General features: G+C 69.5%; 40 protein-coding genes. 9 read left to right on the top strand and 31 right to left on the bottom strand.

Going from position 1 to position 41,387, the window contains the following annotated elements; translation table 11 throughout:
• Window positions 1-220 precede the first annotated feature (220 nt).
• The gene (locus CU044_RS26735) at window positions 221-940 is read right to left on the bottom strand and encodes a 5-formyltetrahydrofolate cyclo-ligase (protein WP_205124107.1); all 720 of its coding nucleotides are present in this window, start codon (window positions 938-940) and stop codon (window positions 221-223) included.
• A 15-nt stretch (window positions 941-955) separates the two neighbouring features.
• Complete coding sequence (locus tag CU044_RS26730; protein WP_129771313.1) at window positions 956-2,122, bottom strand: helix-turn-helix transcriptional regulator; 1,167 nt, start codon at window positions 2,120-2,122, stop codon at window positions 956-958.
• Window positions 2,123-2,365: 243 nt separating this feature from the next.
• Between CU044_RS26730 and CU044_RS26725 the strand changes: the two genes are divergently transcribed.
• From CU044_RS26725 to CU044_RS26715, 3 genes are read left to right on the top strand one after another with little or no spacing between them, the layout of a single operon-like run.
• Entirely contained in the window at window positions 2,366-2,665 is a 300-nt protein-coding gene (locus CU044_RS26725) for a hypothetical protein (protein ID WP_240045863.1), read from the top strand.
• Window positions 2,662-3,525 (top strand): hypothetical protein, encoded by an 864-nt coding sequence (locus CU044_RS39750; RefSeq protein WP_240045862.1) that lies wholly within the window; start codon window positions 2,662-2,664, stop codon window positions 3,523-3,525. Before CU044_RS26725 ends, CU044_RS39750 begins: the two co-directional genes overlap by 4 nt.
• Window positions 3,522-3,872, top strand: a complete 351-nt coding sequence (locus CU044_RS26715; RefSeq protein WP_129771311.1) for a hypothetical protein — start codon at window positions 3,522-3,524, stop codon at window positions 3,870-3,872. The genes CU044_RS39750 and CU044_RS26715 overlap by 4 nt, the downstream gene beginning before the upstream one ends.
• Window positions 3,873-4,050: 178 nt before the next feature.
• On the opposite strand, the gene CU044_RS26710 is transcribed toward CU044_RS26715, so the two are convergent.
• From CU044_RS26710 to CU044_RS26695, 4 genes are all read right to left on the bottom strand, one after another.
• Entirely contained in the window at window positions 4,051-6,633 is a 2,583-nt protein-coding gene (locus CU044_RS26710) for an ATP-binding protein (RefSeq protein ID WP_129771310.1), read from the bottom strand.
• 205 nt (window positions 6,634-6,838) lie between these two features.
• Complete coding sequence (locus CU044_RS26705; RefSeq protein WP_030351976.1) at window positions 6,839-7,162, bottom strand: STAS domain-containing protein; 324 nt, start codon at window positions 7,160-7,162, stop codon at window positions 6,839-6,841.
• 151 nt (window positions 7,163-7,313) lie between these two features.
• Window positions 7,314-8,162, bottom strand: coding sequence for a 3-hydroxyacyl-CoA dehydrogenase family protein (locus CU044_RS26700; RefSeq protein ID WP_129771309.1), 849 nt, complete (start codon window positions 8,160-8,162; stop codon window positions 7,314-7,316).
• A gap of 155 nt (window positions 8,163-8,317) precedes the next feature.
• Window positions 8,318-8,956 (bottom strand): TetR/AcrR family transcriptional regulator, encoded by a 639-nt coding sequence (locus CU044_RS26695; RefSeq protein ID WP_129771308.1) that lies wholly within the window; start codon window positions 8,954-8,956, stop codon window positions 8,318-8,320.
• 80 nt (window positions 8,957-9,036) lie between these two features.
• On the opposite strand from CU044_RS26695, the gene CU044_RS26690 reads away from it, so the two are divergent.
• The 3 genes from CU044_RS26690 to CU044_RS26680 are packed head-to-tail and all read left to right on the top strand — an operon-like array spanning window position 9,037 to window position 11,210.
• Window positions 9,037-9,819 (top strand): ATP-binding cassette domain-containing protein, encoded by a 783-nt coding sequence (locus CU044_RS26690; protein ID WP_129771307.1) that lies wholly within the window; start codon window positions 9,037-9,039, stop codon window positions 9,817-9,819.
• A 49-nt stretch (window positions 9,820-9,868) separates the two neighbouring features.
• Window positions 9,869-10,624 carry an ABC transporter permease gene (locus CU044_RS26685; protein WP_129771306.1) on the top strand — a complete coding sequence of 252 codons (756 nt, stop codon included), beginning with the start codon at window positions 9,869-9,871 and terminating at the stop codon, window positions 10,622-10,624.
• Window positions 10,625-10,637: 13 nt separating this feature from the next.
• Window positions 10,638-11,210 carry a cob(I)yrinic acid a,c-diamide adenosyltransferase gene (locus CU044_RS26680; protein WP_129771305.1) on the top strand — a complete coding sequence of 191 codons (573 nt, stop codon included), beginning with the start codon at window positions 10,638-10,640 and terminating at the stop codon, window positions 11,208-11,210.
• A gap of 2 nt (window positions 11,211-11,212) precedes the next feature.
• On the opposite strand, the gene CU044_RS26675 is transcribed toward CU044_RS26680, so the two are convergent.
• Complete coding sequence (locus CU044_RS26675; protein WP_129771304.1) at window positions 11,213-11,803, bottom strand: hypothetical protein; 591 nt, start codon at window positions 11,801-11,803, stop codon at window positions 11,213-11,215.
• Between the two features lie 151 nt (window positions 11,804-11,954).
• Here CU044_RS26675 and CU044_RS26670 point away from each other — a divergent pair, with 151 nt between their 5' ends.
• The 3 genes from CU044_RS26670 (at window position 11,955) to CU044_RS26660 (ending at window position 15,847) form a co-directional block, all read left to right on the top strand.
• The gene (locus CU044_RS26670) at window positions 11,955-13,199 is read left to right on the top strand and encodes a histidine kinase (protein ID WP_240045861.1); all 1,245 of its coding nucleotides are present in this window, start codon (window positions 11,955-11,957) and stop codon (window positions 13,197-13,199) included.
• The gene (locus tag CU044_RS26665) at window positions 13,196-13,846 is read left to right on the top strand and encodes a response regulator transcription factor (RefSeq protein WP_129771302.1); all 651 of its coding nucleotides are present in this window, start codon (window positions 13,196-13,198) and stop codon (window positions 13,844-13,846) included. The genes CU044_RS26670 and CU044_RS26665 overlap by 4 nt, the downstream gene beginning before the upstream one ends.
• Before the next feature lie 144 nt (window positions 13,847-13,990).
• Window positions 13,991-15,847 carry a glycoside hydrolase family 18 chitinase gene (locus tag CU044_RS26660; RefSeq protein WP_129771301.1) on the top strand — a complete coding sequence of 619 codons (1,857 nt, stop codon included), beginning with the start codon at window positions 13,991-13,993 and terminating at the stop codon, window positions 15,845-15,847.
• 134 nt (window positions 15,848-15,981) lie between these two features.
• Here the strand turns inward: CU044_RS26660 and CU044_RS26655 are convergent, their stop codons facing one another.
• The 24 genes from CU044_RS26655 to CU044_RS26540 all read right to left on the bottom strand — a co-directional run.
• Window positions 15,982-16,428: a DUF2550 domain-containing protein gene (locus CU044_RS26655; RefSeq protein WP_129771300.1), complete on the bottom strand. Its 447-nt coding sequence runs from the start codon at window positions 16,426-16,428 to the stop codon at window positions 15,982-15,984.
• Window positions 16,429-16,555: 127 nt separating this feature from the next.
• On the bottom strand, window positions 16,556-16,930 hold the full coding sequence (locus tag CU044_RS26650; RefSeq protein WP_129771299.1) for a F0F1 ATP synthase subunit epsilon: 375 nt from the start codon (window positions 16,928-16,930) through the stop codon (window positions 16,556-16,558).
• A gap of 121 nt (window positions 16,931-17,051) precedes the next feature.
• Window positions 17,052-18,494 (bottom strand): F0F1 ATP synthase subunit beta, encoded by a 1,443-nt coding sequence (gene atpD, locus CU044_RS26645; RefSeq protein WP_129771298.1) that lies wholly within the window; start codon window positions 18,492-18,494, stop codon window positions 17,052-17,054.
• Window positions 18,494-19,423 (bottom strand): F0F1 ATP synthase subunit gamma, encoded by a 930-nt coding sequence (locus tag CU044_RS26640; protein ID WP_129771297.1) that lies wholly within the window; start codon window positions 19,421-19,423, stop codon window positions 18,494-18,496. The genes atpD and CU044_RS26640 overlap by 1 nt, the downstream gene beginning before the upstream one ends.
• 20 nt (window positions 19,424-19,443) lie before the next feature.
• Window positions 19,444-21,039, bottom strand: a complete 1,596-nt coding sequence (gene atpA, locus CU044_RS26635) for a F0F1 ATP synthase subunit alpha (RefSeq protein WP_129771296.1) — start codon at window positions 21,037-21,039, stop codon at window positions 19,444-19,446.
• A 187-nt stretch (window positions 21,040-21,226) separates the two neighbouring features.
• Window positions 21,227-22,042 (bottom strand): F0F1 ATP synthase subunit delta, encoded by an 816-nt coding sequence (locus CU044_RS26630; RefSeq protein WP_129771295.1) that lies wholly within the window; start codon window positions 22,040-22,042, stop codon window positions 21,227-21,229.
• Window positions 22,039-22,593, bottom strand: a complete 555-nt coding sequence (locus CU044_RS26625) for a F0F1 ATP synthase subunit B (RefSeq protein ID WP_129771294.1) — start codon at window positions 22,591-22,593, stop codon at window positions 22,039-22,041. Before CU044_RS26625 ends, CU044_RS26630 begins: the two co-directional genes overlap by 4 nt.
• A gap of 41 nt (window positions 22,594-22,634) precedes the next feature.
• Entirely contained in the window at window positions 22,635-22,880 is a 246-nt protein-coding gene (atpE, locus tag CU044_RS26620; RefSeq protein ID WP_129771293.1) for an ATP synthase F0 subunit C, read from the bottom strand.
• 73 nt (window positions 22,881-22,953) lie between these two features.
• On the bottom strand, window positions 22,954-23,724 hold the full coding sequence (gene atpB, locus CU044_RS26615) for a F0F1 ATP synthase subunit A (protein WP_129771316.1): 771 nt from the start codon (window positions 23,722-23,724) through the stop codon (window positions 22,954-22,956).
• Window positions 23,725-24,000: 276 nt separating this feature from the next.
• Entirely contained in the window at window positions 24,001-24,438 is a 438-nt protein-coding gene (locus tag CU044_RS26610; protein ID WP_129771292.1) for a hypothetical protein, read from the bottom strand.
• Between the two features lie 273 nt (window positions 24,439-24,711).
• Window positions 24,712-26,052, bottom strand: coding sequence for an MraY family glycosyltransferase (locus CU044_RS26605; RefSeq protein WP_129771291.1), 1,341 nt, complete (start codon window positions 26,050-26,052; stop codon window positions 24,712-24,714).
• 145 nt (window positions 26,053-26,197) lie between these two features.
• Window positions 26,198-27,454: a serine hydroxymethyltransferase gene (glyA, locus tag CU044_RS26600; RefSeq protein ID WP_129771290.1), complete on the bottom strand. Its 1,257-nt coding sequence runs from the start codon at window positions 27,452-27,454 to the stop codon at window positions 26,198-26,200.
• Between the two features lie 446 nt (window positions 27,455-27,900).
• Window positions 27,901-28,560, bottom strand: coding sequence for a protein-tyrosine-phosphatase (locus CU044_RS26595; protein ID WP_129771289.1), 660 nt, complete (start codon window positions 28,558-28,560; stop codon window positions 27,901-27,903).
• The gene (locus tag CU044_RS26590; RefSeq protein WP_129771288.1) at window positions 28,557-29,204 is read right to left on the bottom strand and encodes an L-threonylcarbamoyladenylate synthase; all 648 of its coding nucleotides are present in this window, start codon (window positions 29,202-29,204) and stop codon (window positions 28,557-28,559) included. The genes CU044_RS26595 and CU044_RS26590 overlap by 4 nt, the downstream gene beginning before the upstream one ends.
• Window positions 29,205-29,329: 125 nt before the next feature.
• Window positions 29,330-30,169 carry a peptide chain release factor N(5)-glutamine methyltransferase gene (gene prmC / locus CU044_RS26585; protein ID WP_193564082.1) on the bottom strand — a complete coding sequence of 280 codons (840 nt, stop codon included), beginning with the start codon at window positions 30,167-30,169 and terminating at the stop codon, window positions 29,330-29,332.
• A 96-nt stretch (window positions 30,170-30,265) separates the two neighbouring features.
• Window positions 30,266-31,345 carry a peptide chain release factor 1 gene (gene prfA, locus CU044_RS26580; protein WP_129771287.1) on the bottom strand — a complete coding sequence of 360 codons (1,080 nt, stop codon included), beginning with the start codon at window positions 31,343-31,345 and terminating at the stop codon, window positions 30,266-30,268.
• A 99-nt stretch (window positions 31,346-31,444) separates the two neighbouring features.
• A complete protein-coding gene (rpmE, locus tag CU044_RS26575) occupies window positions 31,445-31,669 on the bottom strand; it encodes a 50S ribosomal protein L31 (protein ID WP_129771286.1) in 225 nt (74 codons plus the stop codon).
• Between the two features lie 203 nt (window positions 31,670-31,872).
• Complete coding sequence (locus tag CU044_RS26570; RefSeq protein ID WP_129771285.1) at window positions 31,873-32,973, bottom strand: LCP family protein; 1,101 nt, start codon at window positions 32,971-32,973, stop codon at window positions 31,873-31,875.
• 399 nt (window positions 32,974-33,372) lie between these two features.
• The gene (rho, locus tag CU044_RS26565; RefSeq protein WP_129771284.1) at window positions 33,373-35,469 is read right to left on the bottom strand and encodes a transcription termination factor Rho; all 2,097 of its coding nucleotides are present in this window, start codon (window positions 35,467-35,469) and stop codon (window positions 33,373-33,375) included.
• Between the two features lie 394 nt (window positions 35,470-35,863).
• Window positions 35,864-36,781, bottom strand: a complete 918-nt coding sequence (gene thrB / locus CU044_RS26560) for a homoserine kinase (RefSeq protein WP_129771283.1) — start codon at window positions 36,779-36,781, stop codon at window positions 35,864-35,866.
• 310 nt (window positions 36,782-37,091) lie between these two features.
• Window positions 37,092-38,174, bottom strand: coding sequence for a threonine synthase (thrC, locus tag CU044_RS26555; RefSeq protein WP_129771282.1), 1,083 nt, complete (start codon window positions 38,172-38,174; stop codon window positions 37,092-37,094).
• A gap of 7 nt (window positions 38,175-38,181) precedes the next feature.
• A complete protein-coding gene (locus tag CU044_RS26550; RefSeq protein ID WP_193564080.1) occupies window positions 38,182-39,483 on the bottom strand; it encodes a homoserine dehydrogenase in 1,302 nt (433 codons plus the stop codon).
• 108 nt (window positions 39,484-39,591) lie between these two features.
• Window positions 39,592-40,986 carry a diaminopimelate decarboxylase gene (lysA, locus tag CU044_RS26545; protein WP_129771281.1) on the bottom strand — a complete coding sequence of 465 codons (1,395 nt, stop codon included), beginning with the start codon at window positions 40,984-40,986 and terminating at the stop codon, window positions 39,592-39,594.
• A 23-nt stretch (window positions 40,987-41,009) separates the two neighbouring features.
• A partial coding sequence (locus tag CU044_RS26540; protein WP_275670226.1) for a DALR anticodon-binding domain-containing protein occupies window positions 41,010-41,387 on the bottom strand: 378 nt, incomplete at its 5' end.

Below are 41,387 nucleotides of genomic sequence, written 5' to 3'. Positions count from 1 at the left end.
CCACCCCCCGGGCCATACCTTCAACAGGGGGGAGCAGTCATGCCGGTCCCGGAGGCCGGGAGCCCCATTGCGGAACCACGAAAAAGGTAATGGGGGGGTCGTGGTCCGGGGTGCGGTGCGCCATCCGGCGGGGTGCGCCTGCGGCGGGGGGTGCGGTTGTCGTGGCTGGGCCGGGGGCCGGGGCCGCCGGCCATCGGTCTGTCGGCGCTCGGGTGCCGTACTACTGGCTGCGCTGCCGCTCTGCCAGTACCGGAATCGCCGCGATCTTCTCGGTCGTCAGGTCGCCCCATACGAGACCACGCGGCCGACGAGGGCTGGTGCAGGAGATCACCTCGTCGGGCGTGACGATGTAGTCGACACTGAAGTCGTGCTCCGTCTCGGGGATGTCTTCCTCGATCACCTGGAGCCCGTGCACCGGAGCGACGATCACCGTTCGATCCGTCACCAGGCCCGCCTCGATCAGAAGTGCCACCTCAAGGTCGGAGTAACCGGCCCCCTTGCCGATGCGCGCGCCCGACCGGTTGACCGCGACGCTGCCGCACACCACCACATCGATCGGCCGCATGTCGTCGACGCCGACGCGACGAGCGACCTGCGACGCACCCTGTTTCCCGGCGGCCTCCTCGGCCGGGATTCCGAGGGAGCCGGGATCGAGCAGGTAGAACGGCTGGAGCGTCGCCATCCTCGGCACGGCCATATAGACCCGCTTGCCATCCTTCAGCGCGCGGACACGTACCGGCAGCTGCGCATAGTCAGGGTTGGCCTTGACGGTGGCGGCTCGCTGCCAGACGTCCAGCTCGGCGAGCCCTTCCGCCGTCGCTTCAGCGCCGAAGAACCCGGGAATCTTGCCGTACGAGTCCCCGGGGGCGCCGCCTCCGGCTATGAGACGACGCCACACCATCTCCCGTACGGCCTGCTTGGCTTGGTCGATGCTCCGCACGCGCTCCACCTGTCCTCACATCGCGGCCATCAGGGCGAGAAGACGATCGTTGATGTCCTGCGCCCAGGGCTCTCGCCTCCACTGTCGAAGCTCCCGACCGGCCGAGAACGCCAGATTAAGACCTCCACCGCCACGCGTCAGTTCCACGGCATCAATCGTCCGATGCATGGCGCCGGCCGCCTCGTCCAGCTTTCCTTGACGGAGGAGTGCGAGTGTCAGGTTCCCGAGCGCGATAGCCTGGCTCTTCTTCTTGGAGACCAGCGCATGGGTGGTCGTGCGGAGGATCGGCTCGGCCAGTTCCGGTCGGTCGAGGAACAGATAGCACGATCCAGCGAGCCGGTTGAACTCATTGATCGTGTAGTACTCGGCCGACACATCGTCGTCGTTCACGCGGTCGAACTGGGCCTCCGCCCTTCTCAGCGCGTCCTCGCACTCCTTGAGCGCGCCGGTCATGGCGTACCCCTCGGCAACGTGCAACAGGCTCAGCCCGGTCAGGGACGGGCTGGCCGGCTCGGCAACTTCGGCAGCCTGCCGCGCAAGCAGCACGCCCCGTGCTGGTTTCTTCTCGCCGTAGAGGGCCACGAAGCTCATGCGCAGCGTGGCGTACGACTCGATCGAGGGATCACGCACATGGCGCGCGGCGCTCACCGCTTCCTCGAAGTAGCCGAGCGATGCTCGGTGGTCGCGTCGTTGGCTGACGTCCCAGACCAGTTGCCCCATGAGCGTTGCCGAGTCTGCTTCCACCTCATACAGAGCCCTACGCACGCGCGGATTGGCGGCGTTCTCACGGAGGAACCTCACTTGCCCGTGAATGACACCGGCGGGCCCCAGCAAGCTGGTGGACGACGCTTGATCGTAGGATTCGTCCACCTGTCGCAGGCGCTCGTGCAGATAGGCGACAACCAGCAGATCGGCCGAAGCCGGGTTTTCAAGCGCATAGTTCACACGTTCGCTTGATTGCGCTTGAATGATCGTCACGTCATCCAGAGCAGCTTGTAGTTCGTCACGGCTGACTTGGAACGCACGAGCGATCTTCGGCCGTAACCAGGCCTGCGGCTCTGTTTCAGCACTCTCCCAGCGACCCACTGTCGAACGCTCGACACCCAGGTATTCAGCAAGGGACTCCTGTGTGAAGCCTGCCGATTTACGACGCTGAACGAGCCGTATCCGCTTCGCGGCCATCGCCCATCCCTCCGACTGACGCGGGGCGGGAAACAGCCTAGCCAATCGAGTGACGTCTCCGCAGGCCAGTCGGTCGGATGCGGCGTGGATGCGACATTCGCGCGGCAATCGTGCTGTGGATTTCCCCAGGTCAAACCGGTTTCCTCGCCATCGGGCCGACCGACGGCGCAGTAGATACCCATCGCCGGTCGAGTCCTCACGCCCCACCAGGAGGAATGGATGCGACTTGGAATGTATGGATATATGAGGTTGGCCGCGTCCGATGAATACGGCCCCGAAGACGACACCTTGCAAAGCGGGATGGCGGCGCACGCCGAACGTGAGGGCTTCGCGTTGGAGCGAGTCTTCATCGAGCAGCTTCGCTCCAACGAACCTGCCTTCGACAGCCTGACGGACGCACTCAGAACGAGCCGCATCCGCGACGTAATCGTGCCGTCTCTTTGGCACTTCGCCCGGCTTCCCGGTCTGCAAAGAGCGATGCGAGAACACATCGAGCAGGAAATCGGCGCGCGGATCTGGATCATCCAGGGGGCACAGCAGTGAACGACGACAAGAAGTTCGCCTACGGCTATATGCGCGTCTTCTCTGATGTAACCGGCCAGGAAGCATACGAGGTGGAGCGAAGCCTGCGGCGCTATGCCGAGGCCAACGATCTCCATCTCGGCGGCATCTACCACGAATTCGTCAGCGGCTCACTCGACGCCTTCAACGAGATGGTCGACGTACTCAGATGCACTGGTGCGGGCACCGTGATCCTGCCGTCCCTCGGGCACCTCAGCGAGAACGGTGCGCTCCGGAGGGCGTTGTTGGACCGGCTGGAATTCAGCTTCTCAACCGAGGTGCATACGCTTGATGAACACCGCGGCCTAGCCAGTGATCAGCTCCGGGCCTGGGACCGGCTGACACTCGTTGCGCTGCCCACAGCAGTGGGCTGCGCGCGGGCGTTCACCAAAGTGATGCTGGGATGGTGGAGAGCGCCCCACATCCTCGACGAAGCCCTACTCGTGACCTCCGAGTTGGTCACGAACGCTGTTCAGGCCACCGAGGCGAAGCACATCATCGGGGTGCAGCTTCAGATCATTGACGACAGCGTGCTTGTCGAGGTCTGGGACGACAGCCCGGCGCTCCCCATGCTGAAGGAGCCCAGTACGAACGCCGAGATCGGCCGCGGCCTGTGTCTCGTAGAGGGATTCGCCAAGCGCTGGGGCACCTGTGGGGCGCCAGCCGGAGGAAAGATCGTCTGGGCTGAGCTGACACTTTCACCTCAACCAGAGCCGTTCACCGGATCCGCGCCTCTACCGCATCGTGTGCCGGGCAGCCTGCGCGTGCCGGACGGGCCGGCCAAAGAGAGGGTCGAGACCGCACTGATGCAGCGCGTCTTGGAAGGATGGGGCAACCTGTGACACCCCGGCTTGAAGAACCTCGGCCGCCCAAGGTGATCCACTGTCTCGGGTCTCTGGTACTGCGATCGGACAGCAGCTCCGACAAGCCCGCGGCCCGCTTCATGGTGGAGTGCGAGGACTGCCACGACACCTCCGACCCGGTGGACGACGTCCGGCGGATTACCGAGGCGTGGGCGCTGAACCACGCCGCCGACAACCCCGGCCACGAGTACTACCAACTCACGGCACACCGATTCTGGCGGGTGACCCGCGGGCCGGCGCGGGACGGTGCCGCCGCCCCCGCGCACGGCCGGTTCGTCGGTGGCGGCGGTGAAGGGGGTCGCGCAGGGGGCGTGTCCGGGACGTAGAGCGTGATGTGTGGCGTGCGCGAACGCCCGAACCGTCGTCAGGGCAGCTGCGCGCCGTACGGGGGTCCAGGGGTGTCCCCCGGGGAAAGCACAGCATGCCGTCCCGGGCGCGAGGCCCGGAGCGCACCCCGGCGACAACCCGCACCCCGACCACCGGCCCCAGCCGAACCGCACCCGGCTACGCGACCGTCGGCTCCGGGGACGTCTCGGACAGCGACGGGTTGGGGCCGCTCACCGTCGTCTGTGGGGACGACGGTGGTGGCGGGGTGCCCGTGGGGTCCTCCGTCGGGTCGTCGCTCGGTGACGGGGACGACGGGGACGACGGCGGGGTCGACGGGCTCGTCGGTGGCTTGCTCGATGAGGTCGGGGGCTTCGACGGCGGCGTGGAGGGGCTGCCCGGCTTCGACGGGGTGTCGTCGGGGGACGACGCGCTGTCCGACGGTGTGCCCGACGGTGACGCCGAGTCGGACGGGCTCGCGCTGTCCGAGGGGACGGCGCTTCCCGAGGTGCTCGGCGCGGGGAGTTGGACGTCCGGGTTCGGGGGCGCCTCGTCGACGGGCTGATCGGCCGGCAGGTCGCCCTCGCCGTTGTCGGCGTCCGGGGACTGTCCCGTACGGACCTCGTCCGCAGGGGCGTTGTCGCTGCCCGAGGTCGCGCCGAGCGTCACCACCGTGCCCAGGACGGCCGCGAGCACCGCGCCCGCTCCCGCCGCGACCAGGTTGCGGCGGGCACCGAACGCCGGGCGGCGGCGGTGCGCCACGGGCACCGGAGCGGTGCTGCGTCCGGGACCCGGCGCCGGGGACTCGTGCCGGGTGACCAGCGTCACGTTCTCGTCCGGGAACGAGGCCGGGACCGGAGCCGATGCCGGGGCCGAAGACACCTCGGGGCCGAACCCCGGCCCCGCCCCCGGCGGCAACGCCAGCGGCATGGACGTGCCCGGCCGGCCGGTTTCGCGGTCCGTGACCAGTGCCAGCGCCCTGCGTCCCGCGACCGTGCCGACCTTGTCGGCGACGGCCCCGCGCATGCCGATCGACGCCTCCAGCTCCGCGCGGGCCCGGTCCAGGTTTCCGACGCAGAGCGCGAGGACGCCCAACTCGTGGTGGAAGTACGCCTCTTCCGCGACCTCTCCGGCGATCCTGGCGGCCTCGGAGCCGGACCGCAGGACGCGTTCCCAGGCGCCCCAGTGGAGCCCCGCCAGGAAGGCGGGCGCGGCGCTGCGGGCCAGCAGGACGGCCGCGCTCGGGTGTCCCGACTCCTGTCCCGGGACCAGCGGACCCATCGCCGCGAGGATGGCGTCCGCCTCGGCGGTGACGCGTTCGGGGGTGACCGACGGGTGCGCCGCCCACCAGGCGTAGTGCTGGGCGGCGGTGTGCGCGTGGGCCACGGCGTCGTCCGCGTACCCCTTCGCCTCCAACTGCGTGACGACGCCCGGGGCGAGCCGGTAGCGCGCGCCGACCGGGGTGAGGAGGCCGCAGCTCATCAGTTCGCCGAGCGCGGCGTCCGCGTGGGTGTCGCCCACCAGGGCCGGCAGATGCGCCTGGTGCGGGACCTCGCCGCCGAGCGCGACGGCGAAGCGCAGGGTGGCGCGGGCGGCCTCGCTCAGCCGGGAGGCGAGCAGGACCGCGGGCGCGGCGCCCTCGCCGAGGGTGGGCAGCGGAATGTCGTAGCCGTCGGGGGTACCGGCGGTGAGCGTCGGCGTGTCGTCGGAGACCCGCTCGAAGGGCCGGACAAAGGGCTCGAACTCGTCGGAGGCCTCGGAGCTGCCGCGCAGTTGGTCGCGCTGTCGCAGCAGAGCGCCCGCCTGGACGAAGCGCACGGGCAGGCCCTCGGACTCGAACCAGAGGTCGCCCGCCCAGTTCGCCTCCTCGTCGGTGAGGGGGCGTTCGACGACGCGCTCCAGCAGTTCCAGCGAGGAGCCGCGGCCGAGGCCGCCGAGCGCGACCTCCTCCAGGCCCGCGTCCGCGGACGGCGGGTCGGTGTCGGGGGCCGCGGCGAGCAGATAGGCGCATTCGGGCGTCGCGGCGAGGAGTTCGTCCAGCGCCTCACCGCCCAGTTCCAGATCGTCCAGGACGACGACCGCGCCGATGCCGTGGACCAGTTCGAGCAGTCCCGCGCGGTCGGGGCGGCAGCGCGCGGAGTGGTGAACGGCCGCGTACAGCTCGTACAACAGCTCGGTGGTGGTGCGCCGGTGGCCGGAGAGGCGTACGACCCCGTCGGGCGCGAGATCCGCGCAGTCCGCTGCGACGGCTTCGAGCAGTGCGGTACGTCCCGAGCCGGGGGCGCCGGTGAGACGTACGGACCTGCCGCGCCCCAGCAGCCCCGCCAGCCGCTCCCGTTCCGCGGAACGCTCCAGCAGCGGAAGGGGCGGTGCGGCGGGTCCCGGCGGTACGGAGGGCCGGCCCGCGCGCTGGAGATCGGCGCGTTCTGCGGCGGTGCGCCGCGTGGGGGCGTCGGGCCCTCTGCCGGGCGGGCAGAGCTCGATCTCGCTGCCGTCGACGGGGTTGACGGTCAGCAGGTATTCGCCGGAGATGAGCTGGACGGTGCGGACGGGCGGTGGGGTGGTCACAGGACCGGCGCCCTTGAGATGCGCGAGGGCCGGGGTGACCTGGGCAGGGGTGATGTGCGCCGGGCCGGCGTGGGAAGGGATCGCGGGCAGGGCCGCGGGCACGATCTCGGTGCCCGGCGGACGTGCCGAATCCGCGCTCTCACCCGCGCGTTCGTCGTGACCGTACTCTTCCGGTCCCCGGTCTATCGGGTCCATGGTGGAAAGCTCCCCAGATCGTGGCGTGCGATGCCCCCCGGCCTCACACGCCCATCTGTCGCTTCTGGTGCCGGTGTCTGCGTCCACGGGTCAGTCAATCGGCAGACGGCCGAACCCTAGACCTCCGCAGGGTATCCGCGTCCAGCCGGGGTACCACGCCGTCCAAGACATCACGATCTCATGAGAATTGCGCGATGTGGGACGGTCAGACCCGAGGGAGCGATTCTGCGGCGATTCCACCCTCGATGGCGAGAATGCGGTGCAATCGGGTCGCCACCAGCAGTCGCTGCATCTGCGGTGGGACACCGCGCAGCACAAGCCTACGGCCGCACCGCCCCGCGCGTCGGTGGGCTCCCATGATGACGCCGAGTCCCGTGGCGTCCCAGGAGTCCAGTGCGGTCAGGTCGAGCACCAGATCGCCGACGCCGTCGTCGACCGCCGAGTGCAGGACCGTACGGGCGTCCGCCGCGCTGCGTACGTCGAGGCGGCCCCCGACGACCAGCTCGGCGTGGTCGCCCCTGATGTGCATATGCGCTCCCCGAGAGTGCTTTCCGTGCTCCGTAGTCTGTTCCGGTCTTCCAACAACTGACTGCCACGCGGCCGAAGAAGTTGCCGTCTGTAAGCGAACCGATATCGAATTCACCCTGTGGGGTGCGGTGCGGGTACCGGTGTGGCGCGGCTCAGTGCTTGTAGAACCCCTGCCCGCTCTTGCGTCCGATGTCACCCGCGTCCACCATCCGGCGCATCAGCTCCGGCGGTGCGAACTTCTCGTCCTGCGACTCGGTGTAGATGTTGCCGGACGCGTGGAGCAGGATGTCGACGCCCGTCAGGTCGGCGGTGGCGAGCGGGCCCATGGCGTGGCCGAACCCCAGCTTGCAGGCGGTGTCGATGTCCTCGGCCGACGCGACGCCCGACTCGTAGAGCTTGGCGGCCTCGACGACGAGGGCGGAGATCAGCCGCGTGGTCACGAAGCCCGCCACATCGCGGTTGACGACGATGCACGTCTTGCCCACCGATTCGGCGAACTCCCGAGCGGCGGCGAGGGTTTCGTCGCTCGTCTTGTAGCCGCGCACCAGCTCGCACAGGCGCATCATCGGCACCGGCGAGAAGAAGTGCGTACCGACGACGCTCTCCGGACGCCCGGTCACGGCCGCGATCTTGGTGATCGGGATCGCCGAGGTGTTGGAGGCGAGGACGGCGTCGTCCCGTACGAGCTTGTCGAGCGTACGGAAGATCTCGTGCTTGACGTCGAGCTTCTCGAAGACGGCCTCGACGACGACGTCCGCGTCGGCGACGGCGTCCAGGTCGGTGGTCGTGGTGATCCGGGCGAGCGCCGCGTCGGCGTCGGCCTCTTCGAGCTTGCCCTTGGCGACGAACTTGCCGTACGAGGCCCTGATCCCGTCGATGCCCCGGGCCAGCGCCGCGTCGGTGACATCCCGCAGGACGACGTCCCAGCCCGCCTGCGCCGAGACCTGCGCGATACCGGACCCCATGAGTCCGGCCCCGATGACGGCGAGCTTCTTTGCCACGACGCACCCCACGATTCCTGTTCGGCTTCTGTTCAGCCTTAACACCTGTTTACATGCGAGCTCTCTGCCGGAGGTTAGCGGTCGCGGCCGGTCAAGTGACGGTGAAGAGATGCGCGTCACGTCTCACATGACGGACATCACACCGACGGGGACCATCAGGCGTCGCGTACCGCGTACTTGAGCACCTTCCCCCCCAGCACCGCTTCCATGTCGTCCAGCAGATCGAGCGCCTCGCGCGACACCGGGCCCGGCTTCCCGCCCTCCGTCATCCGCTGGGCGATCCGCCCCATGAGCGTCCCGTGCACCCAGGAGAGCTGGCCGGCCACGAGCGTGGGGAGCGTGTCGTCCTCGTCGGCGCCGGTCTCCTCCCGCAGCGTCCTGTCGAGATCGACGAGGACTTCGTGCTGGAGGAGTCCGAGCCGCGAGCCGAGGGCGGGCGAGCCGTGTACGACCTCCATGAAGCGCGCGTACCCCTCGGAGAGCCCGACGACGGGTGACACGGCCTCGACCAGTTCGCGCAGCTCGCGGAAGACGGCGTCCGATGCCGACTCGCCCTCGCGCCGGCCCCGTACATAGCGGGAGAGCCGGTCCACGATGGACTTGCTGCGATCGAGGAAGAGGTCTTCCTTCGCCTCGAAGTAGTTGTAGACGGTGTTGACGGAGACGTCCGCCGCCTCGGCCACCTCCGCGATCGTCACCGCGTCGAAGCCGCGCTCCAGGAAGAGACCCGTGGCCACATCCGAGATGTGCTGCCTGGTCTGCCGCTTCTTCCGTTCCCTGAGGCCCTCGGACATGCCCCCATCCTAGGCTTCGCCGCAACCGGTGAAAACTTGGAGTCATTGCAAACTTTAAGAGATTCTGTTTTTCTGGGGCCGTGTCCATCATCAGTACGGCCGGGCTCGCCCGGACCTTCCGGACCAGGAACGGCCCCGTCGAGGCCGTTCGCGGTATCGATCTGACCGTCAGGACCGGCGAGATCATCGGCTTCCTCGGTCCCAACGGCGCCGGCAAGACCACCACCCTGCGGATGCTCACCACCCTGCTGCCGCCCACCGGGGGCGCGGCGACCGTCGCGGGCTTCGACCTGGAGCGCGAAGCGGACGCCGTCCGGCGGAAGATCGGGTACGTCGCCCAGGCCGGCGGCGTCGACCCGCAGATCTCCGTACGCGAGGAGCTGGTCACCCAGGGACGCCTCTACCGCCTCGGCAAGCCGGCCGCCGTCGACCGGGCCGGGGAACTGGCCCGCGATCTGGGCCTCGTGGAACTGCTCGACCGCCCGTGCGGCGCGCTCTCCGGCGGCCAGCGGCGCCGGCTCGACATCGCGCTGGGGCTCATCCACCGTCCCGAGGTGCTCTTCCTCGACGAGCCGACCACCGGACTCGATCCGGGCAGCCGGGCCGATCTGTGGGATCTGATCCGCTCCGTCCGCGAGCGGTACGGCACGACCGTCTTCCTGACCACGCACTATCTGAACGAGGCGGACGAGCTGTCCGACCGGCTGATCGTGGTCGACCGGGGCGTGGTGGCCGCCGAGGGCACCCCGAGCGCGCTCAAGCACGCGTACGCGGGCTCCCCCGACGCCACCCTCCAGGACACCTTCCTCGCGATCACGGGGCGCGGGATCACCCCGGGGGACACCGCGCCCGTGGCCGTATGACCGCCGTCCCCCGCTCCGCCCACCACCGTCCGGCCTCAGGAGTTACGTGATGACCGCGCTGCTGTCCGACACCGCGCTGGTCTTCGGGCGCTACGCCCGCCAGACCCTGCGCTCCCGCTTCCAGATCCTCTTCGGCGTGCTGATGCCGCTGCTCCATCTGCTCTTCTTCGGTCCGCTGCTGACCGGGCTGCCGCTCGGCGGCGCGGGTGACTCCTGGCAGGTCCTCGTCCCCGGCCTGCTGCTCCAGCTCGCCCTGTTCGGCGCGCTCTTCGCCGGTTTCTCGGTCATCGTCGAGAAGCAGCTCGGGGTGGTGGAGCGGATGCGGGCGACGCCCGTGAGCCGGCTGGCGCTGCTGCTGGGGCGGGTGCTGCGGGACGCCGCGCTCCTCGTCCTCCAGGCGGTGCTGCTGGTGCTGGCCGCCCTGCCGATGGGGTTGCGCGCGCCGCTCGCCGGCGTCCTCGTCGGCTTCGTGTTCGTGGCCGTGCTGACGGTCTCGCTCGCCTCGCTCTCGTACGCCCTCGCCCTGAAGGTCGGCTCACCGCAGGAGTTCGGCCCCACCATCAACGCCGTGAGCATGCCCTCGATGCTGCTCTCCGGGCTGATGCTGCCGATGGCGCTCGCGCCGGACTGGCTGGACATGCTGTCGCGCTTCGTCCCGTTCCGCTATCTGGTGGACGCGGTCCGGGCCGGATACGTGGGCGACTACGCCGGTACGGCCATGCTGTACGGGGCCCTGATGGCGGTCGCGCTCACCGCCGTGTCCGTCACCGTCGGTACGCGGGTCTTCCGGAAGGCCGGGGCGTAACTACTCTGGCCGTATGGTCAATCTGACGCGCATCTACACCCGCACCGGCGACGACGGCACGACAGCGCTCGGCGACATGAGCCGTACCGCCAAGACCGACCTGAGGATCGCCGCGTACGCCGACGCCAACGAGGCCAACGCCGCCATCGGTACGGCGATCGCCCTGGGGCAGCTGTCCCCCGGGCTCGTGAAGATCCTCGTCCGGGTCCAGAACGACCTGTTCGACGTGGGAGCGGATCTCTCCGCCCCGGTGGTGGAGAAACCGGAGTTCCCGCCGCTGCGCGTCGAGCAGCAGTACATCGACAAGCTGGAGGCGGACTGCGACGCGTACCTGGCGGAGCTGGAGAAGCTGCGCAGCTTCATCCTCCCCGGCGGCACCCCGGGCGCGGCGCTGCTGCACCAGGCGTGCACGGTCGTACGGCGCGCCGAGCGCTCCACCTGGGCGGCGCTCGACGTGCACGGCGCGACCATGAACGCGCTCACGGCCACCTATCTGAACCGCCTCTCCGACCTCCTGTTCATCCTGGCCCGCGTGGCCAACAAGGAGGTCGGAGACGTGCTCTGGGTTCCCGGCGGGGAGCGCTGAGGTCAGCCCCGCGCGCCGGCGGACGGGTGGCGTTCCACGCGGGTGGGTTCCTCCGCGTCCGCCGGGGGCTTCTTCGGCCAGAGCGCGTACGTCAGGGCGATCACGCCGTGGATACCGGCGACGCGCGCCGCGTTGAGCTGCCACGCGACCAGCGAGCCCGTACTGCCCGCGTCGCCCACGTACCAGATGGCGATCTGGAGCAGGACGGCCGCGACGGCGGCGGCCACGACCGTACGGAGCCACAGCCGGCCCTCGTGCCGGGCGCGGGCCATGCCGTACTTCGGCGGTCCGACCGGCGGGGGGCCGTCGGCGAAGCGGTGGGCGACCCAGCCGTCGATCCGCTTGATCGTGTAGTGGCCGTAGCCGATGGTGAAGCCGATGTACATCGCGGCCAGACCGTGCTTCCAGTCCGGCTCCGCGCCGTTCCTGAGGTCGATGGTCGTGACCACCAGCAGCACGACCTCCAGCAGCGGTTCCAGCAGCAGGACCGCCGCGCCGAGCCTCGGCATCCTGGCCAGGTAGCGCAGGGTCAGCCCGGCGGCCAGCAGCACCCAGAAACCGACCTCGCAGGCGACGATCAGTGTGACGATCACGGCGCCTCTCCTTTCTGTCGGTTCCAGCCTCCCGTCGGCGGGGACACAACACGTCGTCGTCAGTGACGAACCGCGACTGCATCCTTCGATGTACCCGGCGCTCGCCCGGGATGGGGAGGACGGTGCCCGACGGGCCGTGTTGGATGGAGGGATGATCGCCTCTCCCCGGTCTGCCGCGTCCGTCCCCCCGCGCCGGCCCGGGTCCTCCCCCTCCCGCGGGCCGCACCGCGTCGATGTGCTGATCGCCCTCTCCGGTCTGGCCGGCGGCATCGCCCTGTGGGCCGTGGGGCTGCACACCCAGGGGGGCCGCTTGCTGCCCGGGGCCTGGGTGCTGCTGCCGCTGGCCGTCATGGCGGGAGTGGAGCTGCTGCGCAGGTCGGCGCCGCAGACCGCGCTGGTCGTCGGCACGCTCGCGCTGGTGGCCGATCAGTTCACGCGGGGCAGTCTGGCGACGGTGGTGATGTTCACGGATGTGATCTACGCGGCCGTGCTCTACGGGACACCGGCCTCCGCCCGCCGTATCCCCTGGACCGCCGGGCTGATCACGGTCGCGGTGACGATCGGGTCCGTGACCTGGCTGCGTACGCCCGAGGCGTTGCTGCTCGGGGTGGTCACCGCGCTGGTCGGCTTCTTCCCGGCCAGTACCGGTGTTCTCGTACGCAACCACCGGGACGCCGCCGAGTCGGCCAGGCTGCGGGCCGAACAGACGGCGCTGCTGGCCGAGATGGACCGGACCCAGGCGGTGGCGGCGGAGCGCGCGCGGATGGCCCGGGAGCTGCATGACATGGTCGCCAACCATCTCTCGGCGATCGCCATCCACTCGACGGCCGCGCTCTCGCTGGACGACGAGCGCACGACCCGGGACGCGCTCGGTGTCATCCGGGAGAACAGCGTCGAGGGGCTGGCCGAGATGCGCCGGCTGATCGGGCTGCTGCGGGAGCGCGGCGACACCGGCACGGTCTCCGCGGCGCCGACACTGCGGGCGGTGGACACACTGCTGGAGCAGGCCCGTACGAACGGTGCCTCCAGCGGGCTGCGGTTCACTCTGGACGACCGGCGCGGCGAGGACGTCGCGCTGCCCGCGCCCATCGATCTGGCCGCGTACCGCATCATCCAGGAGTCGCTGACCAACGCCCTCAAGCACGCGGTCCCCGGGACGACCACCGTCGAGCTGGACGGATCGGAGCGCGCGCTGACGGTACGCATCCGCAGCCCGTTCGGTGACCGGCCGGGGCCGCGCGCACCGGGGTCGGGCGCCGGTCTGATCGGGATGCGCGAACGGGTCGAGCTGCTGGACGGAGCGTTCGAGGCGGGTCCCGTCACGGGCGCCGACGGAGGGAAGATCTGGCTGGTGAGGGCCGAACTGCCGGTCGTGGAAGGGCGGGAGAGAGCATGACGATCCGAGTGCTGGTCGCGGAGGACCAGTCGGCGGTACGCGCGGGGCTGGTGCTCATTCTGCGCAGCGCGCCGGACATCGAGGTCGTCGGGGAGGCGTCGGACGGCGAGGAGGCGGTCGCGCTGGCCCGGGAGCTGCGGCCCGATCTGGTGCTGATGGATGTGCAGATGCCACGGCTCGACGGGGTGTCGGCGACCGCGAAGGTGGTCGCGGAGCGGCTGGCCGATGTGCTGGTGCTGACCACCTTCGATCTGGACGAGTATGTCTTCGGGGCGCTGCGGGCCGGGGCCTCGGGCTTTCTGCTGAAGAACGCGGAGGCCGGTGAGCTGCTGGCGGCGGTCCGTACGGTGGCGCGCGGCGAGGGCCTGATCGCCCCGGCGGTCACCCGCAGGCTCATCGCCGAATTCGCGGCGCCGACCCCCGTACGCACCGCCGACGCGCCCGATCCGGAGATCCTGAACCCTCTCACGCGTCGCGAGCGCGAGGTGCTTTCGTGCCTCGGTGAGGGGCTGTCGAACGCCGAGATCGCGGGGCGTCTCACGATGGCCGAGGCGACCGTGAAAACCCATGTGAGCAGGCTGTTGGCCAAGTTGGGACTGCGCAGCCGGGTGCAGGCCGCCGTCCTCGCGCAGGAGCTGGGAATCTGACCGGCGACTCCCACCTTTGGTCTGGACCTATTGACGAGTGGTCCAGACCTTCCTACTCTCACCGCACACACTGCGGTGAGCCGTCGCAGGGTGAGCAGTGCACGGACCACCCCGTTTTGTCCTGTACTCATCTGAGGAGCACGCTTGAACTCCCAATCCGCCCTCCCTAGAGCCCGGTTCAGATCCAGAGCCGTCGCGGGTCTCACCGCGCTGCTGCTGCCTCTCGCCGCGCTCGTCGGGCTGGCCACCCCCGCGCAGGCCGCCACCTCGGCCACCGCCACGTACACCAAAGCCTCCGACTGGGGCTCGGGCTTCGAGGGCAAGTGGACGGTGAAGAACACCGGAACCACCAGCCTCAGCTCCTGGACCGTCGAGTGGGACTTCCCCGCCGGTACGGCGGTCACCTCCGGCTGGGACGCCGACATCACCGGAGCGGCCAACCACTGGACCGCCAAGAACAAGACCTGGAACGGCACGCTCGCCCCCGGCGCGACCGTCACCTTCGGCTTCAACGGCACTGGTACAGGCGCCCCGACCGGCTGCAAGCTCAACGGCGGCTCGTGCGACGGCGGCCCGAGCGTCCCGGGCGACAACCCGCCCTCGGCGCCCGGCACCCCGGCCGCGAGCGAGATCACCAACACCTCGGTCAAGCTGAGCTGGACCGCGGCCACCGACGACAAGGGCGTCAAGAACTACGACGTCCTGCGGGACGGCGCGAAGGTCGCCACCGTCACCGGTACGACGTACACCAACACCGGTCTGACCGCGGGCACCGACTACTCGTACACCGTCCAGGCCCGTGACACGGCCGACCAGACGGGCCCGGTCAGCGGCGCCCGCGCGGTCCGCACCACCGGTGGCGACACGGGCCCCGGCCCGGGGCCCGGCAGCAAGGTCAAGCTCGGGTACTTCACCGAGTGGGGCGTCTACGGCCGGAACTACCACGTCAAGAACCTGGACACGTCCGGTTCCGCCGCCAAGATCACCCACATCAACTACGCCTTCGGCAATGTGACCGGCGGCAAGTGCACGGTCGGCGACTCCTACGCCGACTACGAGAAGGCGTACACCGCCGACCAGTCCGTCGACGGCGTCGCCGACACCTGGGACCAGCCGCTGCGCGGCAGCTTCAACCAGCTGCGCAAGCTCAAGGCCAAGTACCCGCACATCAAGGTCCTCTGGTCGTTCGGCGGCTGGACCTGGTCCGGCGGCTTCGGCCAGGCCGTGCAGAACCCGGCCGCCTTCGCGCAGTCCTGCTACGACCTGGTGGAGGACCCGCGCTGGGCCGATGTCTTCGACGGCATCGACCTGGACTGGGAGTACCCCAACGCCTGCGGTCTGACCTGTGACACCAGCGGCCCGGCGTCGTTCAAGAACATGATGCAGGCCATGCGCGCCAAGTTCGGCGCCAACAACCTGGTCACGGCGGCCACCACGGCGGACGCCTCGGCCGGCGGCAAGATCGACAAGGTCGACTACGCGGGCGCGGCCCAGTACATGGACTGGTTCAACGTCATGACGTACGACTTCTTCGGCGCCTTCGCCGCGCAGGGCCCGACGGCTCCGCACTCCCCGCTCACCTCGTACCCGGGCATCCCGCAGGCGGGCTTCAACTCCGCCGAGGCGATAGCCAAGTTCAAGGCGCAGGGCGTACCGGCCAACAAGCTGCTGCTCGGTATCGGTTTCTACGGGCGCGGCTGGACCGGCGTGACCCAGGCGACCCCGGGCGGCACCGCGACCGGCGCCGCTCCCGGTACGTACGAGCCCGGTATCGAGGACTACAAGGTCCTCAAGAACACCTGCCCGCCCACCGGCACCATCGCGGGCACCTCGTACGCCAAGTGCGGCAGCAACTGGTGGAGCTACGACACCCCGGCCACCATCACGTCCAAGATGGCCTGGGCGAACCAGCAGAGCCTGGGAGGCGCCTTCTTCTGGGACTTCACGGGTGACACCGCCAACGGCGAGCTGGTGACCGCGATCAACAGCGGTCTCGGATAGCCAGAACGGCACAGTGACCCGAACGGCACAGTGAAGGGGGCGGCGCCCGAGCGCCGCCCCCTTCTCCACGTCCACCGAGGTCTTCACGTGCGGAGGTCTTCACGTCCGCTGAGGTCCCGCCAGGCCGCCGGGGCTCAGGCCACGTTCACCCGCTGCCCCGGGGGAGCCGCCTCCAGCCAGGCGAGGAAGCCGGTGAGGGCGTCATCACTCATCGCCAGCTCCAGCCGTACATCGCGGTGCGCGCAGCCCAGGATGACCGCGTCGGAGAGCAGCGCCAGCTCCTCCTCGCCCTCGGGCGCGCGGCGCGACAGCACCTCGATCGCGGAGCGTTCCAGCGTACGGCGCGGGCGCGGGGCGTACGAGAAGACCCGGAACCAGTTGATGCGGTCGCCGTTGTAGCGGGCGACGCCGTACACCCAGCCCTTGCCGGAGAGATCGGGCTCCGCCGGCACGTTCCAGCGCAGACTACAGTCGAACGTCCCGCCGGAGCGCTGGATCAGCCGCCGGCGCAGACCGAAGACGAAGAGCCCCACCGCAACCAGTACGACGACCAGTCCGCAAATGAGCAGAGCGAGGACCATCAAACACCGACCTCCTCGCCTCATTCAGTACCGGAACAGGAACCGCAGCCGCATCGCCTCAGCCGCGACCCGGTCCGGAGGGATCCGGAACGAGCCGCGGCTGAGGATAAATCAGTGGTGGCAGCGCTCAGCGCACCGCCACCGCGCGCAGTCGGACGTCGGCGCGCCGTTCGGCGGCGTCGTCGTCACCCGACTTCGCGCGTTCCAGCGCACGCTCGGCGCGCTGGGTGTCGATCTCATCCGCCAGCTCGGCGATCTCCGCCAGCAGCGAAAGCTTGTTGTCGGCGAACGAGAGGAAACCGCCGTGCACAGCGGCCACGACCGTTTCGCCCTCACTCGTACGAATGGTCACCGGGCCCGACTCCAGCACACCGAGCAGCGGCTGGTGACCGGGCATGACGCCGATGTCGCCGGACGCGGTGCGCGCGACGACCAGGGTGGCCTCGCCGGACCAGATACTGCGGTCAGCGGCGACCAGCTCGACATGCAGCTCAGCAGCCAAGGGTGGCTCCTCGGGTCACCACCCGGCCGTATCGCCGGGTGTTGGCTTCAATTCTATGGGGTGTCGATAAGAGCGACGGAGGGGGGCGGGAGGTACCCGCCCCCCTCCGTGCGCCGACGGGTCAGGAGACGCCGAGTTCCTTGGCCTTGGCCTTCAGGTCCTCGATGCCACCGCACATGAAGAACGCCTGCTCGGGGAAGTGGTCGTACTCCCCGTCACAGATCGCGTTGAACGCGGCGATCGACTCGTCGAGCGGCACGTCGGAACCGTCCAGGCCGGTGAACTGCTTGGCGGCGTGGGTGTTCTGCGACAGGAAGCGCTCGACGCGACGGGCACGGTGGACAACGAGCTTGTCCTCCTCGCCCAGCTCGTCGATACCGAGGATCGCGATGATGTCCTGGAGGTCCTTGTACTTCTGCAGGATTCCCTTGACGCGGCTGGCCGCGTCGTAGTGGGCCTGCGAGATGTAGCGCGGGTCCAGGATGCGGGACGTCGAGTCCAGCGGGTCCACCGCCGGGTAGATGCCCTTCTCCGAGATCGGACGCGACAGCACGGTCGTCGCGTCGAGGTGCGCGAAGGTCGTGGCGGGCGCCGGGTCGGTCAGGTCGTCCGCGGGGACGTAGATCGCCTGCATCGAGGTGATCGAGTGACCGCGGGTCGAGGTGATGCGCTCCTGGAGCACACCCATCTCGTCCGCCAGGGTCGGCTGGTAACCCACCGCGGACGGCATACGGCCGAGCAGTGTGGAGACCTCGGAACCGGCCTGGGTGAAGCGGAAGATGTTGTCGATGAAGAGCAGCACGTCCTGCTTCTGCACATCGCGGAAGTACTCCGCCATGGTCAGCGCGGAGAGCGCCACCCGCAGACGCGTGCCCGGCGGCTCGTCCATCTGGCCGAAGACCAGCGCGGTCTTGTCCAGCACGCCGGAGTCGGTCATCTCGTCGATGAGGTCGTTGCCCTCACGGGTGCGCTCACCGACACCGGCGAACACGGAAACACCGTCGTGCAGCTTGGCCACACGCATGATCATTTCCTGGATGAGGACGGTCTTGCCGACGCCCGCACCACCGAACAGACCGATCTTGCCGCCCTTGACGTACGGGGTCAGCAGGTCGACGACCTTCAGGCCGGTCTCGAACATCTCGGTCTTGGACTCGAGCTGGTCGAAGGCCGGGGCCTTGCGGTGGATCGGCCAGCGCTCCGTGATCTGGGACTCGGCCTCGGGCTCGTTCAGGATCTGACCGAGGGTGTTGAACACCTTGCCCTTGGTCACATCGCCGACCGGGACGGTGATGCCGTTGCCCGTGTCGGTCACCGGTGCCTGGCGCACCAGACCGTCGGTGGGCTGCATCGAGACCGCGCGGACCACACCGTCGCCCAGGTGCTGGGCGACTTCGAGGGTCAGCGTCTTGAGCTTGCCCTCCTCGGCCGGGTCGGCGACCTCGACGTGCAGCGCGTTGTAGATGTCCGGCATCGCGTCGACGGGGAACTCCACGTCGACGACCGGGCCGATGACCCGGGCAACGCGGCCCGTGGCTGCGGCCGTCTCAACAGTGGTCGTCATTAATTTTCACTCCCCGCGGTCGCGTCGGCCAGTGCGCTCGCGCCACCGACGATCTCGCTGATTTCCTGGGTGATTTCGGCCTGGCGGGCCGCGTTGGCAAGCCGGGAGAGGCTCTTGATGAGGTCCCCGGCGTTGTCGGTCGCCGACTTCATCGCGCGGCGGGTGGCAGCGTGCTTGGAAGCGGCGGCCTGGAGCAGCGCGTTGTAGATACGGCTCTCGACGTAGCGCGGCAGCAGGGCGTCGAGGACGTCCTCCGCCGACGGCTCGAAGTCGAAGAGCGGACGGATCTCGCCCTTCGTGCCCGACTCCTCGGCCGCCCCCGCTGATGTCTGCGTCAGGCTGAGCGGCAGCAGCCGGTGCTGCACCGGCGTCTGCGTCAGCATCGACACGAACTCGGTGAAGACGATGTGGAGCTCGTCCACGCCGCCCTCGGCCGTGTCCTGCTGGACGGCCGCGATCAGCGGCGCCGCGACCTGCTTGGCGTCCGCGTACGTCGGGCTGTCGGTGAAGCCGCTCCACGAGTCCGTGACCTTGCGCTCACGGAAGCCGTAGTAGGCGACACCCTTGCGGCCGACGATGTACGTGTCGACCTCCTTGCCCTCACCGCGGAGCCGCTCGGTGAGCCGCTCCGCCGCCTTGATGGCGTTCGAGGAGTAGCCGCCGGCCAGACCGCGGTCGCTCGTGACGAGCAGGACCGCGGCGCGGGTCGGTGTCTCCGCCTCGGTGGTCAGGGGGTGCTTGGTCGTCGACCCCGTCGCCACCGCGGTGACCGCGCGGGTCAGCTCGGTCGCGTACGGGGTGGAGGCCGCCACCTGGCGCTGCGCCTTGACGATGCGCGAGGCGGCGATCATCTCCATCGCCTTGGTGATCTTCTTGGTCGCGGTGACGGATTTGATGCGACGCTTGTAGACCCGGAGCTGGGCTCCCATGAGTCAGGTCCCTTCCGTCGTCACTTGGAGACGTTGACGGCCGGCGCGTCGTCGCCGAGGAGCTTGCCGTCCGAGGTCTCGAACTGCCGCTTGAAGGCGGTGATGGCGTCCGCGATCGACTGGATCGTGTCGTCGGACATCTTGCCGCCCTCGGCGATGCTGGTCAGCAGGTCCTTGCGCTCACGGCGCAGGTACTCCAGCAGCTCGCTCTCGAAGCGGCGGATGTCGGCGACCGGTACGTCGTCCATCTTGCCGTTGGTGCCGGCCCAGACGGAGACGACCTGCTCCTCCACCGGGAACGGCGCGTACTGCGGCTGCTTCAGCAGCTCGACCATGCGCTTACCGCGCTCCAGGGACGCCTTGGAGGCCGCGTCCAGGTCGGAACCGAAGGACGCGAACGCCTCCAGCTCACGGTACTGGGCGAGGTCCACACGCAGTCGGCCGGAGACCTGCCGCATGGCCTTGTGCTGGGCGGAGCCACCGACTCGGGAGACCGAGATACCGACGTTCAGCGCGGGCCGCTGGCCGGCGTTGAACAGGTCGGACTCCAGGAAGCACTGACCGTCGGTGATGGAGATGACGTTGGTCGGGATGAACGCCGACACGTCGTTGGCCTTCGTCTCGACGATCGGGAGACCCGTCATCGAACCGGCGCCCATGTCGTCGGAGAGCTTGGCGCAGCGCTCCAGCAGACGCGAGTGCAGGTAGAAGACGTCGCCCGGGTAGGCCTCACGGCCCGGCGGACGGCGCAGCAGCAGGGACACGGCGCGGTAGGCGTCGGCCTGCTTCGAGAGGTCGTCGAAGATGATCAGGACGTGCTTGCCCTGGTACATCCAGTGCTGGCCGATGGCCGAGCCGGTGTACGGCGCCAGGTACTTGAAGCCGGCCGGGTCGGACGCGGGGGCGGCGACGATCGTCGTGTACTCGAGGGCGCCCGCCTCCTCCAGCGCACCGCGGACGCCCGCGATGGTGGAGCCCTTCTGGCCGATGGCGACGTAGATGCAGCGGACCTGCTTGTTGGTGTCGCCCGAGCGCCAGTTGTCGCGCTGGTTGATGATCGTGTCGACGGCCAGAGCGGTCTTGCCGGTCTGCCGGTCGCCGATGATCAGCTGACGCTGGCCACGGCCGATCGGCACCATGGCGTCGACAGCCTTGTAGCCGGTCTGCATCGGCTCGTGGACCGACTTGCGGACCATGACGCCCGGGGCCTGCAGCTCCAGGGCGCGGCGGCCTTCGGTCTCGATCTCGCCGAGGCCGTCGATCGGGTTGCCGAGCGGGTCGACGACGCGACCCAGGTAGCCCTCGCCGACGGCGACGGAGAGGACTTCGCCGGTACGGGTGACCGACTGACCCTCCTCGATACCGCTGAACTCGCCGAGGATGATCGAACCGATCTCGCGTTCCTCGAGGTTGAGGGCGAGGCCGAGGGTGCCGTCCTCGAACTTCAGCAGTTCGTTCGCCATGGCCGAGGGCAGACCCTCGACCTTCGCGATACCGTCACCGGCCACGCTGACCGTACCGACCTCCTCGCGCGAGGCCGCGTCCGGCTTGTACGACTGGACAAAGTTCTCCAGCGCGTCCCGGATCTCCTCCGGCCGGATCGTGAGCTCCGCCATCTGGGTTCCCTGCTCTCCTTGTTGGGCCCGAAGTTTCTTTGGGGGTCTGCGGGTCTGGGGGCGACCCCCAGGAATCTTCTGCAATTTCTGCACGGCCCAACCGGGCCGCTGGTGTTGCTCTGTTCTGTTGCCTGCGTCTGCCCGCGTCCGCTGTGCCCGCGTCCACGGGCGGCTCCGCCGCTCGTGGTCAGCCCGCGAGCCGCCGTTCCGCCTCTTCGAGACGGTCCGCGACGGTGCCGTTGATGACCTCGTCGCCGACGCGCACCGAGATCCCGCCGAGGACCTCGGGGTCCACGTCCAGGTTCAGATGCATCGAGTGGCCGTACAGCCTGGCCAGAGCGGCGCCGAGACGCTGCTTCTGTCCGTCGCTGAGCGGAACGGCCGAGGTGACGACGGCGACCATCCGGTCCCGGCGCGCCGCGGCGAGCCGGGACAGGGTCTGGAGACCCGCTTCCAGGCTACGTCCCCGGGGCCGGGTCACGAGACGCACAACCAGACGCTCGGTGGCCGGATTGGCCCGGCCGCCCAGCAGACCGGCGAGGAGCCCGGTCTTGGCGGTGGCCGTCGCCGACCTGTCGGTCAGCGCGGACCGCAGTGCGGGACTGGACTCGACGATCCGGCCGAACCGGAACAGCTCGTCCTCCACGTCGTCCAGCGAACCGGTCTGCTGCGCGGCGGTCAGCTCGGCGGTCGCCGAGAGCTCCTCCACCGAGTCGACCAGGTCACGCGGCTGCGACCAGCGGGAACGGACCATGCCGGAGACCAGATCGGCGGCAGGACCGCCCACCTGGCCGCTCAGCAGCCGTCCGGCCAGCTCGGCCTTGGCCTCGCCGGCCTGCGCCGGGTCGGTCAGGACCCGACGCAGCGAGACCTCACGGTCGAGCAGCGCGGTCACGGCGGCCAGCTCCTCGGCGAGCTTCGCCGCGTCGACCGACGTGCTGTCGGTCAGCGCGTCGAGACGCTCACGCGCGGCGGCCAGCGCCTCGCGGCTCGCTCCGTTCATCGCGTGGCCTCTGCCTTCGAAGCGCCGTCCTCGAGCTCGTCGAGGAAGCGGTCGATGGTGCGGCTCTGCCGGGCGTGGTCCTCAAGGGACTCCCCGACCAGCTTGCCGGCCAGTTCGGTGGCGAGCTTGCCCACGTCCTGACGCAGCGCGCTGGCCGCGGCCTTGCGGTCGGCCTCGATCTGGGCGTGACCGGCGGCGACGATCTCCTCACGCTGCCGCTGCCCTTCCGCCCTCATCTCCTGGATGATGACGGTGCCCTGCTCGGTCGCCTCCTGGCGGAGACGGGCGGCCTCGTGGCGGGCCTCGGCGAGCTGAGCCTTGTACTGCTCCAGGACGCTTTGCGCCTCGGTCTTGGCCTCCTCCGCCTTCTCGATGCCACCCTCGATGGCCTCGCGACGCTCTTCCAGAACCTTGTTGATGTTCGGGAGGAGCTTCTTGGCGAGGAAGAAGAAGACGATGGCGAAGGCGATCAGCCCGACGAGGAGCTCCGGTCCGGGCGGGATGAGCGGGTTCTGCTGCTCCTCCGCCGCCAGGGATACCAGCGCGTTCACATCAGTGCCTTTCGTCGTAATGGGCTATTCGTCCCAGAACGTCAGCTGCCGTAGACGAACGGCATGACGATGCCGATCAGGGCGAGCGCCTCACAGAAGGCGAAACCGAGGATCTGGTTGGTACGGATCAGGCCGGCGGCCTCGGGCTGACGGGCCAGCGCCTGGGTGCCGTTACCGAAGATGATGCCGACGCCGACGCCGGGGCCGATGGCCGAGAGACCGTAACCGATGGAGCCGAGGGCCTTGAGGTCACCGGTGACGGCGGCGAGGTTCGAGAGAGCGGACATGCCGGTTCTTCCTTCTCTTTCACGGACCGGTGGGGGTTGGCCACCGGACGACAGGGGTGAGTGTGGGGAGGGCTCAGTGGCTCTTGGCCACTGCGCCCTGCAGGTAGGTGCAGGCCAGGAGTACGAACACGTAGGCCTGGATGGCCTGGACGAACAGCTCGAAGACGATCATGCCCATGGTCATCACGAACGAGACGCCGGCGGCCGGGATCAGGAAGCCGTTCAGCAGGTACCAGCTGGCGACGGTGAACATCACGAGCAGCAGGTGACCGGCGAACATGTTGGCGAAGAGCCGGACCATGTGCGTGAACGGCCGGACGAGGACGTTCGAGAAGAACTCGATGAGCACGACGAGCGGCAGGACCGGGCCGAGCGACTTGTCGTAGCCGGTGACGTTCTTCAGTCCGCCGACGAAGCCGTGGCGCTTGAACGTCACGGACATCCACATCAGGTACACGATGATCGCGAGACCGGCCGGGTAGGCGATGACGGAGGCGACCGGGAACTGGGCGAGCGGAACGACCGACCAGATGTTCATGATCCAGACGAAGAAGAACAGCGAGACCATGAACGGTACGTACTTCTCGCCCTCGCGCTTGCCCAGCGTCTCGTAGACGATGCCGCGGCGGACGAAGTCGTAACCGGCCTCACCGATCATCTGGACCTTGCCGGGGATCAACTTCGGCTTGTTGAAAGCCATCCAGAAGAAGCCGACCACGATCACCGAGGCGAGCAGCGCCAGAAGCATCGTCTTGTTGAAGTAGAAGCCGCCGACCTCGACGATCGGCTTGAAGAGGAAGGAGTGCAGGCCCGGAGCCGGAAAGCCGCAGCCGTTGTCGGCCAAAATGCGGCAACTCCAGTCGAAGGCGAGCGTCGTCTGGTCAGCACTCACCGCGGGCTCCTTCAGAGTGGCGCATAGGTACGGCAACCTCGTTGTGTCGGTGCGGCGCAGGGCCGCGGTTCGGCACCGGACAGGTCTTACAGGTGTGGGAGCGGCAGCTCTCGGGCTTCAAGCCTCGCGTGAGAACAGGCGTCAGCTCGGATGCCCGCGCCCGCAATGCCGCAGTTGGAACCGGACGATAGCAGGGTTCCGAACGGGTACTTATCCCGGCCCTACTCCTCACGCCGACGACCCCGTCTTCTCAGCCTTACCGGCAGACGAAGACTCGGGTTCGACGTAGAGGATCTTGGCCTTCATGTGTGCACGCGCCTGAGCGGAAACCCAAGCGACGGTCGCCACGATCAATGTGATGGCGAACGCCTTCGGGTGGAACACGGTGGTGTCCTTGAACAGGGCCACGAAGATGAACAGCAACAGCAGCTGGGCCGTATAGAGCATCAGCCCCATCGCCTGGAACAGCTGCGGCAGGGACTTCGCCGTCCGCTGGAGCACCACCAGCCCGATCCCCATGAAGAGGATGACCACCAGCGTGCCGACGGCGGCTCCCAGAGCCCCCTTGCCGCCCACGACCACACCACTGACCACAGCGGCGACAACGCCGACGGCAGCAGTGGGCACGGCGGTGTGAAGGAGGTTCCGGACGTCGTTGGACGGCATGGCGGCAGCTCCGCTGAATGGGTGGGGCAGATGGTGTCGTCATGGACGAGCGTAGGCCCGGTCCGAGAGAGGGTTTCTCGGGCCAACGGACCGTCGCACTACGGTCCTTCGGCTCTGTCGCCGGGTCTCGTGAACAGTATCACAAACTATTTGATGAGGTCTTTACCATGACGGTGTGCTGACTGTCACACATGAGAGTTACCCCGCGCGTGTGCGCGGGACAGCAGGCGTTGTGTCTGGTATTAGGCCCCGGCGAGTGTAATGGCACCAGGCTCAGCGACTGGAATCGGCCTTACTTCTGTCGGAAAAACGCGAACGAGCGCCGAGGGCGGTCGCCCCGTTGACGCCGGCGGGAACAGGCGTACGCTCCGCCGCCATCCCCTGCGCTCCCACCGGCTCGGGAACGATCTCCTCGTGCGATCCGTCCGGCCCGGCCGCCGCCCGCTTGCGGCGGCGATAGCGCGGCGGTACGAAGGCCTGCGCCCAGAGCGGGGCCCGCGGCGTGAACCGCGGCAGCAGCAGAAGCACCAGGCCCACGGCGCTCAGGACGACGACGACCGGCAGGATCCACATCGACGCCGAGTGCACCGAGTACAGGACCACTCCGAAGGCGATCAGCGCCGACCAGAAGTACATGATCAGGACGGACCTGCTGTGCGAGTGGCCGATCTCCAGCAGCCGGTGGTGGAGATGGCCCCGGTCGGCGGCGAACGGCGACTGGCCGTTCCAGGCACGGCGTACGACGGCCAGCACCAGGTCCGCGAACGGGATCGCGATGATCGTCAGCGGCAGCAGCAGCGGGATGAAGACCGGCAGGGCCGCGTGCGTGGCCGCGCGCCCCGACCCCTCGAAGACCTTCAGGACGTCCAGATCGACCTGGCCCGTCACGGAGATCGCGCCCGCCGAGAGCACCAGACCGATCAGCATCGATCCGGAATCGCCCATGAAGATGCGCGCCGGATGCATGTTGTGCGGCAGGAAGCCCACGCACATGCCCATCAGGATGACGGCGAAGAGGGTGGCGGGGGCGGCGGCCTCGATCCCGTACCCGTACCAGAGCCGGTAGGTGTACAGGAAGAAGGCGGTGGCGGCGATGCAGACCATGCCGGCCGCGAGCCCGTCGAGACCGTCCACGAAGTTGACCGCGTTGATGGTGATCACCACCAGCGCGACGGTGAGCAGCGTGCCCTGCCAGGAGGTCAGCGAGACCATGCCGATTCCGGGCACCGGGATCCACAGGATCGTCAGACCCTGCATGACCATCACACCCGCGGCGATCATCTGGGCGCCCAGCTTGATCAGGGCGTCGATCTCGAACTTGTCGTCGAGGACACCGATCAGCCAGATCAGCGCGGCGCCGGAGAGCAGCGCGCGCGGTTCGTTGGAGAGTTCGAAGACGCCGTTGAGGTTCTGCAGGTTGTCGGCGACGAGCAGTCCGGCGCACAGGCCGAAGAACATGGCGATGCCGCCGAGCCTCGGCGTCGGTTCGCGGTGCACGTCGCGGGCGCGGATCTCCGGCATCGCTCCGGTCGCGATGGCGAACTTCCGCACCGGGCCGGTCAGCAGATAGGTCACCGCAGCCGTCACACAGAGCGTCAGCAGGTAATCACGCACGGGCTGCCCCACAGGAATCGCTGGCCATCTCAGCCCCACACACTAGCCCGCTCCGGATCCACCGATGGAAACCGAGTCGCCTTATGAGCGAGGACAACGCAGTGGACGAGATGGTTGCACGGCTTCCCGCCCCCGGATGTTTCATTCAGGAAAGGGTTCCATACGGCGGAAAACGCCCGGTCAGACTCCGCACTTCACCGCGGATCCCCCGCGTCTTCGCAACATCCTCACCCAGCGCCGCGGCGAAGAGGGCCGCGATCCGGCGCATTTCCGCCTCTCCCATGCCCTGAGTGGTCACCGCGGCGGTGCCCAGCCGGAGGCCGCGTCCGTCCGCGTGGGGCAGCGCGCAGGTGTCCAGCACCACACCGGCGGCGGCCAGCCGGCCGCGGGCCGCTCTGCCGTCCACTCCCAGGGGCGACGGATCGGCGGTGATCAGATGTGTGTCGGTACCACCCGTAGTGATGAGGAGACCCTCCGTGGCCAACGCCTCGGCCAGCGCACGGGCGTTGGCGACGACCCGGTGCGCGTACGCCGTGAACGCGGGCGCCGACGCCTCCCCGAAGGCGACCCCCTTGGCGGCGATGGTGTGCATCTGCGCGCCGCCCTGCGTGAACGGGAACACCGCCCGGTCGACGCGGTCCGCGTACTCCTCACCGCACAGGATCATCCCGCCGCGCGGCCCGCGCAGCACCTTGTGCGTCGTCGCGCACACGACATCGGCGTACGGCACGGGATTGGGCGCCGCTCCCCCGGCGACCAGCCCGATCGGATGGGCGGCGTCCGCGATCAGATACGCGCCGACGTCGTCGGCGATCTCACGGAACGTGGCGTAGTCGATATGGCGGGGATAGGAGATCGACCCGCAGACGATGGCCTTGGGCCGGTGCGTCCGCGCCAGCTGGTGCACCTGCGCGTAGTCGATGATCCCGCTCTCCGCGTCGACCCCGTACCCGACGAAGTCGAACCACCGTCCGGAGAAGTTCACGGGCGCGCCATGGGTGAGATGGCCGCCGTACGCCAGTCCCATGGCCAGCACGGTGTCTCCCGGCCGCAGCAGGGCGGCGTACGTGGCGAGGACGGCGGAGGAGCCGGAGTGCGGCTGTACGTTGGCGTGCTCGGCCCCGAAGAGCGCCTTCGCCCGCGCGACGGCGATCCGCTCGGCGGCGTCGACCAGCTCACAGCCGCCGTGGTGGCGGGCGCCGGGATAGCCCTCGGCGTACTTGTTGGCGAGCGGGGAGCCGAGTGCGGCGAGGACGGCGGGTGAGGTGAAGTTCTCCGCGGCGATGAGCTGAAGACTGTCCGCCTGCCGTCGTGCCTCCCCGAGGATCACCTCGGCCATCTCGGGGTCCTGCCGCCGCAGGACGTCCGGCGCGGTCGTGTGGGGTGCGGTGACGACGGACATGGCGGACTCCGGACCTCGGAGGGGGTGCGTGCCTTCCAATGTAGGCGGGTGGGCCCCCTGATGCGCGACAGGCGACGCGGGTGCCCCGGGTGCCCATACATTCCTGGTACCCAAGGACGCGGATGCGGGTTTCCCTGGGCGCCGATCCGTTCCGGGTACCCACGGACGGGGGACGCGGGGTGCCCCGGGTGTCCCGGGTGCCCATACGTTCCGGGTACGCACGACCGCCGGCGAGTGAGCCGAAGGGCGCGCCGCTGTCGAAAGGGAGAGCGCGCGGAGGTTCCCGAGGCACGAGGGAATCGAGCACGGTCGACCGTCGACAGTGGCATAAAGCGCCCGGAGGCGAACCGAGCCCTCAAAAAAGGCGCCCGCGCAACGGTGCGTGAACGTAGGCGCTCACGGCTGTCTTGTGCACCCCGGCCCAGGCCCGGAGGCGAACCGGGCCCTCAAAGAGAGCTGGGCCTCGCCGGGACTCCCGTCAGTGCCGTCACGACCGGGTCCAGTGCCTGGTGGATCTCCTCGCCGATCGAGCGGAAGAACGTGATGGGCGCGCCGTACGGGTCGTAGACCTCGTCCGCCTCCGCCGTGGGCGCCAGCAGCCAGCCGCGCAGCGCCGCCGCCGCGCGGACCAGCGCGCGGGCGCGCTCGACGACCCCCTCGTCGAGGGGGTCGGGCAGCGTCGCCGGGTCTATGGCGCGCACCAGCCGGGTGAACTCCTTGAGCGTGAAGGTGCGCAGCCCCGCGGAGTGCCCCATGGAGATCACCTGGGCGCGGTGGTCGCGGGTGGCGGTGAGGACCAGGTCGGCGCGGATGACGTGTTCGTCGAGCAGTTCGCGGCCGACGAAACCGGAGGCGTCCGCGCCGAAGTCGGCCAGTACGGCTTCGGCGTTGGCCTCCATGGCGGCGCCCTCGTGCCCCCAGGTGCCCGCGCTCTCCACGATCAGGCCGCCGGTGAGCCGCTCGCCGAGGCGGACGGTCAGGGCATGCCTGTTCAGCCGCTCGGTGATGGGCGAGCGGCAGACGTTGCCGGTGCTGACGTGGAGGATGCGGAAGGTGTTGCCGGTGAATGCGGTCTCCGCTATGCCACGCCCCTCAGGGGCGGTCAATTGGCCACCTCAAGGTCGGGTACCACCTTGCGGAGCTCCTCCGCGTCGAGGGCGCCGGCCCGCAGCAGCACCGGGACCTTGCCGGTGACGTCGACGATCGAGGAGGGGACGTTGCCGGGCGTCGGGCCGCCGTCGAGATAGACGGAGACGGCGTCGCCGAGCATCTCCTGTGCGGCGTCGCAGTCCTCGGGAGCCGGGTGTCCCGTGAGATTGGCGCTGGAGACGGCCATCGGGCCGACCTCGGTGAGCAGTTCGATGGCGACGGGGTGGAGCGGCATCCGGATGGCGACGGTGCCGCGGGTGTCCCCGAGGTCCCACTGGAGGGACGGCTGGTGCTTGGCGACGAGGGTGAGGGCGCCGGGCCAGAACGCGTCGACCAGTTCCCAGGCCTGCTCGGAGAAGTCGGTGACGAGGCCGTGCAGGGTGTTGGGGGAGCCGATCAGGACAGGGGTGGGCATATTGCGGCCGCGTCCCTTGGCCTCCAGCAGATCGATGACGGCCTCGGAGCTGAAGGCGTCCGCGCCGATCCCGTAGACGGTGTCGGTGGGCAGCACGACCAGTTCACCACGGCGGACGGCCGACGCGGCCTCGCGCAGACCCGTCGTACGGTCGGTCGCGTCGTTGCAGTCGTATCGCCGTGCCATTTAGCCGGCCCTCCTCTGGTGTGATGCCCGGTGGTGTGATGCCCGCTGGTGTGATGCCCGGCGGTGTGATGCCCGGTTCGCTGCCGGGACGGCCGCCCGTGCGGCGCCCGGTGTGGCCGGCGCTGTCACGGCATGGCCTTACGGGCTGTCGCGAAGCGCGGTCGCTTGTTCAGATCGGGGTGGTCGGCGGCGTCCGCCCAGCCGGATTCCTCGCTGAAGATCCACGGCACCTGACCGCCCTGGGTGTCCGCGTGTTCGACGACGACCAGACCGCCGGGCCGCAGCAGCCGGTGCGCGGTGCGTTCGATGCCGCGGATCGTGTCGAGGCCGTCCTCGCCGGAGAAGAGGGCCATCTCCGGATCGTGGTCACGGGCCTCGGGGGCGACGTACTCCCACTCGGTCAGCGGGATGTACGGCGGGTTGGAGATGACCAGGTCGACCTGGCCGTCGAACTCGGGAAGGGCGCTCAGAGCGTCTCCCCGGTGGACGGTGACCCTGGACCCCTCCGCGTTCTTGCGCGTCCAGGTGAGGGCCTGTTCGGACAGTTCCACGGCGTGTACGCGCGAGCGCGGCACCTCCTGCGCCATGGCGAGCGCGATCGCGCCGGAGCCCGAGCAGAGGTCGACGATCAGCGGCTCGACGACATCCATGGCGCGTACGGCGTCTATCGCCCAGCCGACGACCGACTCGGTCTCCGGGCGCGGCACGAACACGCCGGGGCCCACCTGGAGTTCCAGATAGCGGAAGAAGGCGCGTCCGGTGATGTGCTGGAGGGGCTCGCGGGCCTCACGGCGGGCCACGGCCTCCCAGTAGCGCGCGTCGAAGTCCGGGTCCTTGACGTGGTGCAGCTCTCCCCGCTTGACGCCGTGCACATACGCGGCGAGTTCCTCCGCGTCGAAGCGCGGCGAGGGGACGCCCGCGTCCGCCAGCCGCTGGGTGGCCTGCGCCACCTCGGCGAGCAGCAGGCTGCCGCGGCCGGCGGGCCCGCGACGGAGCCGCTGAGGGTCGCTGTGCCCACCGGGAAGTGGCTGCACGCTGGTTCCTCCGGACTGCGAGAGTGGTTACTGGGCGGCGGCGAGCTTCGCTGCGGAGTCGGCGTCGACACAGGCCTGGATGACCGCGTCCAGGTCTCCGTCGAGCACCTGGTCCAAGTTGTACGCCTTGAACCCGACGCGGTGGTCGGAGATCCGGTTTTCCGGGAAGTTGTACGTCCGGATCTTCTCGGACCTGTCGACCGTCCGCACCTGGCTGCGCCGGGCGTCCGCCGCGTTCTTCTCCGCCTCCTCCTGCGCGGCCGCGAGAAGCCGCGAGCGAAGGATACGCAGTGCCTGCTCCTTGTTCTGGAGCTGGCTCTTCTCGTTCTGGCAGGAGGCGACGACTCCGGTCGGCAGATGGGTGATGCGTACGGCGGAGTCGGTGGTGTTGACGGACTGGCCGCCGGGTCCCGAGGAGCGGTAGACGTCGATCCGCAGATCGTTCGCGTGGATCTCGACGTCGACCTCCTCGGCCTCGGGCGTGACGAGCACACCGGCGGCGGAGGTGTGGATACGGCCCTGCGACTCGGTGGACGGCACGCGCTGGACGCGGTGCACCCCGCCCTCGTACTTCAGCCGCGCCCAGACGCCCTGTCCCGGCTCGGTGGCGCCGTTGCCGCCCTTGGTCTTCACCGCGACCTGGACGTCCTTGTAGCCGCCCAGCTCGGATTCGGTGGCGTCGATGATCTCGGTCTTCCAGCCGACGCGCTCCGCGTACCGCAGGTACATGCGCAGCAGGTCGCCGGCGAAGAGCGCGGATTCGTCGCCGCCCGCGCCGGCCTTGACCTCAAGGATGACGTCCTTGTCGTCGCTGGGGTCGCGCGGTACGAGCAGCAGGCGGAGCTTCTCGGTCAGCTCTTCGCGCTGCTTCTCCAGTTCCTTGACCTCGGCGGCGAAATCGGGATCGTCGGCCGCGAACTCGCGGGCGGTCACGATGTCCTCGCCGGTCTGCTTCCAGGAGCGGTAGGTGCCGATGATCGGGGTGAGCTCGGCATAACGCTTGTTGAGCTTGCGCGCGTGTCCCTGGTCCGCGTGGACCGACGGGTCGGCGAGCTTCTTCTCCAGATCGGCGTGCTCGCCGATCAGTTCCTCGACCGCCTCGAACATCGGGGGCTCCTGGTTTCGTACGTAAGGTGCTTCGGGACGCCAAAGCGCCGGTCTCGGCGCCCCGGATGCGGGGCGCCGAGGACCGGCGCGGGGTGCTCGCTACTTCTTGGCGGAGGCGGCGCCCTTGCCGAAGCGGGCCTCGAAGCGGGCCACGCGGCCACCGGTGTCGAGGATCTTCTGCTTGCCCGTGTAGAACGGGTGGCACTCGGAGCAGAGGTCGGCACGGATGGTGCCGGACTCGATGGTGCTCCGGGTGGTGAACGACGCACCGCAGGTGCAGCTGACCTGGGTCTCGACGTACGCGGGGTGGATGTCGCGCTTCAAGGGGTTCTCCTAGGGAACATCCCCGCGCGGAGGCGGGGAGGGCGCCGGGTCGCACGTGCGGAGTGCGCGTGCGTGAACCGGGACCGACGTACCAGTCTGCCAGGACCGGCCGTATCTCCCAAAACCGGGGTGCGGCGGAAAGTATTCCGGATTCCGCCGCACACCTGTGGAAAGCCGGTGCCGACCGGGTGGCGCGGGGCCGGTCAGCCGCTCTTGACCACACCGTTCGCGTCGCCCTGGTCGCCCGCGGAGTCCTTGGTCGCGGATGCGGGGATGGGCTTGTCCTGCCTGAGCGCCGTCCAGACCTGCCGGGAGGGGGCCTGGAGGGGCAGTACGCGGTTCGGGTCGGCGGGGTCGTACTGGACCGGGAGCGTGATCATCTTGACGTCCTTGGCCCCGAGGTCCTTGAGCCCGTCGGCGAATCCGATCAGTTCGTCGACCGAGTCGAGCTGGGTGTCGGGGGTGATCGCGCGGGTGGCGGTGTCGGCGAGGTCGTAGAGCTTCTTCGGGTTGCTGAACACGCCGATGCTCTTGACCTGCTCGATCAGCGCCTTGATGAACGCCTGCTGGAGCTCTATGCGCCCCAGGTCGCTGCCGTCGCCGACGCTGTGGCGGGTCCGTACGAGACCGAGGGACTGCTCACCGTCGAGGGTGTGGGTGCCGGGCGCCAGCTTCAGATGGCTCTTGGGGTCGTCGATGGCCTGCGTGGTGGTGATCTTCACGCCGCCGAGCTGGTCGACGAGCTTCTTGAAGCCGGTGAAGTCGACCTCGATGTAGTGGTCCATGCGGATGCCGGACATCTTCTCGACGGTCTTCACGGCGCAGGCGGGGCCGCCGACCTCGTACGCCGTGTTGAACATGGCCATCGGCGCGCCGGGCACGGCGGCGCCCTTGGAGTCGGTGCACTCGGGGCGGTCGATCAGGGTGTCCCGCGGTATGGAGACGACGCTGGCCGTCTTGTGGCCCTTGTAGACGTGGACGATCATCGCGGTGTCGGAGCGGGCGCCGCCGCCGTCCGTGCCGTACTCGGCGTTCGCGCCGGACCGGGAGTCCGAGCCGAGGACGAGGATGTCCTCGGAGCCGTTGTCGGCGTTGGCCGGGCGATCACGGCCGAGCTGGGCGTTGATGTCGACGCCCAGGAGGTTGCCGTTGAGCTTGTAGTAGACGTAACCGAGCCCGGATCCGCCGAGGAGGACCAGCCCCGCCGCCGACCACGCCACGATGGCGGTCGTGCGCCGGCGCTTGCCCGAGGTCTTGCGGCGCTTGCCGCCGCCACGTATTCGGCTGTCGCTCCGGTCGGTCATGGTCTCCCTCTGTCCGTCGTGCCGGTTCCGTTACCTCCCGCCGTGCGATGTGGGACGTTTCGTCGCCACTTGTACAGACAGTGAAGCACCAAGAAGGGTTGCACAGCATGCTGTGCACGTCCCGGTGGAACGGGCTGCGGCGCCTGCCGGGGTGCTGCGCCGGCCGGGTGACGTCAGCCGTGGTCACCCGCGTCTTCGGCGTACGGAGCCGCCCACGGGCGGGCCAGGGCCGCTCCAGGGGGTGTGGCGAAGGTCTCCGGGCGGCGGTCTCAGGGCGGCCGTCACGGGCGAAAGCCGGGGGCCCGGACACGGAAACCGCCCCCTCGCCGGAGCGAGGGGGCGGTTTCCGTGTCCATCTGACCTGGTCAGATCTGTTCAGATCCGGTCAGTCGGTTTCCGTCAGTCGTTGCCGTTTCCGTTTCCGGGGCCCGGCGTCGTCTTTTGGATCTGGAGCAGGAACTCCGCGTTCGACTTCGTCTGCTTCATCTTGTCCAGCAGCAGCTCGATCGCCTGCTGCTGGTCGAGGGCGTGCAGCACCCGGCGCAGCTTCCAGACGACGGCGAGCTCGTCGCTGCCGAGCAGGATCTCTTCCTTACGGGTGCTGGACGCGTCCACGTCCACCGCCGGGAAGATGCGCTTGTCGGAGAGCTTCCGGTCGAGCTTGAGCTCCATGTTGCCGGTGCCCTTGAACTCCTCGAAGATCACCTCGTCCATGCGCGAGCCGGTCTCGACCAGCGCGGTGGCCAGGATGGTCAGCGAACCGCCGTCCTCGATGTTGCGCGCCGCGCCGAAGAAGCGCTTCGGCGGGTAGAGCGCGGTCGAGTCGACACCACCGGACAGGATGCGTCCGGAGGCGGGAGCCGCGAGGTTGTACGCACGGCCCAGACGGGTGATGGAGTCCAGCAGGACGACCACGTCGTGACCCAGCTCGACGAGACGCTTGGCGCGCTCGATGGCCAGCTCGGCGACGGTGGTGTGGTCCTCGGCCGGGCGGTCGAAGGTCGAGGAGATGACCTCGCCCTTGACCGACCGCTGCATGTCGGTGACCTCTTCGGGCCGCTCGTCGACGAGGACGACCATCAGATGGCACTCGGGGCTGTTGACCGTGATCGCGTTGGCGATGGCCTGGAGGATCATGGTCTTACCGGTCTTCGGCGGGGCCACGATCAGACCGCGCTGGCCCTTGCCGATGGGGGCGACCAGGTCGATGATCCGCGTCGTCAGCACACCCGGGTCGGTCTCCAGCCGGAGCCGGTCCTGCGGGTAGAGCGGCGTCAGCTTCTGGAACTCCGGTCGGCCGCGGCCGGTTTCGGGTGCCATGCCGTTGACGGAGTCGAGGCGGACCAGCGCGTTGAACTTCTCGCGGCGCTCGCCTTCCTTGGGCTGGCGCACCGCGCCGGTGACATGGTCACCCTTGCGCAGGCCGTTCTTGCGGACTTGGGCGAGCGAGACGTACACGTCGTTCGGACCGGGCAGGTAGCCGGAGGTCCTGATGAACGCGTAGTTGTCGAGGATGTCGAGGATGCCCGCGACGGGGATCAGCACATCGTCGTCGGCGACCTGCGGCTCGCCGGGCCCGAACTCGTCGCGGCCACGGCGGCCACGGCGGTCGCGGTAGCGCCCGCGACGGCCGCGACGGCCGCCCGCCTCGTCGTCGAAGTCGTCCTGCGGGCCGGTGTTCTGGCCGCCGCCCTGGCTCTGGCCCTGGCCGCCGCCGCGGTTGTCGCGCTGCTGGCGGCCACCGCCCTGCTGCTGACCGCCCTGGCCGCCCTGCTGGTCGTCGCCCTTGCCCCGGCGGTCGCGCTGGCGGTCACGGCGGTCGCCGCGCTCGCCGCGGTCACGGTCGCCGCGCTCGCCGCGGTCACGGTCGCCGCGCTGGCCGCGGTCCTGGCGCTCGCCGCGCCGGCCGTCGGTCTCGGCCTGCGCCGAGCCGCCGGCGGACGCGGAGACGGCCGCCTCGGCCTTGGCGTCGGGCTGGGCCTCGACCTTCACGTCGGCCGGGGCCTCGGCCCTGGCGTCCGTGGCGGTCTCGGGGCTTCCCGCCTGCGCGGTGGCCCTGCGACGGCGGCGCTCGCCCGTGGGCTGGTCGTCACTGGCGGGCTGACCGGGGATGTCGATCTGCTGCTGGGCCACGGTCTTCTCTGCCTTGCCGGACTTCTCCTCGGCGGCCTCGCCCGTACGGGCCTTGGAGGTCGCGCGCCGCTTCGGCTTGGTCTCGGCGTCTGCGCTGCCCGAGTCGGCGCTCTTGGCGGCGGACGAGCCCCCGGCCTGCGCCTCCTTGATGACCTCGATCAGCTGGCTCTTGCGCATCCGCGCGGTGCCCCTGATGCCGAGGCCTGACGCGACCTGCTGCAGCTCGGCCAGGACCATGCCCTCGAGGCCGGTGCCGGAGCGGCGGCGCCGTGCGGTGGTGCCAGTGGCAGCACCTTCGGCGGGCGCGGTCGTGTCGACAGTGCTGTCGGCAGTCACGCCCATCAGATCGGTGGTGTCGCTCACGAAGGGTCCTTCCCTGGAGCGGACGTCGGCCTTCTGGCTCGGCGACCGGTTGTGCTGTCCGACTGCGGTCCTGTCTTGTGGACCGTGCCGGGGCGGTGGTCCCGCCGGGTATGGCGGAGAGATCTGCAAACGTGCGTACGTGCAATGGGTCCGGCCCGAGGTCCCCCTGCTCGGCCCACCGCTGGGAAAAACGGGGGGTGTCGTGCCGGTTCCGGTGCGTGCTCAAAACTGCTCAGGCAGGCTGCTCAGGCAGTTGGGGAGGCTCCCGGAAGAAGGGTGGTCCCGAAGCGGGACACGAAGCACCGCGCCGCGAAGACGTCGGTAGCAGACTTGAGGTTAACACTACCGGCTCCAACAAACATTCCCCCTCTCACTCACCGGCAATCTCCTGTGGCTACGAGCCGAGCGGCAGAACGCTCGTCCCCGCGGCGTCGAGGGAGAGCCGATTGGCCGCCCACCCCTCGCCCGCCAGCCGTGCGACCTTGTCGGCCGCACCGTCCTCGACCAGCGCGAGGACCGTGGGGCCCGCGCCGGAGATAACCGCTGGGACGCCGTCCGCGCGCAGTCGGTTGACAAGCGCGACGCTCTGCGGCATCGCCGGGGTCCGGTAATCCTGGTGGAGCCGGTCCTCGGTGGCCGGCAGCAGAAGCTCGGGGCGCCTGGTCAGCGCCTCGACGAGCAGGGCCGCGCGACCGGCGTTGACCGCCGCGTCCACATGGGGGACGGTGCGCGGCAGCAGGCCGCGCGCGGTCTCGGTGAGAACCGGGCTGCTGGGCACGAAAACCACCGGAACGATGGAATCGGCGGGCTTCATCCTGATGGCGCGCGCCGCTCCGCCGTCCATCCAGGCCACCGTGAACCCGCCGAGCAGACAGGCGGCGACGTTGTCGGGATGGCCCTCGATCTCGGTGGCCAGTTCGAGCAGTGCCGCGTCGTCGAGCCGGGCGTCGCCGCCTATCGTCACCGCGCGGGCGGCCACGATCCCGGCGCAGATCGCGGCGGAGGAGGAGCCCAGGCCGCGGCCGTGCGGGATGCGGTTGGCGCAGACGACCTCCAGGCCGCGCGGCTGCCCGCCGAGCAGTTCGAAGGCCGTACGCAGGGACCGTACGAGCAGATGAGTTTCGTCACGGGGAAGCGTCTCGGCGCCCTCACCCGCGATGTCGACGTGCAGGCCGGAGTCGGCGACGCGGACGACCACGTCGTCGTAGAGCCCCAGCGACAGGCCGAAGGCGTCGAAGCCCGGACCGAGATTGGCGCTGGTGGCGGGGGTGCGCACCCGTACGGCGGCGGCGCGGAACGCGGGACCGGCCATCGCTCTGACGACTCTCCTTGTGACTGCGGGACGACAGGACTACAGAGGTGGTGACTTGCGGGACTGCGGGATTCGGCTGCGAGACAGAGGCGGCTGCGAGACGTTCGAGGACATACGGAACACCCGAGGGCCACAGGGGCAACACCGCGGCATATGCGGCGGGGCGGGTTGGGTACAGCCTATCGAAGGAAGGTTCCATGGCGACATAGGGCGCACAGGAGGCGCACGATGCGTGTCGCATGGCTCCTGTGCGCCGACGCCGGGGCCGGCTCCCCGGACCGTTACCGTGCCGGGCGCCTATGCCAGTCCGTTATGCCAGGCCCAGGCGCTGCGCGGCCGCGACGGCGTCCACCGGCACGGTCACCGGCTGGGGTGCTCCCGCGACCGCCCAGTCCGGGTCCTTGAGACCGTTTCCGGTGACGGTGCAGACGATGCGCTGGCCGGGATCGACCTTGCCCTCCTCCGCGGCCTTGAGCAGACCGGCGACCGAGGCGGCCGAGGCGGGCTCGACGAAGACGCCCTCCTGGGAGGCCAACAGCCGGTAGGCGGCCAGGATCTGCCGGTCCGTCACCTCGTCGATGAAGCCGCCGGACTCGTCACGGGCCGCCAGCGCGTACTGCCAGGACGCGGGGTTGCCGATCCGGATCGCGGTGGCGACGGTGTGCGGGTCCTTGACGATCTCGCCGCGCACGATCGGCGCGGAGCCGGACGCCTGGTAACCCCACATTCGCGGGGTGTTCGCGGCGGGGCCGTCGGCGGCGTACTGGGTGTATCCCTTCCAGTACGCCGTGATGTTGCCGGCGTTCCCGACGGGCAGCACATGGATGTCGGGGGCGTCGCCCAGCGCGTCCACGATTTCGAAGGCGGCGGTCTTCTGGCCCTCGATACGGACCGGATTGACCGAATTGACCAGCGCCACCGGGAAGTTGTCCGACAGCGAGCGCGCCAGCGTCAGACAGTCGTCGAAGTTGCCCTCGACCTGGAGGATGCGCGCGCCGTGGACCAGCGCCTGGCCCATCTTGCCCAGGGCGATCTTCCCCTGGGGCACGAGCACGGCGCAGACCATTCCGGCGCGTACCGCGTAGGCGGCGGCCGAGGCCGAGGTGTTGCCGGTGGAGGCGCAGATGACCGCCTGGGCGCCCTCCTCCTTGGCCCGGGTGATGGCCATGGTCATGCCACGGTCCTTGAAGGATCCGGTGGGGTTGGCGCCCTCGACCTTGAGATGAACCTCACACCCCGTGCGCTCGGACAGCACCTGCGCGGGGACGAGCGGCGTACCGCCCTCACGAAGGGTGACGACCTGCGTCTTCTCCGTCACCGGGAGGCGGTCCCGGTACTCCTCGATGATGCCGCGCCACTGGTGGGTGCCCTGGCGGGTGCCGATGCTGGTCATGGGTCCCTTACTCCCCTTCAACACGCATGATGCTGGCGACACCGCGCACGGTGTCGAGCTTGCGCAGCGCTTCGACGGTCCCGGAGAGGGCGGCGTCTGGCGCGCGGTGGGTGACGACGACGAGGGCGGCCTCGCCGCCGCCGTCCTGTCGGCCTTTCTGACGTACGGTGTCGATCGATACGCCATGCTCGGCGAAGACCGTTGCGACCTGGGCGAGTACGCCCGGTTTGTCGGCCACGTCGAGACTGATGTGGTAGCGCGTCACGACCTCGCCCATAGGGCTCACGGGCAGTTGCGTGTACGCCGACTCGCCGGGGCCCGTGGCCTCGTTGAGCTTGTTGCGGCAGACGGCGACGAGGTCGCCGAGCACGGCGGAGGCCGTCGGGGAGCCGCCCGCGCCGGGGCCGTAGAACATCAGCTGTCCGGCCGCCTCGGCCTCGACGAAGACCGCGTTGTACGCCTCGCGCACGGAGGCGAGCGGATGGCTGAGCGGGATCATCGCCGGGTGGACCCGCGCGGTGACGGACCGGCCGTCGGCGGCGCGCTCGCAGATGGCGAGGAGTTTGACGGTGCAGCCCATCCGTTTCGCCGAGGCGAGATCGGCGGAGGTGACCTCCGTGATGCCCTCGCGGTGCACGTCGTCGAGGCGTACCCGGGTGTGGAAGGCGATCCCGGCGAGGATCGCGGCCTTGGCGGCGGCGTCGAAGCCCTCGACGTCCGCGGTCGGATCGGCTTCCGCGTAGCCGAGGGCGGTGGCCTCGTCGAGCGCCTCGGAGTAGCCGGAGCCGGCGGTGTCCATCCGGTCGAGGATGAAGTTGGTGGTGCCGTTGACGATGCCGAGGACCCGGTTCACCTTGTCCCCGGCGAGGGACTCTCGCAGCGGCCTGATCAGCGGGATGGCCCCGGCGACCGCCGCCTCGAAGTACAGGTCCCGGCCGTGGCGCTCGGCCGCCGCGTAGAGCGTCGCGCCGTCCTCGGCCAGCAGCGCCTTGTTGGCGGAGACGACGGAGGCGCCGTGCTCGAACGCGGTGGTGATGAGCGTACGGGCGGGCTCGATCCCGCCGATGACCTCGACCACCACATCTATGTCGCCGCGCTTGACCAGCGCGGTCGCGTCGGTGGTGATCAGTGCGGGGTCGATGCCCTCACGCACCTTGGAGGGGCGCCGGACGGCCACCCCGGTCAGCTCGACCGGGGCCCCGATCCGCGCTTCGAGGTCGTCGGCGTGCGTCGTCATGATGCGCGCCACCTCTGAGCCGACCACACCACAGCCCAGCAGCGCCACCTTCAGCGGACGCGTACGCATCATCCGACCTACGCCTTTCATCCATCACAGCTGTTTAAAGCAGGAATCCGAACCAGTCTCACTCACCGGACGGGAGTTTCTGTGCCTCGTCCAGATTGCGAGACATGTATTTCAGTGACCGACATCGAGACGCAGAAGATCTTCCTCCCTCTCACGCCGGACGATCACCCGGGCCTCACCGTCCCTGACGGCGACGACGGGCGGCCGGAGCGCGTGGTTGTAATTGCTCGCCATCGAGCGGCAGTACGCGCCGGTGGCGGGGACGGCGATCAGGTCACCCGGCGCCAGGTCGGCGGGCAGGAACGCGTCCCGTACGACGATGTCGCCGCTCTCGCAGTGCTTGCCGACGACGCGCGTCAGCATCGCCTCGGCGTCGGAGCGGCGGGAGACGAGCGCCACGCTGTACTCGGCGTCGTACAGGGCCGTACGGATGTTGTCGGACATGCCACCGTCCACACTGACATACGTACGAAGCCCTTCGAGCGGCTTGATGGTGCCGACCTCGTACAGGGTGAAGGCCGTGGGACCCACGATCGCGCGCCCCGGTTCGACGGAGATCCGCGGGGTGCGCAGCCCGGCGGACTCACACTCACGGGTGACGATGTCGTTGAGGGCCTTCGCGATGTCGTGCGGCTCGCGCGGATCGTCCTCGGAGGTGTACGCGATACCGAGGCCGCCGCCGAGATCGATCTCGGGCAGCTCCACGCCGTGCTCGTCGCGTACCTCGGCGAGCAGCTGGACGACGCGGCGTGCGGAGACCTCGAAGCCGGCCATGTCGAAGATCTGCGAGCCGATGTGGGAGTGGATGCCGATCAGTTCGAGCCCGTCGAGCTTGAGGGCCCGCCTGACGGCCTCGGCGGCCTGGCCGCCGGCGAGGGCGACCCCGAACTTCTGGTCCTCGTGCGCGGTGGCGATGAACTCGTGCGTATGCGCCTCGACGCCGACCGTGACCCGGATCTGGACGGGCTGGCGCCTGCCGAGGCGCTGCGCGACATGGGCGACCTGCACGATCTCCTGGAAGGAGTCGAGGACGATACGGCCGACGCCGACGGAGACGGCACGCTCGATCTCCTGCACGGACTTGTTGTTGCCGTGGAAGGCGATCCGTTCGGCGGGCATGCCGGCCGCGAGCGCGGTGGCGAGTTCACCGCCTGAGCAGACATCGAGGTTGAGGCCCTCTTCGTCGAGCCAGCGGACGACGGCCCGGGAGAGGAACGCCTTGCCCGCGTAGAACACGTCGGCGTCCTTGCCGAAGGCGTCGGCCCAGGCGCGGCAGCGGGCACGGAAGTCCGCCTCGTCGAGGAAGTACGCGGGGGTGCCGAACTCCTCGGCGAGCCGGGTCACTTCGATCCCCGCGACGGTCGCCACCCCGTCCTCGTTCCTGCGGACGGTTCGCGACCAGACCTTCTCGTCGAGGACGTTGAGGTCGGCGGCGGGCGCGGTGTAGTGGCCCTCGGGGAGGACATCCGCGTGACGGGGGCCTGCGGGGTGTGCGGAACGGCTCATGTTCTTGGCTCTCTTGGATCTCTTCAGAGGTACGCGGGGGCATCGATGCCGAGCAGGGACAGGCCGCCGGCCAGCACGGCCCCGGCGGCGTCGGCGAGCGCGAGCCGGGAGCGGTGGGCGGCCGAGGGTTTCTCGTCACCGAGGGGCAGCGGGTGGCAGCTCTCCTGGAAGCGCAGGAACGCGTCCGCGGTGTGTTCGAGATGGCGGGCGAGCCGGTCGGGCGCGCGCAGCCGGGCGGCGGCTTCGAGGACGGCGGGGTGGTCGCCGAGGGCGGTGAGGAGGAGCGCGGTGGCGCTGTCGTGGCCGGTGGCCTCGGGGGTGCCGTCGGGGTTGCCGTCGAGGGCCTGGGCGGGCGCCGGGCCGGGGGCGGGGGCCGGGTCGGGGGCGGGGGCCGGGTCGGG

This window comes from Streptomyces sp. L-9-10 (genome assembly GCF_004151105.1).
GTDB lineage: Bacteria > Actinomycetota > Actinomycetes > Streptomycetales > Streptomycetaceae > Streptomyces.
Note: the sequence above shows the minus strand (reverse complement) of the source record. Positions and strands in the feature narration are given on the sequence as shown.

What these genes read in the sequence shown, in the direction of transcription:
- CU044_RS26730 (WP_129771313.1), bottom strand. Translation starts at nt 2,122, where the DNA reads ATGGCCGCGAAGCGGATACGGCTCGTTCAGCGTCGTAAATCGGCAGGC.
- CU044_RS26725 (WP_240045863.1), top strand. Translation starts at nt 2,366, where the DNA reads ATGAGGTTGGCCGCGTCCGATGAATACGGCCCCGAAGACGACACCTTG.
- CU044_RS26710 (WP_129771310.1), bottom strand. Translation starts at nt 6,633, where the DNA reads ATGGACCCGATAGACCGGGGACCGGAAGAGTACGGTCACGACGAACGC.
- CU044_RS26705 (WP_030351976.1), bottom strand. Translation starts at nt 7,162, where the DNA reads ATGCACATCAGGGGCGACCACGCCGAGCTGGTCGTCGGGGGCCGCCTC.
- CU044_RS26695 (WP_129771308.1), bottom strand. Translation starts at nt 8,956, where the DNA reads ATGTCCGAGGGCCTCAGGGAACGGAAGAAGCGGCAGACCAGGCAGCAC.
- CU044_RS26685 (WP_129771306.1), top strand. Translation starts at nt 9,869, where the DNA reads ATGACCGCGCTGCTGTCCGACACCGCGCTGGTCTTCGGGCGCTACGCC.
- CU044_RS26680 (WP_129771305.1), top strand. Translation starts at nt 10,638, where the DNA reads ATGGTCAATCTGACGCGCATCTACACCCGCACCGGCGACGACGGCACG.
- CU044_RS26670 (WP_240045861.1), top strand. Translation starts at nt 11,955, where the DNA reads ATGATCGCCTCTCCCCGGTCTGCCGCGTCCGTCCCCCCGCGCCGGCCC.
- CU044_RS26665 (WP_129771302.1), top strand. Translation starts at nt 13,196, where the DNA reads ATGACGATCCGAGTGCTGGTCGCGGAGGACCAGTCGGCGGTACGCGCG.
- CU044_RS26655 (WP_129771300.1), bottom strand. Translation starts at nt 16,428, where the DNA reads ATGGTCCTCGCTCTGCTCATTTGCGGACTGGTCGTCGTACTGGTTGCG.
- atpD (WP_129771298.1), bottom strand. Translation starts at nt 18,494, where the DNA reads ATGACGACCACTGTTGAGACGGCCGCAGCCACGGGCCGCGTTGCCCGG.
- CU044_RS26640 (WP_129771297.1), bottom strand. Translation starts at nt 19,423, where the DNA reads ATGGGAGCCCAGCTCCGGGTCTACAAGCGTCGCATCAAATCCGTCACC.
- atpA (WP_129771296.1), bottom strand. Translation starts at nt 21,039, where the DNA reads ATGGCGGAGCTCACGATCCGGCCGGAGGAGATCCGGGACGCGCTGGAG.
- CU044_RS26630 (WP_129771295.1), bottom strand. Translation starts at nt 22,042, where the DNA reads ATGAACGGAGCGAGCCGCGAGGCGCTGGCCGCCGCGCGTGAGCGTCTC.
- atpE (WP_129771293.1), bottom strand. Translation starts at nt 22,880, where the DNA reads ATGTCCGCTCTCTCGAACCTCGCCGCCGTCACCGGTGACCTCAAGGCC.
- CU044_RS26610 (WP_129771292.1), bottom strand. Translation starts at nt 24,438, where the DNA reads ATGCCGTCCAACGACGTCCGGAACCTCCTTCACACCGCCGTGCCCACT.
- glyA (WP_129771290.1), bottom strand. Translation starts at nt 27,454, where the DNA reads ATGTCCGTCGTCACCGCACCCCACACGACCGCGCCGGACGTCCTGCGG.
- CU044_RS26590 (WP_129771288.1), bottom strand. Translation starts at nt 29,204, where the DNA reads ATGGCACGGCGATACGACTGCAACGACGCGACCGACCGTACGACGGGT.
- prfA (WP_129771287.1), bottom strand. Translation starts at nt 31,345, where the DNA reads ATGTTCGAGGCGGTCGAGGAACTGATCGGCGAGCACGCCGATCTGGAG.
- CU044_RS26570 (WP_129771285.1), bottom strand. Translation starts at nt 32,973, where the DNA reads ATGACCGACCGGAGCGACAGCCGAATACGTGGCGGCGGCAAGCGCCGC.
- thrB (WP_129771283.1), bottom strand. Translation starts at nt 36,781, where the DNA reads ATGGCCGGTCCCGCGTTCCGCGCCGCCGCCGTACGGGTGCGCACCCCC.
- thrC (WP_129771282.1), bottom strand. Translation starts at nt 38,174, where the DNA reads ATGACCAGCATCGGCACCCGCCAGGGCACCCACCAGTGGCGCGGCATC.
- CU044_RS26550 (WP_193564080.1), bottom strand. Translation starts at nt 39,483, where the DNA reads ATGATGCGTACGCGTCCGCTGAAGGTGGCGCTGCTGGGCTGTGGTGTG.
- lysA (WP_129771281.1), bottom strand. Translation starts at nt 40,986, where the DNA reads ATGAGCCGTTCCGCACACCCCGCAGGCCCCCGTCACGCGGATGTCCTC.